The following is a 56,270-nucleotide window of genomic DNA, read 5'->3' as shown; positions in this document are numbered from 1 at the left end:
GCCGGGCCCATGCGCACGCAGATGGAACAGGCGCTGGCAAGTGCCGGGTTCGACGAGGATTCTCTCCGCGAAATCGCCACCAGCGGCAATCCGGGCGCTGAAGGCGTGGCCACGCGGGCAACCACAGGTGCTGTGATGTCGGCAGCGGCGCAGAACAGCCACGCAGAGGCGGAACAGTCTCTCGAACGGGTGGAACGTCTGGTCGAGATGATCCCGGACATGGAGGATCTCAAAGCCTCGATGGATCACAACACCCGCGTCACGGCGGAACTCGCCATCGCTATGACCCGGATGTGGGAGCTGGAAGCGATTCAAACCCTAGGCGCAGGCAATGCAGGCGTGGTTGACGCCGCCACCGTTGCCGAAGAACGCCGCTACATGGACTTCACCTTGCCGGACCTTGAGCCATGAGTAGGGCAGGGGTGATGACTGCGCGCGAACTCGTGGAAGAGGAACTTGTCTACGGTGCCCTGCGCCGGGAACAGCTTTGGCGGATGATCGGCCTTTCTGGAGCAGGCTTTGGTGTATTCGGCTGTTTGACAGCTGCGGCTGTCGCGCTGATGGTCGAGACGCCGCCTCCCGTGGTTGTCCCCTACGATCCCGCGACCGGGATGGCGCTCCCCAATGCCACGGTTGAAACCGTGTCGCTCGCCGAACGCCCTGCCGTGATCGAAGCGCAAATCTACCGCTACATTCTCGACCGCGAAACCTACAACCAGCTCGACAACGATCTTCGTGTCCGCCGTGTCCTGGCGCAGTCTTCCGGGTCGGCCGAGGCCAGCATGCGCGAGATGTGGACATCGGGTCAGGAGAACTATCCGCCGACGCGATACGGGGCTGCGGCCGAGATGGCCGTTGAGATCGCATCGATCACCCTTATTGGCGATAACCGCGCCCAGGTCCGGCTCAGAAAGCGCCTGACAAGCCCGCAGGGGGTACAGGATGGATCGTTCACTGCCACGTTGATGTTCGAATTCCGGCCCGAGCGGACCCGCGCGATCGACGATGTCTGGCAAAACCCTTTCGGTTTCACCGTCACCCAATATGCCATCCGATCGGACCGTTCCGAATGACTAGCACTCCAATCTTTACCTTGTTGGCCGCCAGTTTTCTCACGTTCGCGGGATCGACTGCCTTGGCCGAGACCACGCCCCGCCCAGGTTCTCATGACAACCGCGTGCGCGTAGCGACCTGGACTGAAGGCCAGGTTTACCGTGTCGTCACGACTCTGACCCGCGTCACCACGGTCGAATTCGGTGAGGGTGAAACCATCCGCTCGATCATCGCCGGCGATACGGTCGGGTTTCAATTCGACGGTGTCCCGGGTGGCCGTGCCTTCGCCATTAAGCCGACAGCATCTGGCGTCGCCACCAACATCACCGTCTACACCAACCGCCGCTCCTACTACTTCCATGTCGTCGAAGCCCGGGAGACGCCGCATTATGTCGTGCAGTTCCGCTATCCTGAAAACCGCGTGCAACCCACCAGGGCGGTTGCGGCCGATGCGCCGAATGCGAACTATGCGGTCAGCGCCCGAGAAGAGTTCACGCCGACGGCCATCTGGGATGATGGTACCTTCACGTATTTCCGGTTCGCACGGAATGCGCCGGTGCCCGCCATCTTCCGTTATTCGAACGGCAGGGAACGCGCGGTGAACAGCCAAGCCTTGAGTGACGGCGTCATCCGCGTGTCCGGCGTCAACCGACAATGGGTCCTTCGACTTGGCGAAGAGGTGGTTTGCGTCCAGGACGCAGGACAGGCCACATCATGACCGAAGGTACGGAAGACCTCGCCGCGCGCCTCGCGGCTCTCGAAGGCTCGACAGGCAAAGCGAAGGCAAGCAAGCGGCCTGCGCCGCTTGCCGCGATCCTTGGGGTCGTCGGCATCGCGGCAGCAGGCGGTCTGGCATGGGCTGCCCTGCAGCCGTCGGCAGAAGCGCCAATGGCGACCGCCGCGCCGGAAGAGTTCCAGAGCAGCGGCCCCGGATTCGGAGATCTGGCGCTGATTTCTGCCCCGGAGCCCAGCCAAGCCCCGCCTGCGGACACAGGTCCGAGCGAGTCGGAACTCGCGCTGATGGAAAGTCTTGCGACATTGAGAGCGGAACTCGAGGAACTGCGCGCAAGACCGGCCGAGGCCGCGGATAGCGGGGCGGAGCAGGCTATTGCCGACCTGACGGCGCAAATTGCCACCTTACAGGAAGCATCCGCCGAGGCGCAGCGTGCCCTCGAGCGGCAACTGACCGAGCGGGATCGCGAATTGAATCAGCTCCGCATGGACTTGGAGCTTGCACGGCTTGTACCACCAGAGCCGAGCTCATTGGGACCAAGTGAAGAAGAATTGCGGCTGGCCGAACTCGAAAGGCGGCGCGCAGCCGAAGCTGAGGCCCGCGCAGAGCGCATCGCGTCTCCTATGATCGCGTTCTCCGGGATGGGCGCGGGTGCGGATAGGGAGAATACGCTGGAAGCCGCGCGTCTGAATGCAGATGAAGCCTTTGTTCGTTCGGGCGCGCAACCAGCACAGGTGACACGTGCCGAAGTGATCGCGAACCCATCGAACACGGTTGTTCAAGGCACCATGATTCAGGCTGTGACAGAGACGGCCCTCGACAGCACACTGCCCGGCGCGATCCGCGCCATCGTCTCGGAAGACGTCCATTCTTTCGATGGAACGCGTATCCTGATCCCGCGCGGCGCGCGGCTGATCGGGCGCTACCGCTCCGATGTCGCACTTGCCCAATCGCGCGTCATGGTGGCATGGGATCGGATCATCTTGCCCGATAATCAGACCGTGCAGATCAGCGCCTTCGGTGGAGACGAACTCGGCCGTACTGGCACCACCGGGTTTGTCGACACCCGTTTCGCGCAACGCTTCGGCTCCGCCGCGCTGATCTCCTTGATCGGCGCCTTGCCTGCGGCTGCAGCGGGTCAAATCGACAGCGAGGCGGCGGCCGATGTTGCGAGTGATGTCGGCAGCGACCTGCGCGATAGCACGCAAAGCGTGATGCAGGACTATCTGGCGATCCGGCCAGTGATACATGTCGATCAGGGTACACGGATCACGGTCATGGTTGATCGTGACCTCGAGATTTTCTGACATGGCTGCAAGTTATCTGGAAGCGTCGCTCGACCGTTTCGGCCCCGAGGTCCTGCGCGACGACACGATCGAGATCTGCATCAATCCCGACGGACAAGTCTGGGGCGAATTCCAGGGCGACCACTTCATGCGAGGTCTCGGCAGCCCGCTGAGCCCAACCGAGATCAAGGACCTCGGCAACCAGATTGCCTCCGCCGCCTCGACCACACTCAGCACCAAGAAGCCTATCGTCTCGGTCTCGATCCTATATCGAGATCGCCCGATCCGCGCGCAGGTGATCCAGCCGCCGGCAGTCGAGGGCGGGTTTTCGATATCACTGCGGTTTTTCTCCTCCCTGCCGCTAGAGGCGATCCGGCTCGGATTTCTCTATGGCAAGGAGCGCAGCCTCGAAGGCTTGCGCCGCGAACGTAACGCCGCACTGCGCGATGTGGTGACATCCGGCGACATCGGCGCCGCGCTGCGGTTTTGCGTCGAGAACAAGCTCAACATGATCGTCTCGGGTGGCACGTCGACCGGCAAGACGGTTGCGGCGCGCAAGATCCTTTCGCTGATTCCGCCCGAAGAGCGGATCATCACCATCGAGGAGGCGGCCGAGCTGCGCCCCGAGCAGCCCAATGCCGTGACGTTGATCGCGGACCGGGACACGGATGCCCGCAGTGCCGATGTGCTCTTGGCCTCAACGCTTCGCATGCGACCCGACCGGATTGTCCTAGGCGAAGTCCGCGGTCGCGAGGCGATGACGTTTCTCGAGGCAATCAACACCGGCCACGGTGGATCGCTGACTACGCTGCATGCCGAGACCCCACAACTTGCTGTTCGCCGCCTCGCCATCGCCGCCCTGAAAACCGATGTGCCGATGACCTATGCCGACATGATCGATTACATTGAGGGCTCGATCGACGTGATCATTCAGGCAGGCCGCCATGAAGGCGCGCGCGGGATCACCGAGTTCTTCCTCCCGGGTCAAACCACAGATTTGAACCTCGACACGGTCGACGGCAGAGGCAACAAGAGCCCCTCCGTTGCCGCTGAGTAAAAAAGGAACCCCCCAGATGCGAAAACCAATTCTCGCACTCATGCTTGCCGCCTTGGCGGGCCCCCTTGTGGCGCAGACTTCGCCTCCGATCTCAAACGATCTCACGGTCGATATGTCGCCTCAAAAGTACCGGATTTGCAACGATCGTCCGGCGCGCCCGACCTGGATGGACGAAATCAATCCGCGGGAAGCCTACAAGGCAGCAGCTTTGATGGAATTGTACGAAATTCGGGCCTGGGAGGAGATCGCTGAATCTGGCGACTGCGGCTGTGAAACCCGCTTTCCCGCTTGGGGTAGCTCCGATGGCGAGTATCATGAAAGGTATGCAGGCCTTAGCCAAGCCGAGCATTCAGCGTTTCGCCGCGACTGGATTGAAGTAAGGAAGCAACTCGAGCCGAGCGTGCGTACAATCTGCGAAGCTCAAGGCAACTGGTAATGGGCGTCGTCAGCTGGATGGTCGGAACGGCAGACGCGTTCCTTGTCGATGCGGCTGAGTCCCAGTTCGGGGCCGTGGCAAGCAATACCGGCACGATCGTCCTGCTGATGGTCAAGCTTTCGCTAATCGGCGTCTGCATCAACATGGCATTCCAGTTCCGCAGCATGGATGGGGCCAGCTTCTTCTGGTACCTGATCAAGCTGATGCTGATAGGGCTCTTCGCCTTCAACTGGGCAAACTTCAATGCAGTAGCGAACGCCGTCATTGGAGGCTTGGACTACGTCGCTGGCGCGCTGGTGTCTTCGGTTGGCGGCGGAGGAGCCGGAGCCACACACTTTGCCGGCGAATTCGACATCCTGATCGAAAAATTCAGCCAGTACCTGAATGCCATCGGCAGCAATTTGAACTGGATGACGGGCGCGATCCTAGGCGGCATCGGGCTTATTCTTTTGAGCCTCCTTGGCTTCATGACCGGCATCGTCCTCATATTCGCCAAGATGATGCTGACCCTCATGCTCGGCCTTGCTCCGATCATGATCGCTCTGTCGCTCTTCGACGCGACCAAGGATTTCTTCCATAGGTGGGTCTCGACGACGGTCAGCTATGCCTTCTACCCCATCGTCATCGCAGCAATGTTTTCGACCGTCGTCGGCATGGCGAATTCGCTTCTCGCGCAGCTCGGTGATCCAAACTCGGCAACCAACATCGGATCGCTCGTGCCGTTCTTCGTCATGGTGTTCCTAGCCAAGGGCTTCGTCGCTGCAACGCCCCTGATTGTGCGGGGGATCTCTGGGAACCTGATGGTAGCCGCAGCGCCCGCTGTGGTCGCTGGATCGACCGGGATCATGCGGGGGATCTTCAATACCGACGGCGTGAAGGGCCGGGCGCGGATCGGTGCGCTCACGACAAGCGAAGTAATCGGACGAGGCGCGGTGCAGACGCCTGCCGCTGTGCGGAGCGCCGCGGCAACGACAAGCGCGCAGGTGGTCAGAATGGCGGAACGAGCAAAACGTTTGCGAGAGTAGAAAGGAGAAAGCAGCCTTTCGCCGCACTGTGCATGAACTCACACAATGCGGGACTTTTCGGGCTTTCGCTGCGCCGTTCACGAAGGTCCGTTGCCCCCTCTTCTTCAGGGTGGACTAAGCATCGAGTAACGCATCGATCACCGCGCATTCTGGGGCAGCATCGCCGGTGCATCGCGCAACAGTGTCCGACAGGACGCGCTCGATGCGCTGCAGATCGGCAATCTTGGCCTGAACGTCAGTCAGATGATCTTCGGCGATGATCTGCACCTCGGCGCATGTCCGGGATCGGTCATCGACCAGCCCAAGCAGCCCGCGAACCTCTTCGAGAGAAAAGCCTAGATCGCGGGACCGCATGACGAATTTCAGCCGCTTGACGTGGGCATCGTCGTAGCTTCGGTAGCCCTTCGTACTGCGCGGCGGGTCCGGCATGATCCCGATTTTCTCGTAATAGCGAATGGTTTCCAGGTTGCAGCCCGTTGCGCGGGCCAAATCGCCCCGCCGAATTGATCTCACGCTTGTGTTACTCATTGTGCCGAAAAATCCCTTGAGCCTGTATCAACTACAGACCCTAGAACGGTGGAAACATCTGTTCAAGGAAGATTCGATGGAACAACATTTGGCGGAACTTCCGCAATCTCAGTCGCAGAAAATTGGCGACGAAACCACCAAGGGATGGGGCGTGACCGGCCTCGGCGTCCTCGGTGCGCTGGCGATGACTTCTTGCTGCATCCTTCCATTGGTGCTGGTCAGCTTTGGCGTGACAGGCGTGTTCATCGCGCAGCTCGGGGCGCTCTATGCCTACAAATGGTACACCTTCGCGCTGAGCGCCGCGTTTTTGGGATACGGCTTCTACAAGGCTTACAAGCCTGTAGATGCCGAGGCCTGTGCCGATGGCACCTGCGCCCGCCCCATCGACCGCCGCATCATGCGCGCAACCCTCTGGGCCGCTTCCGCGATTGTCGCTGTCGCCATGATCTTTCCCTACATCACCCCCTTCATCCTGAAATTCTGAACGAGGACCATGACCATGAAGCATCTCCTGTTATCCGCCCTGGCCATCGTCGCACTCTCGACCCCGGCCCTCGCTGAAGAGCGCCAGGTCGAGATCGCCGTCAGCGAACTGACATGCCCGTCCTGTTCGTTCATTGTTGCCAGCTCGATGCGCGGTGTTCCGTCGGTCGAGATCGCCGCATTCGAGGACGGCCCCGAATACGGGCAGGGTGTTTACAGCGTGACCTACGATGACGCCGAAACTTCCATCGAAAGCATCATCGGCGCGGTGACGGCCAATGGCTATCCGGCGCAGGTGCTGCCCGACACAGCCTCCTGAGCCGCCTGCAATGCGTGACAATCTCCTGCAATGCGTGACAATCTGATGGGTGGCCTGCTGGCCTTCGGAATAGCAGCTCCGGTCGTGGTCGTCTGCTGCGGCGGCGGAACTGCCGTGCTTGCAGCGTTGTTCGGCGGCGTTGGGGCTTGGCTCTCTGGAATGAGTGGCATTGCCGTGCTGGTTTTGGCGGGTCTGACCTACCTGATCGTCCGCGCACTGCGTCGTTCGCAAATGAAACGCGCCTCCGGCCCCGACCCATCACAGAGAAAGACGGCTCCTTGACTGACACACCTGAAAATTCCGACCGTCTGCTGAAATGGGGGCTTGGCGGTGCGCTCTTCGCCGCGCTCTGCTGCTTTACACCGCTTCTGGTCGTCATCGTCGCTGGCGTCGGATTGTCGGCCCTCACGGGCTGGCTCGATTACGCCCTGTTCCCGCTGCTGTTTTTCAGCCTCGCCGTGGTGGCACAGGCCCTTTGGCTGCGCGCTGGCAAACCGGGACCGGCCCCGAAACTTTGGGCCACCGGCCTCGCGGTGGCCCTGTCGATCCTGATCATTCTTCTCGAATTCAGGTTCGCAATACGGATCACAATCGGCGTTTTCGCCGCCACAGCACTCTACGCGGTTCTCCTGAACCGTGCGCAAAAGAAAGGATCGCTCTTATGATGATGGGATGTTGCACCGCCACCGGCATGGTCTTCGGCCTCCTCGGCATGTTGACACCGCTGATCGCCATCGGCGCGGTCATATATCTGCTCGCCGCCAGACCAAAAGACCCCGAACATGGCGAGGCGCGCTGAGATGAAAGACCTGAACAAAACCGACGATGAACAGGGCGGCTATGACCTGATCGTTCTTGGGGCCGGATCGGCGGGGTTCTCCGCCGCAATTACCGGCGCGGATGCCGGAAAGCGTGTCGCCCTCGTAGGACATGGCACCATCGGCGGAACTTGCGTCAACGTGGGATGCGTGCCCTCCAAGGCGATGATCCGTGCGGCAGAGGCCGTGCACTGTGCGGGGGCTGCCAAGCGGTTCCCCGGCCTGTCGGGACGGGCACAAGTGGATGATTGGCAGACGCTCGTTCAGTCCAAGGACGATCTGGTCACGACCCTGCGCCAGAAGAAATACGCGGACCTTCTGCCGGAATATGAGGATGTCGATTACATCGACGCCGGTCCCGCGCGGCTGATCGAAGGTGGCGTGACAGTCGGTGAGCGAACCCTGAAAGCACCGAGGACCATCATCGCCACGGGCGGGCGTCCCGTTCTGCCGACCATCGACGGCATCGAGGAAATCGGCGCGCTCAACAGCACCAGTCTTCTGGAACTCGAAGTACTGCCGAAAAGCCTGATCTTCATCGGCGCGGGCTACATCGGCGCGGAGCTGGCCCAGATGATGAGCCGCATGGGCGTGAAGGTCACGCTTGTCGCCCGTTCGCATCTGTTGCCCGGCGCGGAACCAGAGGTCTCGGAGGCATTGGCGGCGGCGTTCGAGGCCGAAGGCATCACTCTTCTGACCGGGTTAAGCTACGACACTGTGCGCCGCGACGACGCGGGCGTGACACTGCGCGTGATCCAGAACGGAAAGCCTGTCGAAGTGACGGCGGATCACCTCGTTTCGACCGCTGGCAGGCGGGCCAATACCAAAGATATGGGCCTGGACGCAATCGGCGTGGAAACCGACGCGCGTGGGTCCATCGTCGTCGGCGAGGACATGCAGACATCGGTGCGCGGCATCTATGCCGCAGGCGATGTGACCGACCGCGACCAGTTCGTCTATATGGCGGCCTATGGTGCAAAGCTCGCGGCCAAAAATGCGGTTCTCGGCGAAGACCATCGCTACGACAACGCCGCGATGCCCTGGGTGGTGTTTTCCGACCCGCAGGTCGCGGGCGTCGGTCTCGGTGAAGCCCAGGCGCGGGACGCGGGCCTCGACGTCAAGACGTCCATCGTACCGCTCGATCAGGTGCCGCGCGCACTGGCCGCACGCGACACGCGCGGATTGATCAAGCTGGTGGCGGACAGAAAGTCCGACCGGCTGCTTGGCGGCCAGATCATCGCGCCCGAGGGGTCCGATACGATCCAGACCCTCGTTATGGCGCTGAAGTTTGGCATGACCACAAAGGCGCTCGGGGAGACGATCTTCCCCTATCTGACGACCGTGGAAGGGCTGAAGCTGGCGGCGCAAACCTTCGATATGGACGTGGCAAAGTTGAGCTGCTGCGCCGGATGAAGATCAGGACAAGGACCGGAGAATGAATGAAGACTACGACCTGATCGTCATCGGGGCGGGCATGGCGGGCGTGGCCGCGGCCAACAAATGTGGCGCGGCAGGATGGCGTGTCGCCATTGTCGATGCGCTGCCCTACGGCGGCACCTGCGCATTGCGCGGCTGCGATCCAAAGAAAATCCTGCGGCGCGGTGCGGAAATCATGGACGCGGCACGGCTCATGCAGGGCAAGGGGATCGATCCCGGTGATCTGTCGATCAACTGGGCCGATCTGATGGCACACAAGCGTGGCTTCACCGATCCCGTGCCGGACAAGATGGAAAAGGGCCTGTCGGGCAACGGCGTCGAAACCCTGCATGGAGCCGCGCGGTTCACGGGAAGCAACACGCTGGAGGTCGATGGAACGGCATATCAGTCGGAACGGTTCCTCGTGGCCGCCGGTGCCATGCCCAGGCCGCTGAGCTTCACAGGGGCCGATCTCGTGATCGACAGCACGGATTTCCTCAACCTGGAGGCCCTTCCCAATCGGGTTCTTTTTATCGGTGGCGGCTTCGTGTCCTTCGAGTTTGCGCATATCGCCGCACGGGCCGGAGCCAACCCGATCATCGTGGATCGTGGCGCCCGGCCCTTACGCGGCTTCGATCCCGATCTGGTCGAAATGCTGATCGACCGCAGCGGCGGTATCGGCGTGGACCTGATGCGCGAAACCGAAATCGTGTCGGTCTCGGAAGCCAGTAGAGCATTCACTGTCGAGGTGAAGTCGGGCGATGAAACCCGAACAATCGAAACCGATCTGGTCGTGCATGGCGCGGGCCGTGTGGCAGCCCTGGCCGATCTGAATCTTGAGGCGGCTGGTGTTGATTACAGCGACAAGGGCATCGTTGTAGCCCCGCATCTGCAAAGCACGACGAACAGCGCGGTCTTTGCCGCCGGAGATTGCGCCGACACCGATGGCATGCCGCTGACGCCAGTCGCAGTGATCGAAGGGAAGGTCGCGGCCTCCAACATGCTCAAAGACACTCAGACCGCACCGGATTATGCCGGTATTCCTACAGCCGTCTTCACAGTCCCGGAAGTGGCGCGTGTCGGTATGTTGGAAAGTGAGGCAAGGGACGCCGGGTATGATGTCGATGTTCGGTTCACCGACACTGGCGATTGGTATTCGAACTACCGGATCGGCGAGACCTCTGCTGCCGCGAAGGTCCTCGTGGACAAGTCGAACGGCAAGATCCTCGGCGCGCACCTGTTCGGCCCGGAATACGGCGAACTGATCAATTTCTTCGGGCTGGCAATCAAGCTGGGCCTGGCGGCCAAGCAACTTAAGTCGATGACGGCGGCCTATCCAAGTGTTGGATCGGATTTGGGCTCGCTTCTCTGAATTTGAAAGATTTTTCGCAATAGACCCGATCCTCCTCGGAACGTATGTCTGGCCCGATGAAGACGGTTCTTATCTACTTCGCCGCTGCGCTGGCCGAAATTGCCGGATGCTTTGCTTTCTGGGCCTGGTTTCGGCTGGACAAGAGCGTGTTTTGGTTGGCACCGGGCATGCTGTCCCTTGCCGCTTTCGCCTGGCTACTGGCGCTCAGCCCCGCCGATCAGGCGGGCCGCGCCTATGCAGTCTACGGTGGCGTTTACATCGTATCGTCCCTGCTGTGGCTATGGGGCGTAGAAGGGCATCGCCCGGATCAATGGGATGTAGTTGGAGCGGTCATTTGCCTTGTCGGTGCGGGTATTATTCTCTGGGCACCGCGCAGTATTTGAGAGGCAGCCGCAGACGGGGTGAAGCGCTGAATCGTTCGATTAGATCGCCTTTTGGTTCACGCGTTCCGACAACTCGGCGCTGCTTTCCCTCCGCATCGCGGCTGCGATCAAGCAGGTTTTCTACCGCCCTCGAAAGCAGCGATACATCCTTTACGCAGCATCGGTCAAAGTGGGCTCTTCAGTTACATTCGCCGCGAGGAGAATGAACGTCAACTCCTGCGAAACTCATCCGTGCTCCGCGATGATAGCTCTCGTTGTCTGAACTGCCGAAGCAAGCGTTGTCCGGTCTGTGTTCGTGATACCTAGGCCCTCAACATCAAGCGACAGTTGACCTTGGCCACCTCCGCTTGCAGCAGCACGAGCCGCGCGGCCGCGGGCCTTCGCTGCGCTGACAGGGTCAGTTTTCGATGCGTTAGGCACATTGTGGCCGACTTCCCGCGGTCCCGCAGCCGCCCGCACTTCCTGCAGTTCTTGCTTCAACCTCTCCACCGTTTCCCGGGTCTCAGACATCTGCCGATCCCGCCGCAGGCCGTCCTCGTCCGGATATGGGAAGCTTCCCGATTGACAGGCGTGCAGAACCTTCAACGCCGGGTCCTCGAAATACTTCACCCTTCTCGCGCGGATAGGCATCTGCGCGTCGATCACAAGGATGACCTCATCGAGATCCATGCGTCGGGCCTCATCCTCTGTCAGGAGCGGGGTATCCTCGGTTCGCTCTGAGACGCTGCGCCCTTCGAACGGATTGCGGCCAACAGCGCGGGAGCGGGTCACCACACGCTTGGTGGTCTTGCCGACGGCCTGGCTCAACTCCTCGATCGTCTTCTGCTCTGACGGGGTGAGGTAGAGCTTCACACCCGCGCCGCCTTGAAGCGACCTGCGGGTATTCTCGCCATAGATTTCGTCCAGCGCAGGGATGGTCTGGGTGACGATGGCGAGGTTGCCGCCGAAGGAGCGCAGAGTTTTGATGCTCTCAGCGACGATCGGCATTTTGCCGAGCCGGTCGAACTCGTCGAGCATGATCATCACCGGCCAGGGCTCGTCATCGCCGGGTTCCCGCGCCTGCAGCGAGGCAATCAGGTCCGAGAAGAAGAGGCGGATCAGCGGGGCAAGCGGGCGGATCATCTCGGATTCGACCACAAGATAGATCGCATGTGGGCGGCGACGGATATCCCGGAAGGAGAAGTCAGAGGTCGCGGTGGCCGCGTCGATCGCGCGGTTGTCCCAGGTGTCGAGGCCCGAGGTCATCAGGAGGGAGAGGTAGGAAGTGAGGGTGTCGTTGTTGGTCGATGCCATACGCTCGAAGATCAGTTTGGCCGACTTGTTCTTCACCTCCTGCGAACGCTTCAGGTATTCCTTCTGCTTGTCGCCCCCCGAGGCTGTGATGCGGTAAATCTCGCCGATGGTCGGAACGCCGCGCTCGAAGGCCAGAAGACCGGCCGCTACGAAGAGGTCGATACCCCCGGCTAAAAGCCCGCTCAGCTTTTCATTGTCGGTCTGCAGAAAGAGCTTCGCGGTGAGTTTCAGCTCCATCTGCTGCCGGTCGGGGTTGGTCATGGCAGCAATGCGCGCCAGCGGATTATAGCGATGTGTCGGTCGGTCCCAGTCGGTCGGCGCGAAGCGGAAAACCTTGTCCCCCATGCTGGCGCGGAAGCGCGAGGTCTCGCGGAAGTTCTCGCCTTTCACGTCGAGCACCACGGCGGAGCCCTTGTAGGTCAGCAGGTTCGGGATCACGAACCCCACGCCCTTGCCCCGGCCTGTAGGCGCCACGATCAGCGCGTGGGGGAAGGTTTTTGAGACTAGGAACGGGCGCTTGGATTTCGGGGAGCCGAGCTTGCCCAGAAGGAAGCCGCCGCCGGGCTTGGCAAAGAAACCGTTCCTCTTCATCTCGCTGCGAGTCTGCCAATGCGTCGTCCCGAAGCGGGTCAATGCATCCCCCAGAAGCGTGACGCTCAGCATCAACGATGTGAGGGCGAAGCCGCCCAGGATGAGGTTCACCCAGAGGAAGTCTTTCGGTGCAGACTGAGACAGACCCCGATATTCGCGGGCAAGCAGGGTGACGTCGAAACGCGAGGGAGAAAGCCCATAGCGGAACATGACAAAGCCGGTCGCCACGACATAGCCCATGGCGAGACCGACCAGCACGAGGCTCAAAACTCCTAGGGCAATCTTGCCTTTATCCATGGGTGATCCCCTTCTCGCCATCTGCCGAAGCGTGGCGTGCGCGCTGCGCCTCTATCTGTTCTTCCGCCAATGCATCGAGAACGCGCTCCATCGCCGGGCCGTGCGCAGTGACCTCGCTGCTCTGGAGATAGGTTCTAGCGAGTTCCAGCTGGCGGAGCGGATCCTCAGTGAACTTATCGAGGACTTCTGCGTTTCCGACCCGCAGCGCGTCGATTGCGTCGGGGCTTAGCCGTTCGTTGACCTGCCGGACGATGTCATGTCGCTCTGCCTCGGAGAGCGGGCCCTCGACGTCGGCGTTTCGCACAAAGGCCATGACGGTTGGCGCTGTCTCTTCCAGATACCGGCGCTCGGCGTAGTCTTGTCGCGCCTGGTCCTCGATCTCGAAACTGCGCTCGCTGATATAGGCCCGCGACGCGCCGAGCGAACGAAGGTGATTGATTTCGTCCTGGACCGCCTGCCCGAATTCATCATCCGGCATCTCCGTGCGATAGCGGGCGAGGGTGCGGACTTCTTCGGTGATCGGACCGAGATGATCCGAGGGATCCCGCAAGGCGAGGTCCATGTCGCCAGCATGCAGCGTGCGGTCCTGCTCAGATACCGCATATTGCTGCGGCATTCGACTGTCAGTCGCCTGGTCCCAAGCCATCGAGGCCAGTTCAGCATGCTGCGGCGATTTCTGCGCGTAGGCGTCGAACGCGGCGCGGGCCTCTTCAACCTCCACGGCACCTGCCCGCCGGACGGACGGGTCGTCGGAGAACGGATGATCGAAATCCGTCCGATGGAACTGCGCCACCAGCGCCCTGAACGCCTGCCGTTCCGATGGGGCAAAGATGTCGGACCCATCTTGCGCGAGATCACTCCCAGGTGTCGTCAACCGCTCACCAAGCGCTGCCTCAGCGTCATCCGCCTCGTCGACCTCGGTTGGCGCGCGCAGGACGCGTACATCGGTCAAAACATCGCCCAACCGAACATGCAAGGCTTCCAGCCGGTTGAGCGCTTCTTCCCGGTCCGCAGATTTCTCCAGATCGAGGTCGCTTGCTTTGGCAATCCCCTGCAGATCCTGTGCCAGCCACTGGCGCTCCAATGCGGCATTGCCTGCCCCCTCCCGCAGGCGCGCGGCCACAGCCTCGGCATCGATGCCCGTGCCTTGCAACGCCTCGGCCAGCTTTGGCGCCACCTCTCCATCGTCAAGACGCGCGAGGTGTTCTTCACTTAAGTTCGGCCTTGCATAGATGCCGTCCCGGGATGGGGCATCGACCAGGGCGGCGGAGCGATCCCCGAGCGGGTTCAAATGCGCGACCGAGGCCAGAACGTCGGTCAGCTTGCGCTCGATCACCGGCCTCTCGGCCGCCGGCGCCCTGTCGATCGCCGCCTCGATCTGGCGAATGTTCTGAGAAAACTCGGTGATCAGCGTGTCGAACGCTGCTTCGTCTTGGGACATGTAGATGGCTCCGTCAGATTGAATCTGACCGCCACTGGCAAGGATGGTGCTGGCCCTCTCGAGCGCCTCGGACACGTCTTCGAAATTCGAACGGGACGCATCCGCCGCGAGCCCGCGATAGATCAAAGCGTTGTGCCGGACGGTTTCCAGAGCGGCCGCCAGGTCAGCACCGGTTCTCTGGCGCTCGACTGGGGGACGGCCTTCGTCACGAGCCTTGTAGATTTCATCGATCTCGGCGCGGTAGGTCGTGACGCCGCGATCCAGACGACGCGTCGCCTCAAGGCGGATCCCATGAACCCGGGCCGCCTCGACCATCGCCTCGCGAAAGGCGTCGTAGTTGAAGTGATGATCCTTCCCGAGAAAGAACATTTCGCCATCCTTGCTGCGGCGGTTCAGAACGATATGCGCATGTGGATGCGCGCGATCTTGGTGTATTGCAGCAATATAGTCGAATTGCGACCCCTCACCTTGAAAGAACTTCTCGCAGACCGCCTGGGTGATATCGCGCACCTCTTCACCCCTGGTCCCAACCGGGAATGCCATCAGCAGATGCGACGTATGGCCAAGCTTGGGGCTGTAGCGCTCGTTCCACTGGTTCTCGAACCGCCGCGCCACGCGGTTGATCTCGGCTTCCGAGAGCTGCTTCTTCCCGTCATGGGTGCCGCGGCTGTCGAGGATATGGGTCGACTTCGTCGTGAGATATGTGAGCTGCGCCCGTAACTGCACCCCGGTGTGGCAGCCCCCTTTCGAGATAGCCTTGAAGATCGCTGGCGAATAGCCGCGCGCGGCCCGAACCATCTGCGCGCCCTTGGAAAGCCCCTGCCAGGATCCCGAAACTCGGCTCCAGCCGCGGTCAAATAGCGCCGGGTCGATGCCACGGACCCGGTCACTCCGCGCCATTCTCATTCCTCTCGGCGAGGCCCGCCAGGGCAGAGCTGATCTCAAGGTCCAGCACGCTGCGCCGCGCACGCGACATCTCCTGGACCTGGTCGGCCAGATCGAAGACCAGACCCGCAAGGGCGCGGACGTCACGGTGACTTGAGGCCGGGTAGGACAGTCTCTCGCCCCGCACCTTGGCCTCGTTCAGACGTCGCGCGATCTGGTTCACGTTGTTGCCGACCCGGTTGAGCGCGGCGCCGAGGTTGCGCAACTCGTCACACATCTCGTCGTCGGGCAGGAAAACACCTTCGGCCGCCAGCATCAGGCGGCGCATGGCATCCGAGCGGTGCGCAATCCCGCGCCGCGACAGCGCCGCGTCGAACCGGCGCAGGTCGTCGTCCGAGACCCGGATCCCCACAACCCGCGATCGGCTGCCGTTCGCTGTCTGACGCTCATCCCAGTGGTTCACCACGTTGTAGATCGTCTTCAGGCTGACATCGTAGCGGGCTGCCAACGACACCGCGGAGACGCCGTTCCGGCGCTCTTGGGAGATGGTCGATCGTTCGATCACTGACAGTCTGCGGCGGCGGGGCATTTTGAAGTTAACGTTCCTATTTCTTGCCAACTTCGTACAAGCCCGCCGACTCCCAACGCAAGTGGAGTCGACCATAAGGGCTTGTACTCAATGTAGAAAATCGCCCTGCAGGGGCGATTTTCCGTCCTTTGTCAAATGGATCGCGCGTCGCGCTCATTGCACCACGCGATGCGGTCTCCGCATCGCGCATCGCGTCTTTCGCGCCCCGTCTCTTGCACCCCGCAAGACGGGTTTTGCTGCGTGCTAACCGGCTCGCGTCACCCGCAGAACGACATACGCGAGACTGCCTCCCGTCGTCTGGAGCGCGCTAACCGTCACCTGCATTCTGTCCGAAGCGCATCGCCAAGCGTATCCCGACACTTGGAGGGTGTGTGATGCCCCGCGGCGAATGCTGATGGCGCCACGGCAGACGTCGCACGGTCATCGCACAACGCCGCCCGCTGCATGCCAAACGCGGGTCGCATCCCGACTTCTGCTTGACCCCTCCGCCTCATGCGTTTAGCGACATTTGGGTATTATCGTTGCGATTCACTATTTTTGCGGAGGATCAGAATGCCGAACGAAAATCTTGTGGTGATCGCAGCGATGGCCCGGAAAGGGGGCAGTGGAAAAACGACGCTTTCGCGCGCCTTGATCAGCGCCGCGATCGCCGCCGGACGCAGAGTGATGTTGATCGACACGGACAGCACGAGAGTACTCGGTGCCTGGCATGCTCGGGCGGAAACCGGTGGGCTGAGTTCGCCGCTTCTCTGCTCGGTCACCGTCGAAAGCGTGGCGGGTGTCGAGGATCAGATCAATCAGGTCTACATGGCAGGCACGGCAGACTTCATCTTCATCGATACCGCAGGGGTCGGTGCCGAATGGTCAGACGGCATTGCGGTGCTTGCGGACCACATCGTGACGCCCGTCATGCTGTCGACGTCTGATTTCGATGTCGGAGCGCAGACTTCTGATTGGTTTGAGAAACTGAAATCCCGTGTTGACGACCCCTCCAGCCTTCCGCGCCACCACGTCGTCCTCAACATGGTCGACCCGAAAACGACCCGTGCTGACGCCGCCCTGATTGAAGAAGCGCTCACCCGTTTTCCGGTGATTGAGACCGTCATGATGCGACGAAACACTTACAAGGAGATGGATCAGAAGGGGCTTCTCCACGCCTTGGCGCTGGAAAAGCAATCCGATCCGAACCCCCTTATGCGTCCACATGTACGTCATGTCGTCGAGGCGCTTGAGGAGGCGACGGACATTCTCAACAACATTCTTGCTGCGTGAGGACAGTCGATTGCGCAAGAAGATCCCGACCATCACTAGGCCCGACCCAGCCTACGCCGCCACCCTGCAACAGGGTGACCGCGAGGTTCCCGAGAAGGAGGAAGAGGTACAGGTCACAGCAACAAAGACAGGCACCCCAGTCGCTGACGTTGGCGCTGATCGGCACGAGTCAGAGCGTGCGCCGAAAAGTGCCGTGGCGCCGCACCAAGTCACCGCGGAAAGCTCTGACCCGCATACCAGCCTGAGAGCTCCCGTTTCGGCACGAGCTTTGAGCCCGACCCGGAAGATCGACATCAGGGTCAACGCACTCGAACGACAGGAAGCAGCGCTGGAAACTTGTGGTGTTGAGCCGGCACATGTGGTGCGTGCCGCCCTGCGCCGTGCAGTCAAAGGCTGGCAACTGTCGCCGGTCTTCGCGCCAATTGCTGAGGAGCGGCGCACTCGAAACACGCAGTGGCAGGCCCGGACATCACTGGCAGTCGATGCGGCCAGCCTGGGTATGCTCCTTCGGGACCACGACCCCCTCGACGTCTTGAGTAAATGGGCTCTGATCCGCGGCCAAGTGGAACCACGCATATGGGGCGAGATCGACAAAATCTTGGAAGAAATTGCCGTTCGCGCTGCATCGCCGCATGAGCAGCACACACCGTAAGAGATCTATCTGAAAAGATAACTTGCATTTCGCCGGTGGATTTTCGCCCACCGGCGGAAGCTCGCCTTGCAGTTGCGGAAAGCGTGGCGCTAATGAGCGTCATAGGGAATTTCAGACCTCAGCGGTGACGAGTTACGAGGTCCATTTAGGAGGAACGCATTATGAACACGAAGCCCCGCCTGACCGGCGAACCCATTATGCGCATCCTCTGCAAGACATCTGAAAATCTGGTTGGCTACCTTTACCAATGGAATAATGGTGACGTGCAGCCTGCCTGGTTCGACGGCGCCATGGCGGACGTTCGCTATGAACCATTCATTCAAGCGCCGGAACAAAACCCTGTCGATCCGAAGACCCTCAGACCGCGTCAGCAAGATCTGACGCACCTTGAAAAGGCCTAGCTCAAGGCCTCGCGTCGGTTTGTGAGCCATCCCATCCCGCAGGTCCTTTGAGCGATAGAGTTGACTTCTATGCCTCAAAAGTGATCTAGCCATGAGTTATAGAAAGGATGTCTATAACTCATGGCTTGGAACTGGACGCTGCCCGATTGGCCGGATTTCCGGTATGACGCCTCCGCTCTGGAGCCGTTCGAGCAGACGTTTCTGCTGTCGTCCGGGGAAATCCTCGGCGCGGTCCATCATGTCAGCCAGCCGGAGCGCGAGCAACTCCGCATCGAACTTCTCAGCGAGGAAGCGATGCAAACGAGCGCCATCGAGGGCGAAATCCTCGACCGGCTCAGTGTCCAGTCTTCGCTGCGCCGCCATCTGGGCCTCGATCCGGACAGCACCCCTGCCAAACCGCGCGAACAGGGCGTCGCGGAAATGATGGTCGACGTCTATTCCAGCTTTGCGGACAAGCTGAGCCACGAGACGCTGTACCGCTGGCATCGGATGCTCCTGTCCCATGACCGCCGGTTGGAAACCATCGGGGCCTACCGACACCACGCCGAGGCGATGCAAATCGTTTCCGGCCGCCTTGACCGGCCCACGATCCATTTCGAAGCGCCGCCCTCGGAGCGGGTCATGCCTGAGATGGAGCGATACGCGGATTGGTTCAACAAGACCGGGCCCGGGGGAGCAGAGCCGCTTCCAGCGCTGACGCGCGCAGGGCTAAGCCACCTCTATTTCGAGAGTATCCACCCATTCGAAGACGGCAACGGCCGCTTGGGTCGCGCCCTCGCGGAAAAGTCGCTGGCGCAGAACATTGGCCAGCCGACCCTCATCTCGCTCGCCTTCACCATCGAGAAGGAGCGCAAGGGATACTACGATCAGCTTGAGCAGCATCAAAAAACGCTCGAGGCGACCGATTGGCTCGTCTGGTTCGCGGAAACTGTCTTGAAGGCCCAACAGGTCACACTCGACCGCGTCGGTTTCTTCATCAGCAAGGCACACTTCTACGATCGTCACAGAGACCGCTTGAACGAACGTCAGGCCAAGGCCATCGCTCGAATGTTTCGGGAAGGTCCTGGCGGATTCAAAGGCGGCCTCAGCGCCGAGAACTACCTCAAGATCACCGGAACCTCACGCGCAACCGCGACCCGCGATCTGCAGGATCTGGTCGAGAAAGGTGCGCTCAGCCGAACTGGTGAGCGACGCCATACGAGGTACTGGTTGAAGCTTGGGTAAAAAAGCTGAAACACCAAGTCAGAAAAGGCTTCCCTGTTCCGCGAATTCACTGACCGGATCCTCGTCAAATACAATTCCGGAAATTGCCCCCAGATCCCGGACTACTTGAACAAGATGATGAGCCGTGTTTAGTTCCCTCCAGCCAGTCGCATCGCCGCAGGTTTCGGTCAGCCCCTTCGCGTTTCGCCAGATACGGTCGTCCGCAGGGGAAAAGCCCCTGCCGCTGTACTCCTTGCTCTCGATGATCTGCTTGCAGACGTCGCGCATAGTCAGCGTGAAAGCTCCCGAGTCGCTGCCCCTGACCACCAAGGTGTGGGTCTTGCCCGTGTAGCGCAGGTGCGGCCTCGGCCTTCCGCCTCCCTTGCCCTTCGGGAACACCATCCGCCCGCAATCCGCGCCGAAGTCACCGTATGCAAGTCGATCGGGTTGGACGCCGGTCTCTTTCAGGGCCGCCTGGAAGGTGGTCCACTCCGCCCTTGCGATCAACGTGCACTCGTTAGCTCCGACCGGCAGCTTGTCGGGGTACGCCGAAGCTTGGTAGACAATCTTGCTCCACCGCGCCGCGGCGTCCAGTTGGTCGAAGATTTCGCCGATGGCAGGCGCGAAGTCGGCGCCCAGGGGGGCGCCAGTGAAGTCCACGAAGAGGACACACTGTTCAGGCCGGACTCCCGCCTTCTCCACCGCCTCGACCAAAGCGGCGGGATCAACTTCCTCGAAGTCCATGTAGATGCCCGCCCTGACGTCCCCGTCCCGAACGAGCGCCTGACGGGCCGGGTTGGCCAGATCGCCGATCGTCAGCACCGGAAGCAGGCGCGAATTCACGGCCGTGGCGATGCGGAAGAGAGTCGCCACCCCCTCGTCGCCGAGGGCGGCCGCTGCCAGTTGCGGGTCAAGAAACGCACGCCGGTGGGGCCAGCTCTTTCCAAGGCGCTCGCCCATCATGTAGGCAATCTCGTCCAGCGTGGGTACGCGCCCCTTTTCGGGATCGGACTCGGTGGGAGGCGGCACCACGAAGCGCGGGCAGACGTGCCCCTGATAACGGGGGGCCAGCCAGCCGCAGGCCGCGAACTCGCCGGGCTTAGCCCTGAGTGCCGGGTAGTATGGGAGCATCACTCTTTCCTTTCTGGGCTTCGCCCACAAACAGTTTTCTCACGGTGTTCCTCCCGATCTTGTTTGCGAACAGGGACCACTCTCCCCGTTCTTTGCGTATCCGCCCGAACACAATTGCCGGATGGATACCCAATTCGTTGGCGAAGCGCTCGATGACCGAAGCTGACTTCGCTATGCGGGCGGTAGAGCGCCGCCAGCGTTCTTCTGGGATGAGCAGGTTGGAAGCGAAGCGGTTTGCCTCTTCCTCCTGTTCATCGACCGATGTCTCTTGGTCTGTCTGATCGTAGAAGCCTACGGCTAGCCCGGTGGAGAAGTGAAGCGTGACGTGGGCAAGCTCATGCATCAGTGTGAACCAGAAGTTGTCCACGGTGTCGGTCCTTAGGGTCATTCCTATGACCGGTCTACCATCCACGATGAAGGCAGCGCCGTCGATCTTCAGGCCAGGCACCTGAGGCTCCACGATCAAAACGATTCCGCGAGCTGCAAGCACTTCCACTGCCCGGAGCGGCCCGTGGGGGTCGTTGCTCAGGCGGACCAGTTCGGGCATCCACTTGAGTTCAAGCGGCTCGTGAACATCCTCGACGCCTGCGAAAGCATCGCGCGCCCTGGCTGTTACCCTAGCGCGCCAAGCATGGAGCATAACGTCGTCGGTGTGATCCACAACGTTGAGGCCAGTTCGAAGAAGCCCAGGGCTTCCAAAGTCGATCCGGTTCTCTGCGATGTAGCGGCGCAGCTCAGCCTCGGTGAAGTCCTCGGCGAACCAGCCGTTCTCGCGCCCATGCTTGAGGATTTTCTTGATTTCGGATTTCGAGACCCCATCAATCACTTTGTCCAGCCCCCGGAAGGCTGGTTGGTCGGGCATGTCCGCCGTCAGGCGAACGCCGAGCAGCGCTGCGACACGGTTATAATTCTTGAGACTGATTTGGGCGTATCGCTCCGCTTCCCAACGCTGGACCTGCTGCTCCTTCACTCCGAGACGCCACGCTAGGTCTTTCTGCGAGTAACCGTTGGCTATCCTCGCGACGATCAGCATCAGGCCCGGTTCGTGATTGACTAGGTTCTTTAGTGCAGTCGGCTTCTGAGTTTCCTTGGCCTCTTCGTACGCTTCTACCGCGTGGGTCAGGCGCTCGCGCTCGGCCTTCATCATGCGCGAGACCTGCGAAACCACCTCGGGAGGCAGACCGGCAACAACCGGTTCCATCGCGTGCTCCGAGTTCAGTGCCTCAGTCAGACGAGAAATACGGGCGCGTGTGTCCCGCGCTTCCTTCTCGTTCAGGGTGATTCCGTTCATGGTCATGCCTCAATATACCCAACTTATCTGTTGTGGCCAAGTACCCAACAGATAAGTTGGGTGCAAGAGCGCTTCTGCCTCTAACACCCCATCAACCGATAGATTTCGCAATCGCCCTTTGGTGATGACCTCCGTGCATCCACCCCGCCTAGATGCGGAAGCTCCCGATCGGTACGTAATCTAGCCACATTTTATTTCTTCATTACGATTTCTTGAGAGGGTACGTCGTACTCGAACAAATGAAGGCGCCCCTCTTCAATCAGTTTCGCCGCACGGCCGACATGTTCCGGCAAAACGTAAAACCATTCCTTTGGAAAGACCTTCTTCCCGAAGCGGTCCGTCACAAAGAGCTCTGCCGGCCTGGCCGTCGCGAAAAAGCGGTGGAGAAGGTTCTCAACTTTGCGGCGGGACAGGTTTTGAAGCTCGTAGGTCGCGACGATGTCCACTGGTGCTAGCAAAAACGTTGGATCGTTACGAGCATCTGCAACCCGGCGCGCAACATCCTGACTGGTGACACCGATCTTGTGCAGGATCATTCGCTGAGTTCTGATCGACGGATCATCCGAGCGCGACCGAGCGACGTAAATTGTCCCAGACAATTCTAGTTGATCAGATTCCCAGTCCGGATCGAGGGGACCAAGCCCGACCTTCTGAACCATTCTGGCCGTCTTATCGTCGTTGAGCGACTTGCGGAACGAAGACATGAGAGGATCACTCTCCATGCCGTTGGAAAAGATGACCCGAAGTCTGTGGTCACGAGAACCCCCTCGCGCGGACATTTCGGATTTCTCAGCAATCATCGCGAGAAGGCCGTTGCGGATGAAGAAGTCGCCTTCTATGGGCTCAATCACGGACCATTTCTTTACAGGCAGTGCTTGGCGGTCGCCCGCTTCCAAAGCCTGCTGCACCGCTTCAAAACGCTCTGCGAACTGGTCGAAATCGCGACAGGGAACAAATTCAGCCCGATGATCGGGCAAGTGTCGCTCTGCGGCAGGCGTCGTATGTTTCAAATCGATCAGAGACGCATCGACGGAAAGCTCTTCATCGTCGAAAATTTCATCTAGGCTGTCAGGCACGTCAGAAACTAGCGGCTCATCTCGCCATGATTTCAATGCCTGCGCTGTCTCGTCGTCCAAGAGCCCAAACCGGTCCTCCAGCCGCATCTGGTCTGTCGGCGCAGACTTGATCGATGCCCAGATCGAACCGATCCGCATCTCGTCGTGGTCCACCGCATCAGGATCGGGAACGCGCCCGTGTTTCTCAAAGAATGCTGAGACTTCTCTCAACGCGCCAGCCCCTTGGTCGGAAGCTACAGCGGCGCGGCTGCCGCGCAGCCTAACGTCCAACAGTCCGAATTCATCGTCTTCCGCAAATATGTCATCCAAGCTCGGCCGCGTCATTGCATCGCGCCCTCGCGCAGCCGCTTCGCCTTCTCAGCTTTCAGCCAGGCCAGTGCCTCTGCCATCCGCTTCTCCAAGGGATCGGCAGAATGAACGTTCGGCTCACGTCCCTCACTGGCCCGGAACGCCTTGATCCTCGGCCAAAGTGTTCGAGCCTCGTCGCCGGTCATATTGACCCGCAATGCAACCATCGCCGATTGGACATGTGCCAAGAGCTCCGAGTTCAAAGACTTCGATGCGACCTCGAACCGTTCACGAAACGTGTTCACGCTATCGATGAGCTCAACATCGATGTCGCGGACGTTGATGAATTTCTTGACCATCTGCAGCAGCGTATTGGGGGCGCTGTCTCCGGCTTCATCCCCATCGTCGTCAGAAGCGTCCGCCTTGCCGGGGCTGCCGGTCAAAGGTGACTGCCCTTCAGCGAAGCCACGCTCAGCTTCTCGCCGCGCCAAAGTTAGCACGTTCATATGCGCCGCAAGGTGTTGCCGAACAGACTCGGCCTCTTCTGAATCCAGAGTTTCGTATCTGCGCTCGATGATGTCCGTCAGAACCATTTGCGTGGCAACCTCAGGCGCCGTGTCGGGAGAAAGGACCCGTCTATCCATTTCCTGGTAGGCGGTAGCCATCAAGTCGTGCATGTCCTTCTCGCAGATTTCCCGAGCTCGATCAGTGGGTGGCTCAATCAGTCCCTTGATACCGATTGTAACGTTGCCTTCGGCGTCAGTCCCGACCGGGGCACGCACGTCGCCATCCTCGCGCCGATAGAATTTGAAGTTGGGTGCCAACACCTGCTCCATAAGCAGAGAACCAGAAATGGCCTTCAGCATGTCGTTGACCGCGTCCGTCACAACGCCGGTTTCCACACCCGGCTCGGCAACCAGGTTGGTGAAGAGCGCACGCGGCTTACCCGGCGCATCGCGAGTGGCTCTCCCGATAATCTGCACGATTTCTGTAAGCGATGACCTGTAGCCGATCGTCAGGGCATGTTCACACCAGACCCAGTCGAACCCTTCTTTCGCCATACCAAGCGCAATTATGATGTCGACCTTCTCGCGGTCCGCCGTATCGTCTCGACGACCATCAGCGCCTTTGATCTCTCGCGAAAGCGCAGATTTAACGATGTCCCGGCCTGGTCCGTCATCAACCAGATCGGCGATTTTCAGAATCTGCCCTTCTGGCCTGCGGACCAGATCAAATCCGGTCTCAGGATCGCGACCTTCATGGACACCCAAGAGGTCGAGAATCTTTCCGACTTCGTTGTATTTGTCGTCGAATGCCTCGGACGACCCCCGATGAGGAATGTGGATGATCGTCTTTTGGTCAGGGTTCAGCACCCCTGGCAATCCGTTGATGTAATTACCCTTGTAGAATTCGTAGTTGATCCCGAGTGCCTTGAGAAATTCGTAGCCTTCCAGCTGCTCGTAGTAGCTATAGGTGATCTTGGTGAACCGATCCTCATCCTCTGGCCGCAACACTGGATCCGCATCCCCACGGAAATAGCTGCCGGTCATTGCCATCACATGGCATTCCGCTCGGGAAATCAGACTGCGCAGGATCACGCCCAGCCGGTTGTTGTCGGAGGCAGAGACATGGTGGAATTCGTCAATGGCGATGAAGCAATTGTCAAAAGCCTCGATGCCCGCAGTTCTTGCTACCTCATCGAAACCGAAGCGGAATGTGGCATGGGTGCAGACCAGCACCTTGGCATCGCTTTCCAGAAACACCTGAAACGCCTTGACCTTTTGCTTGTCTGCGTCCTCGCCCGTCAAACAGAGGTTCCAGCGATCATCGACCTCCCAGTCCGCCTCAAACCCGTAGCGGGTCAGATCCGTCGAGCGGAATGACCCGCCAATCGATGTCTCGGGCACGCAAACGATCGTCTTTTCCAGCCCCTGATGAAGCATCTTGTCGAGAGCGACGAACATGAGCGCGCGGCTTTTGCCAGCTGCGGGCGGCGCTTTGAGCAAAAGGAACTGCGCCGCTCGGGCGGCATAGGCACGGGCCTGCATCGGGCGTTGGCCCAACTTGTTGGTTGTCGAGTTGGAGCGCCCATACGTCACGTTCACCATTTCAACCATGTCATTCTCCCTTCGGGCGCGCGTTGATAATCTGGTTCACACGGCATCGGGTTGCTACCCATGCCTCCAAGTCCGGAGAGGACCACGCGATCAGCTTTAACGCGTCTTGGTACTTCGATGATGGGCCTTTGTCGAAGATCGCATTGTGGTGCGCGATGCGGTTACGCCAACGGCGAACGCTTTCGATCAAGTCGTGCAAGTCTTCCAGCTTGGCATCCCATGGAGCGTGCTTGAACACCCGCTGAAACCCTTTCGGGAACAGATAACGCTGGAATCGCTTGGTCGTCAGATGCTCCCAAAACCCGAAAGACAAAGCCGAAACCATGTGGTGGGCGTCCATAACGTCACCTTGTTGATCGGTCTCATCAGCGATAGCGTTGTCGAGGTCCTTCCTGCGAACAGGGTCCAGGATTTTCAGGAAGGTTGCGTTTTCAAACCATCGCGGGTCGCGGTACGTCAGGGCGTTGTGGATGCTGTTCCGGCAGGTCACTTCTGCCATATGCAAAGCAAAGTGGAAGGCCTCGGACAGGTCGCAGTTCCAGAGGTAGATGTCCTCGCGCGCCACCCCGGCATCACCCGCCGCAGGGGCGTATCGCTGCAGTCTTCGGTCGCTCAGGCAGTCGGTTAACAGCTTCTGAACCCTAAGATCGGTCAGAGTTTGAACTTGATCCGTGGCCACATCAGCGCTATCTATTGCTTTGTGAGACGCGGTGAGGTTGCCTTTAGGTGCTTCGGCAGGCTTCTGGCCCCTCCCGTGGACAAGATCATGAGGCGGGCCTTCGGGCGCCGCCTCGCTTGTTTTTTGGGGCGCGTTCTGATCGGTCATTTCGCGCCCGCCTTCTGACCACGATCTTTCAGTATCGCCTTCTCGAACCACGCGGGGACACTGGTAACGTCAGCCTTAGAGATGTTCTCGGGCACGTCCTTCCAGAAAGACACGATGGCATCAGCGAACGCCTGCAATTGTACATCGCTGACCTTGAGGTGTGTATGATCACGCCACTCAATACCCAAGTCGTTGTAGAATTTAACGCCATTTTCGTCCGTAAAAGGATCGACCACGTACTCGGGAAACTCCCTCTTCAAATTTTCAAATGCCGTGCCCTCTCCATGCTTGTAGACATTCACTACAAGTCGGCACGCATCCAGCAGCTTGAAATACCCAGTACTGCGGATCTTCCACCCGAAGCCTTCGAGCAGGTCAGCGAGGTCTGAAAAGTTCGCCTTCCAGATCTTTTCGGCGGCCAGATCCCCCCGGTGCCAATGTCCAATCTCACGCACCAGCCAATCGCGAAGCTGCTTGTCCCATTCATGGAACATGCCCGCGACCACACTCAGCTGGGTCTGATCACGCATTTCCGAGAGCAGGCGGTAGAACTCGATGCCCGCCTCTCCTGCCGCCTCATAGAAGCTCCCCGGATCGTCTCGGTCGGGATCGAAACGGTGGCTGTTGTTCTCGAGCCAGTCTTCCGAGGCCTTGTCCGCCTCAGCTTCTATGTTCTCAAACTGCGTGAGAAGCCGCTTGCGTGCCTGTTCGACAAAGAACAAGTGTCCGTCGATCAGCGACTGGCGAAACGGTCCCCACATCTGGAACAATACATAGGTCCCCGTCATGCGCGCGCGCCCTTCTTGTCTTGCGACTTCACCTTGGCGGCATAGAGCTTGAAGAGCTTTTCCAGCCGCTCGGTGTCGTTGCGGAAGGGGCGGCCGATATACATCGTCTCCAAGAGATCGTCGTTTTCGCGATGCACGGCGCGCAGGTCGTCGGGCATTTTGTCGGGGTCGTAGAGCTCGGCGATGGTCTTGGGGAAATGCGAGTAGCGGCACTTGAGGATGCGCCGCGCCGAGGCGGATAGCTCTGCCAGTTGATCCTCGCTGAACTTCGGCACGGGGAAGGTGTTCCAACCGAGGGTGTTAGAATAGCGGAAATCAGACTTCAGCTTGCCGCAGACTGTAGCGATCCAGACCAGATGCAGGCGAGAAGCGATCAGGGCGATGCACCATTCAGGGGCGTCGTAGAGCACTTGGTTAAGATTTGAAGCAATAACATCAGCCCCAACCCGTTCAACGGGCAGATAGGGGCGTCGTTCCGATGTGACGCTGGGGACGAGGATGGAATGGGATTTAGCTTCAAATACTTGTTTGAAGCGATAGGATAATGGGAGCAACTTTTCGCGCACATACGCGTCCGTGCTTCCAGCTCTAAATTCGGCAACTCTTTCGATACGCGATGCTATGGCCGGAATAGACTTAGCCTCGTCGAGTGTCTGTGGCGTAATCCAGAGGCAATAGCGGCGATACCCGTTGACGACCTCCTTGGACCCCATGAAGGGTCTGAAGAAATCTCTTGTGCGCGGCTCTTGTTCTAGCAGGGCGTCTTTCTCTTCAGCTGTGAAAAGAAGATATCCCCCTTCGACAGGCTTGTTGCCGTACTCCATGGAAGGCAGACCAAACAAACCGTTACGCGTGCCTTCAACAGCCACAGTTGGCGCATTCACTAGGTAGCCGTTTATGTTGTCTGCCGAACTTTCCAAATTGTCAGCGAATAAGCGTTTTGGCTCTTTAGACTGGTTCCGAATTCCAATGATTGAGCAAATCACTGCTGCATTCGCAGATGCATTGTTGCGCCACTTGAAGTCCTTGTGGGCAAAACCGATTTCCAAATTACTGCCCAGAACATGGGGCCATAGCGCAGCCACGGAATATCCTTGGCAGATCGAATTCGTCGACACCAAGGCGGCCCGCGCGGAATAACCGCGAATGTAGCGGGATGCCTTGAAGAACCATGCAGCGACGAAGTCGAACGCTGCGAAGCTCTTGATATGTTCAGCGAATACGAAAGCGAGATCTGCCTTCTGTTCCTTGCTCTGGTATGTGGATCCTAGGAATGGCGGGTTACCAGCAATAAACACTTCCTCGCCCTCGGCGGGCGGAGGACAGACCTCATCCCAATTCTCACGCAGCGAGTTCCCCGTGCGGATATGCGCCGCGTCTTTCAGCGGGAGCGCGGCAGGACGGCGGCCAAAGACTTCGGCAAAGCTGGCATTGGCCTGATATTCGGCAATGAACAGCGCGAGCTTTGCGGTCTCTGCCGCAAAGTCAGCAATCTCGATCCCATAGAAATTGCTGATCGGGATGGCCGAAAACATCTGCATCGAGCCGGGGCCGTTGAGTTCCTCCAGCCGCTGCAGGATTCGCGTCTCTCGCGCTCTGAGTTCGCGGTAGGACACGACCAGAAAGTTGCCCGAGCCACAGGCGGGGTCAAAGACGCGAATGCGCGACATGCGGTCCAGCACTTGCTGCAACGCTTTTGCGCGGTCCCAGGCCTTGTGGATCTCGGCATCCAGATCATCAAGGAACAGCGGCCCGATCACCTTCATGATGTTCGGCACCGAGGTGTAGTGCATCCCCAGTTCCGAGCGCTGCTTGGGATCAGCCACCGACTGGATCATCGACCCGAAGATGTCAGGGTTGATTTCGCGCCAATCAAGATCGCAAGCATCGCGCAGGTAGCGGAAGGAGATCGTGTCAAACCGCGGTGCGTCGATGGTGCCCGCGAACAGCCCGCCGTTGACGTATTCCAGCTCTGCCGTCCATGCTGGCAGGGAGCCGCGCTTGTCCTTGGGCAGGTTCATGGCGTTGAAGGCGGCGATGATGGTTTCACGCGCCTCCTCGCCCTTGTCGCCCGCATGAGTGAACAAAAGGCGCGAGAACTGGTTGTCCGGGAAGATGCCGACGTCTTCGGCAAACATGCAGAAGATGAGCCGCATCATCAGCTGGTTCATCTCGTGCCGCCGCTCGTCGCTACCCCAGTCCGGGTTGGCCTTGGTCAGCGCATCATACAGACGTGCGAGCTTGCCGGTCGCTTTCACGTCGACAGGGTTCTCTTCGACCGCGCGATAGCGTTCCTTGCCCGCGGCGGGCAGGAAAAAGCCGAAATGATCACCTAACTCGCTGAAGGTGCAATGCAGTGTATCGCCTGAAGCTGGATGTTCAGCCGCAATGGTTTCGCCATCGGACGCGATCAGGATCGCGGGCTTGGACGCCTTGGTCTTCTTTGAAGCGCGCAGCTGATCGAGCGTGACATCGGTCAGACCCTTTAGCGCAGGCGCGTAGTGGAACTTCTTGTTGAACAGAACGCCGCCAGGAAGATCCGACTTGTTGGTCGAGCCGTTTCGCAGTTTCGAAATCGCAGCCTTGGCCGCGTCCGTCGCCTCAGCAAAAGCAAAAGGGAATTCATTCGGATCAAATGGCTTTGCCGCAATCTCGGCAAGGGCATCGTAAATTTCAGTCGGGTTCATCAACAGGCCTCGGAATTCGTTACACTATTCGTAGTCAAAGAAGCGGCCGGAAACTACCGAAAATAAACGCGAAATACACGCTTGGCGAAATCTCATTTGCCGCTTTTCAATCCATTTTCTGCTCTGCGACAGCTCGATACCCTCGCCGCGTCTTGCTCGCTGCGAGCTTCAACAAGGCGGTCACAGCATGCCCCTCGTCCGGGTGCCGTTCGATTAGCATCTGCCCTCGAAACCCGATACGGCCCCATTCCCGCACAAGGCATGCGCCGCCAAACAGGTCTGGCTGAACGCTCATTCGATAGAAGCGCCGCATGTTGAGAGACGGGTCGATCCGCTTGAGATCGACCGTCGTCGGGAACACTTCCATTTGCTGCGATGTGTCGAACATGTTGTTGATGCCTCTCTCCAAACCACAATATCAAGCGCTCTTCGACGTTTCCACAATGTTCTGTCCCGGATTGAAGTCGGGGGCTCACGCCCCCTTCTCGAACTTCATGACCGGGATGCCAAGCTTCTTGGCCTTGTCGGCGAGGTTTTCCTGGATACCGGTTCCAGGGAAGACAAGGACCCCGACCGGGAGCACATCCAGCATCGCGTCGTTGCGCTTGAAGGGCGCGGCCTTGGCGTGCTTGGTCCAGTCGGGCTTGAAGGCCACCTGCGTCACGCCCCGGGCTTCGGCCCATTTGGCGGCGATGAGCTCTGCGCCCTTCGGGCTGCCACCGTGCAGGAGGACCATGTCGGGATACTTGGTCCGGACCTGGTCGAGCTTGCCCCAGATCAGGCGGTGATCGTTGAAATCGGTCCCGCCGGTGAGGGCGACCTTGGGGCCTGCGGGAAGCATTACCTCGGTCTCGGCGCGGCGCTTGGCGGCCAGGAAGTCGCGGCTGTCGATCAGGGCGGCGGTCATGTGCTGGCGGTTCACCATCGAGCCGGTGCGGGGGCGCCAGGTCGATCCCGTGTGATGGACGAACTCGGTGGCGGCGTGATCGCGCATCATGTCCATGCAGTTGCGCCGTTCAACGAGAGTCAGGCCTTCGGCCGTCAGGCGCTCGAGTTCGACGGACTTCACTTCGGAGCCGTCCTGCTCGCGCTGGAGGCGGCGCTGCGCCTGCTCGTTCTCATCGAGCGTCCGCTCGATCCGGGCCGTGGCGCGGTGGAAGAGGTTGACCTGGCCCCAGAGCACCTCTTCGAGGTCGGGTTCCATACGGGTGTCTTCCAGGGTCGCGACGAGGGCGTCGAAGATGTCGGCGACGGCGACGGCGAGGCGCTGCCCATCGGGCATCGGGCGCGGATCGGGCTCGTCGAAGGGGCGATAGCCGTAGAGCTGGAGCTCGTCGAGCGCATGGGCGGTCTGGGATGCGCTATGGGCGGGTTCATACGCGTCGTCGTGGGTATGGATTGTCATCGGTTTCTTGCCTCCGGGCCTGTCTCGTCCGCGCGTCATCCCGCGCGGCCTTCATGGGCAGACCCGAGCCGTCGGGGCGGTTGCCCCTTCACCCCGGCTTCACCGGGGCCGGAACAGCGTGGAGGAGGTCGGCAGGGAAGCTATTTGTCTCGCGATGCAAAGGCGGCTCTGCCGCCGGCGGAAATAGGTTCCCTGCCGACCTTGCAGGGGCAACCGCTTTGACGGCCTGCCCATCTCTTGAAGGCCGCGCAGGGCTGACGGGTGGATGCGCAAGGCCCGGGATGGGGTGAGGAAGACGATCCAGAGCCACGACTGGGATGCTGCCCGCTGCCCCGCACTCCCAGACCCCCTGCGCGATGCAGCTCAGCTGGGCAGGCGATGCCGATCCTCTGGCCCGATCTGACCTGCCAGATGCTGGCGCAGTGCGTCCTTGCCGTTCGCCCGAAGATCATCGTTGAAATCCCCGAGCCGCGGTTCCAGCACCCGCACACGCACCCCGACCTCGGAGGCTCTGGCGCTCAATCTCTCTGCCGCGCGTTGGCCAGCGGGATCGCGGTCGATGGCGATGTAGAGGCGCTGCACCCCCTCCGGCAACAGGACCGCCCCGAGGTGACCCGAAGAGAGTGCCGCCCAGACGGGCAGACCTGGGATTGCCTCGGACAGGGACAGCATGGTCTCGATGCCTTCTCCGACGACGAGGATGTCATCCTGCGAGGTCAGCTTGACTGCATTGCCGAGGAGGTGACCCATAGCCCGACGCTGTGGATTCACTGCCGCCTTCCCCTGTCCGTCAGGCGCCAGCCAGGTGCGATGCGCTCCCTGCACGGCCCCTGCCCCATCGGTGACCGCCGCGATTATCGCAGGTCTGGGGATGCCCCGGGTCTGCCCCTCTTCCCGATGCCAGCACTTCGGGTGGAAGCGTAAGGCGCCGTTCGCCCCGAATTGGGTGATGCCCCGGGAACGGAGGTAAGTCTCAGCAAGCGTGCCTGTGATCGGGTTCGAGGCAGCAAACAAGCGTGCCGCCGCCGCAGGAGTGCCACCGGGCGCCTTGGCCTTCCTCGGCTCTTGCCTATCCGGGACGACCGGCTGCGGACGGCCAAGATGCGCTCGGGCCTCGGCGAGAAGGTCGGGGAAGCGCGTGATCCCCGTCCGGGCGCGGATGATGTCCAGGAGATCGCCATGCTCGCCTGTGGCCCCATCCGTAAACTTGCCCGCTGCCCCTGGTCCCGACGCAGGGCCCGTCAACCGCACGAAGAGCGACCGGCCGGGGTTGTTCTGCAGATCGCCGACGATCCAGTAGGATCCTTCCCGCCGTCCGGCGGGAAGGTAGGCACGACAGACGCCTTCGGCATTTTCTGCCAGATCGCGCACGAGGTCTTCGGTCTCGGAATACATGGGTCAACAACCTCCGCGATCATGTAGCCTTGCGACAGGACAACGTGCAAGCAGACGATCCAGTATCGCGACGCCATCGGCGTCGGTCGGGCAAAACAGCCGAAGCTTCCAACTGATGATCTCCGAGAAGAAGCCATCGGCCTTGAGCCGATCCTTGGCTGCCTCCGAGAAGCCCGACAGTTCGATCCGGTTCGCGCCCATGACGCGCGAGCGGTGCAATTCCATCCCTTCGGACAGGCACACCACGGTCTTGCCCTCCAGAACGAGGGCATGGACCTGCGCGGCCGAGAGCTTGGGCGCATCGGCGGCCAGCGTGGTCGCGACCCAGGCGGGCGAGACGCGGCGGCCGATGATGCGCTGCCCGTCATCGGTCTGCAGGCGGTAGACGCGGGTTTCATCCTGGGGAAGCTGCTTCCAGATCGGCAGCAGCAGACCTGCCACGATGTGCAGCGTGGAGTCCGAAAACTCCGGCACCTCGGCCAGTTCCGCAGTCCACGCCGCAGTGAAGGCCGCGCGGTCGGCCTCGAGCCAGTGGGTGTCCTCCATGACCTTGGCCGGGACCGTGCTGGCATCAAGCGGGCGGATCAGGCGCAGGCGCGGCTCGATGGTCCCATCGTCCAGCATGTGACTGGTGGCGGGAACCTGCACGGCAGCCCGGCCCGAGCGGCTGTTGACCAGAAGCCGCGCTTGCGGGTCATCCAGCCATTCGAGCGCATCGGCCAGCGAGGTCGGCGTGTTGCGGCGCTTTTCCGCGATGGTCAGCAGCTGGGTTTCCGCGCCGGAGCCCGGATGGGTGTAGATGACCTGTGCGTCGGTCACCCGGAAGCTCTCGGCACGGAGTGTCTCGAGCCCGAGATCATAGACCCCGGCGGCGATGGCGCCCTCAATTCGCTGATCGAGCAGCTCCTCGAAACCCGCGAAGAGCACGGCCTGCATGTCGATCGTCAGCGCCAGCAGGCGATTGAGGAAGGTCGTGATCGGCGGCAGGTCATCCTTCAGCCCGTTGTCATCGGTCAGGCTGAGGCCAGTGGCATCCTCGAAGGCCCCGAGCGAGCAGCCCGCCAGATCGCCGCGATAGATGCGGCGGTAAAGCTGGCGCAGGGCGTCGCGGGCGTAGGGCGACTCGAGGTTATCCTCGGGGCGGAACAGCCCTTGCCCGCCGGTCTGCCGCTGACCGCGCGTGATAGCACCAAGCGTGTCGAGACGGCGCGCAATGGTCGACAGAAACCGCTTCTCCGCCTTCACATCGGTGGCGACAGGCCGGAACAGCGGCGGCTGCGCCTGGTTGGTCCGGTTGGTGCGTCCGAGGCCCTGAATCGCCGCGTCTGCCTTCCAGCCGGGTTCCAAGAGGTAGTGGACCCGCAGGCGCTGGTTCTTCGCCCCGAGATCGGCGTGATAGCTGCGCCCGGTGCCGCCGGCATCCGAGAAGATCAGGATACGCTTTTCGTCATCCATGAAGGCTTGGGTTTCCGCGAGGTTCGCGGCTCCAGCCCGGTTCTCCACCACGAGCCGTGCCGAATGCCCTTCGCCCTTGCGCACGATGCGCCGCGAGCGCCCTGTGACTTCGGCCACGAGATCGGTGCCGAAGCGCTGGACGAGCTGGTCGAGCGCACCCGGCACCGGCGGCAGCGAAGCCAGCTTTTCGATCAGCGCGTCACGACGGCGAACCGCCTCGCGGCACTCCACCGGTTGGCCGTCGCGCGTGACCGGACGCGACGAGAGATTACCCTCGCTGTCGGTGAAGGGCTCGTAGAGCTGCACCGGGAAAGAATGGGCGAGGTAGTCCAGGACGTATTCGCGAGGGGTGATGTCACAGCGGATATCGTTCCATTCGTCGGTTGGGATTTCCGACAGGCGGCGTTCCATCAGTGCCTCGCCGGTCGAGACGATCTGGATGACCGCCGCGTGACCCGCAGCCAGATTGGCATCGATGGATGCGATCAGCGTGGGGGTCTTCATCGAGGTGAGCAAATGGCCGAAGAAGCGCTGTTTCGCGCTCTCGAAGGCTGACCGCGCAGCGGATTTCGCCTGCCGGTTCAGCGTGCCGCTTTCGCCAGAAATGTTCGCCGCTTCCAACGCCGCGGTCAGGTTGTTGTGGATGATCGCGAAGGCCCCGGCATAGGCATCATAAATTCCGCGCTGCTCGGGGCTGAGCGCGTGTTCCAGCATCTCGTATTCGACACCGTCATAGGACAGCGAGCGCGCCGTGTAGAGGCCGAGCGCCCGGAGGTCACGGGCCAGAACTTCCATCGCCGCGACACCGCCCGCCTCGATGGCCTCGACAAACTCCCCTCGCGTTGCGAACGGAAAGTCTTCGCCACCCCAAAGGCCGAGCCTTTGCGCATAGGCAAGGTTGTGGACCGTCGTCGCGCCCGTGGCCGAGACATAGACCACGCGGGCATTCGGAAGTTTGTGCTGCAGGCGCAGACCCGCCCTGCCCTGCTGCGAGGCTTGTGTTTCGCCCCGCTCGCCTTTGCCCCCGGCAGCATTCGCCATGGCATGGCTTTCGTCGAAGAGGATCACCCCGTCAAAATCCGCCCCGAGCCAGTCGACGATCTGGTCGACGCGGGATTTCTTCGCGCCGCGTTCCTCGGAGCGCAGCGTGGCATAGGTGGTGAAGAGAATGCCCTCGGTCAGCGGGATGTCGCGCCCTTGTGCGAAACGCGACAGCGGCGTCACCAGCAGGCGCTCCTGGCCAAGCGCCGACCAGTCGCGCTGCGCATCCTCGAGGAGCTTGTCGCTTTTCGATATCCAGAGCGCCTTGCGGCGGCCTTGGCACCAGTTGTCGAGCAGGATCCCAGCCGACTGGCGGCCCTTGCCCGCGCCGGTGCCATCACCGAGGAAGAAGCCGCGGCGGAAGCGGAGAGCGTCAACGGCATCGACCGGCGCGGCGGTTACGATGTCGCCAGTCTCATCGACGGTCCACGATCCGGCGAGATGCGCGCCATGCGCCTCGCCCGCATAGATGACGGTCTCGAGCTGCGCGTCCGACAGAAGCCCGTCCCGCAGGACCGCGACCGGCAGCTTGGGGCGGCAGCTGGGTTTCGGCGGTGCGACCGAGGCCATGGCCGCCGATTGCACAAGCTTGGTCGGGTGTTGGGCCGCGCCGGGGATGTCGATTGCCTGCAGACGGAAGGTCTCGTAGATCGCATCGGACAGCCGTGCGGCATCTTCGTCCCCGGCGGCGTTGCGGAGAGCGTAGTCCAGCTCCTCGGCCTCGATCGGCGTTTCAGGTGTCGCCGGGTTGGCTGCAGAGGTCGCGTGCGATCGGCTGGCGGGTTTGCGGGTGGTGAGGTGAGAATTTCCCGGAAAGGGGGAAGAATGGCCCTGCCCCGCAGCAGGAGCTGGATCCAGTTCGAGGCGCGGCGGAACCTCGGCAGTGACCCGGGACATCAGATGTGCCACGTCCGGGGATGTGGGTTGGCGCAGGTCTGCGGTGATGCCGCCCGGCTCGCCGCCGCGGCATTTATCGAAGACAGAAATCCGCGTCTCGAAGCTGGTGCCGTGCTTGGCGAAAGCTACGCCCGACACCGCGCCGGTGAAGACGAGATGGGCCGTCTCGGTCAGACGGCCGAAGGTCTCGGCCCAGGCAGGCGCATCCGGCGCAAATGCGGCCCCTGTGATGGCAACGAGCCGCCCGCCGGGGACCAAGCGCGCGAGGGCCGAGCGCAGATGCCGGGCCGTCGCCTCGGTCGACCGACCATCGACATTGGCTTGGGCCGAGAAGGGCGGGTTCATCAGGACGACGCTCGGGCTCGAGGAGGCGTCGAGATGATCATCGATCTGCGCGGCATCGAACCGGGTGGCCGGGCGGCCCGGGAACAGCAGGCCAAGAAGATCGGCGCGGGTGTCGGCCAACTCGTTCAGAGCCAGAGTGCCGCCGGCGATCTCGGCGAGGATCGCCAGAAGCCCGGTCCCGGCAGACGGCTCTAGGACAAGATCACGGGGCGTGATCTGTGCTGCCGCCACAGCCGCGAGCCCCATGGGCAGCGGCGTCGAGAATTGCTGAAAGCGCTCCATCTCTTCCGACCGCCGGGTGTGCGTGGGCAAGAGGCCTGCCATCTTGGCGAGGATCGGCAAGAGCGCCGCAGGCGAGCCGGCACGCGCAAGCAGCGCCCGACCGAACTTTCGCAGAAAGAGGATCAGCGCCACCTCGCCCGCCTCATAGGCGAGCTTCCAGTCCCAAGCACCGGTCGCATCGGAACCGCCAAAGGCATGTTCCATCTCGCGGCGCAGGCGCAGCGCGTCGATCTGAAGCCCTTGCGCCAGATCGGGCTGCAGCGCTTCGGCAACAGCAACGATCGCAGGGGCAGGATTTGCTGCCAACGGGACAATGGGCGCAGGCAAGGACGCCTGCGCAACAGGGGCAAGATGGGTCATCGGGAAACTCCGGAATGAAGGACAGGATCAGGCCCGTACACCCTCTCTCGGGCAGCCTCGGACCTGATCTTTCCCGGCCCCTCTCTCCCTCTCGCACCAAGTTGTTCCCGACGCTTGGCTTGATTATGTTCTTGTTATGTTCTATTTTCAGAACCAGCCAGAAAGGGAGTTTCCCAATGGAAAGCACCACGCACGCCCTGCCCGCGACGCCCAAGCAGATCGCCTATGCGCGGTCGCTCGCCCTGCGTAACCGGACGCTCCTGCCCTGGGACGTTCAGCAAGACCGGCGATCTTTGAGCACGTGGATCGAGGCTCAGGCCCGGCTGAAGCCGGTATCGGACATGGACCGGCTGCCCACCTCCAAGCAGGTGGCCTTCGCTGAGAAACTCGCCCGGATCAAAAGGCGCGCCGTTCCGGACGAATGCTTCCGCGACAGGGGGCTGATGTCGAAGTGGATCGACGGGAACAGGTGACGGGTGTCAGCTGGTGGATGGCTTGTCGGCGCAAGAATCCACCAGAGTTTCCCTCCGCCTACGAAATGCTGCCCGTAGCGCTTCTGTCGGTAAAGGTGGAGAATCGAACGCCTCAAAGAACGGCTGATGGTCACATGGCTTCAAGTTCGTGACGTCCGCGCTGTTGTCGTTTGCCTGTTTCATTTCTTCGGACCCCCAAAGGCGCATGCGCTGTAACTTGTCAGCCGACGGCCGCAATCGAGTAGTGCGGTGTCCCATCCCACACAAGATCCCAAGACGCGCCCGGACGAACGTTCTGAATTGCGTGGGGCTCGAAACAGACCAAGCAATTCCCGCCCGGTGCAGGAGCCCGGACCGAAGGGTAAATCAGGCCCTTGGATCCGCCCCGACGCAGATGCTGTGCCAGGCTTTGGCCCTCGGGATACCCGACAGCCGGATCCGGATGCAGCGCCGGATGACCTGCCTCATCGGTCATGTCGTCGAAGACGCCGATGAAGTCGGCCAGCAATTCCACATAGCGGGCGCTATCGTGGAAGCTGCCGGTAAAGCCGAGTTCGCGTGTGCGGTGCCAAGCCACTTCGCTGACAGAAACCATCACATCCCATGCGCAGTACCACGCGCCGCGCTCCTCGGCGTTGAAGCGGTTTCCGCCGGCGCGGGTGTAAGTGAAGGCTGCGTTGACGTGACTGTCCCCATAGATGCGCAGATCGCGGCTGCGGCGTTGCCAAGCGAGTTCGCGCGGGTCCAGATGCGGGTTGCGCCCGCGTTCGGCCTGTAGACGTCCACTGGTCAGGCCCTCGATCTCTGCCAAGATCTCCATCTCGTCATCGGTATCGACGAGACCGCGCAGCGATGGTGGCTTGTGGTAGGTGGCGGGCAGGAGACGAACGAGACCGCGATCGGAAATCTCGGTCTGCTTCATGCTCCACCACGCAACGCATCAAGATAGGTCCGAACCGCGAGGATCTGCGGTAACCCCCCGTCGATGGCGGTGTCCACTGGTCGGCTTCCACCAAAGAGCGGCCCCTTGTTCGGTCGGGTGAACCAGCTTTTTGCCAGAGGCTCCGAGAAGTAGAGTTCGAGCGACTTGAAGATGCCAATTACAGCGCTGAGCCGCAGCAGTTGGTCCTTGGTGAGCTCTCCGGCGAAATCCGGCTTCTTGGCGCGCTTCCACGTGCTCTCTGACATGTCGGCAAGGCCAGCCGCTTCCTTGAGACTGAGACCCCAAGCATCGGCCACGCGTGCATAAGCTTTCAACGCGACGGCGTTGATCTGTGCGGGTTCCCGGATTTTCTCTGCAACGTACATGGCGTCCTCCATTAGCTTTAATATAGTCCATATGGACTTACTGTAAAGATCAAATGAACCTTGCGCGTTGATCACTGTTACCCGAACCGCCGCCCTCCTTCCGTGAACGTATACTCGTTGACGATGATCCCCTCCTCGATGGCCTCGTCCGAGGTGAGGTGGTCGTATTCGGCTTCAAGCTGGCGGTAGAGCCAGCGGGCCAGATCGCGCAGCGCCTCGGTCACGAGCTCCTCGGCGTCCTCGGTCGGCGGCTGCCACCTCGGGCTGTCCCGCGTGACGTCGATCGACATGGTGTATTCGTGATAGTAGCGGCCACGATGGCTGACCTCGGCGGCGAGCTGGTAGAAGTTCCGGCGCTGGATGGCCTGCAGACGGTCGGCGATGCCATGCAGCGTCGCGTCGGTCGGGGCGTAGTTCCGGGTGCGCGCGGCCGCACCCTTGGCGTGGGACCAGTAGCCCTCGAAGCAGGCCCCGTCGCCCTGGCTCCAGAAGCCGGAAAACCAGATGCAGGGCTTGGCCCGCGTCCCGCCGCCCATCAGACGGACGGGAATCGTCTTCAGGCGGATGCCGAGGAGCGCACATACCCGCTCGAAATCCTCATAGACCGCGTCCCACCACTCGTCGTGGGGTCCAAGGTCGCGATACCAGTTGCGGGCCTTCTCCTTGGCGGCATCCGAGAGCTCGGGGAACTGGTAGACGGTAGTGCAGATGATCTCAGGCATCGACGTCCTCCCCGTTCAGGGCGGCGGCCAGCCACTCTTGCGTGCTGATCCAGCCGATGGATTTGCGGGCACCGAGATCGATGACATGCGCGCCGCCGCCGAAGGCATCGAGGCGGGGCCGGGAGCAGGTCAGGGCGTATTGGAAGCCCCAGAGGCCGATGAGGTCGAGCTCGTCCGCCAGGCGCAGCACGAAGCGGATGACGGCTTCGACATCGCCGTGGTCGTCGTCATGGATCCAGAGGGCGCTGCCCTCGGGCGCGTCCTGGCGCACGAGGTCGAAGCCCGCGACCTCCGGGTCGTCGGCGTCCTGATCCGCAGCGCGGAGTTCCTGAAACAGGGCGAGTGCGCGGGCGGCGTTGTCGGGGGTGCCGACGTCGAGCAGGCATGAGAAATGGGTGAAGTAATCCGCCATGGGAACCTCCTGAATGGGGAAGACCCGGCAGAGCGGCCGGGCGTTGTGTCGGGATGAAGGGGTGGTTGGGGCGATCAGCCGGTTGGTGTGTCGCCCGCCGCCTGTCGCGCGGTATGCTCGCAGAGCATCTGCCGGTAGAAGCGCTTGCGCGCGGCCCGGAAGCCGCGAACCGCGCGCGTGTCGGGATGCAGCGCCCGGACCGCTGCCCGCAGGACCGTATAGGGCGACGCCGTCGCCGGCAGGCCGAGGCGCTGATAGGCCGGATCGGTCATCTCAGCTGACCTCGACCACGGGCGAGGCGAGATGCGGATCGACCAGGGCCTCGATCCGCGCGGTCCGGCCCATCCACGGCTCTGGCCGGATGGCCTTCACCCAGTCGGCAAAACTCGGGATGAAGCCGAGGTCCTCCTTCACATGCTGCTCGCCGACCCAGCGGGTCGGGATGATGCGTCCGGTCGAGAGCGTGAGGGTCGGGCCGAAAATCGTCTCAGCCATGAAGATGCCCTCCGCATGGTGACGCAGCGCCCGGTGCCGGAAGTCGGCGGTGATCTCCTTGCTCTGGTCGAACTAGGCATGCACCGCCATGAAATCGTCGACCGTGCCGCCCCATTTCTTCACCGAGGAGAGGGCGTGGTGATAGGGATGTGCCATCGCCGCCCCTCAGAAATCATGGGTGTAGAGTTCGGACGAGGTGAAGCGCTCGTTGAACTCGAGATGGATGCAGCGAGCCGCGGCGTCGAAGCAGAACTCGCCGTAAGCGCCGTCGTTGTTCTCCCAGCCGCCATGGGTGTCGGAAAGGAAGTCGTAGGCCAGTTGCTCGACGACATCTTCGAGCGAGAGCTGCCGCATCTCGACTTCGGGGTGGTCCCAGGTAAGCGCCGCATAGGCGATCTCGGTCGCGGGGAAGTCGACGGCGGTTTCACCGGACCACGCGCCGATGCTTTCGATCTGGCCGCTGTCACCGGCACCGTCGAAGGTGACGGTGACATGCGTGATGCCGGCGGCCGTAAGACCATCGAAGAGGCGGTCCTTGTTGCCAGGGCGCAGTGCGTCGATGCGGGCGGTGCGTTCGGCATGCGCCGCGAAGATCTTCGCCATGTCGGCGGTCGGGGGTGCCATCGGCGGTGCAAGGGTGGGTTCAGTCAGGTTCATCGGGTGTCTCCGGTAAGGGGGAAGGATCGGAGCCGCGCCGGGCGATCTCTCTCCCCCGGACAAGCTCCAAATCCCCCCTGCCCTTCTCTGTCTCTCGGGCGTCACGCCGCGACCTGCAGCGCCCTGGCGACAAAAGCGCGCCAAAGCGGGTCGACGAGCCGGGCATCCAGAAGATCGGCGCGGTGGCGCAACTGAGCCGCCAGATCGGGCTCGCCCCAGGCGGACGCGCGGCCGGCCTGCGCGCGCAGCTGGCTTGCCTCGGTCACGACGCCCCGCGCTTCGGCCGCGCTCATCACCGGGTGACACCACGCGACGGCATGGTCGCCGGCAGCCCCGGCCAGCACGAGGCGCTCGTCGCGGTCGAGGATCGCCAGAAGCTGGGGCGCGGCATCGGGGGCGATGCTCTCGGCATGGTCAATCGCGCCCTGCATGGCCTCGGCCAGAGTCGCAAAGCGGGAAAGGATCAGCGGCGCGGCCCGGCCCGACATGAGATCGGCCGGCGCGCGGCGCGACAGGGTCAGGGCAAAGGGGCTGTTGGGGTCTGTCTCGCCTGAAGGAAAATGCGGCGGAACGCCCCGTGCTTGGGCGGTCGGCTGGATTGGCAAGGGCAGGTCAAACATGGGAAGATCTCCGACGGCGCGGGAAGCCGCTCTCCCCGCTTCATCCGTCAAAGACCAAACCGCCGCCCTCTTCCTCGAAGGGGCGACGGTGATATATCTGGCCGCAGCGTCAGAGCTTGCCGAGGGCCCGCAAGCTCAGCTCGGTCCCGGCGCCGACGATGATGTGGTCGTGCAGCGTCAGGCCGAGATACTTGCACCCCTTCTGGATCTCCCCGGTCATGCTGAGATCGGCCTCCGACGGTGACGGATCGCCCGAGGGGTGGTTGTGGATCAGGATCAGGGCGCTTGCGTTCAGCATCAGCGCCCGCTTGATCACCTCGCGCGGATAGACCGGGACATGGTCGACCGTGCCGGTCGAGAGAAGCTCATCGGAGATGATGCGGTTCTTGCGGTCGAGGTAGAGCACGTGGAAGCGCTCGACCGGTCCGCGGACGGTGAGCGCGCAATAGTCCAGCAGCGCCTGCCAGCTGCCGATGACCGGGTTCTGGCTTAGGTATCGGCCGAGGATGTCACGGGCCTCGAGGATGACAGTTTCTTCCTGGGGGGTCATGGGGGTTCTCGCTGATTGCGCAGGCCGAAGCCCCTTGCCCTCTCGGGGCGGGGCCAGTGGCGTGCCTGTGGAAGGGGAAAGTGCGACCGCCGCCGCGCGCGAGGCGGTCGCGTTGTCGGGCCCGGCGTCAGCCGACCCGGTCGAGGAGCTTCTTGGCGCGCCCTTCCATGTCGAGGCGCGCATCCTGCTGGGTCTTGTCGCGCGCAAGCCGCGTGATGCCCTGCACAAAATCGAAGATGCTCTCGGGCGGGCGGCCTTCCTCCATCAGAACCTTCTCGATGATCTTGCCGGATTCGGCTTTCGAGAAACCGCGCTTCCGCAGGAAATCGGCACGGTCCTCGTCGCTGCGCGCCACGACCTGCTGTCGAGCTGCCCGGATCCCGTTCACGAACCCCTGCGGCGAGGAATTGGCAAACCGCGTCAGCGCCGGCGCCGCCTCATGTGCGAAGCGCGACGCGGCGTATTTCGAGTGGCGGATCTTGATCTCCTGGAAATCCTCGACGCCCCACAGGTTCCGGTTCTGGCACACCGCCCGCAAGTAGAAGCTCGCCATGCCGAGGGTCTTTGCCCCCACCTCGGAGTTCCAGCAGTAGAAGCCCCGGAAATAGAGATCGGGGGAGCCGTCGGGCAACTTGCCTGCTTCGATCGGATTGCGGTCGTCGACCAGGAACAGGAAGACGTCGCGGTCCGAGGCGTAGAGCGTGGTCGTGTCGCGGCTGATTTCGACATCGGGGTTGTAGACCCCGGTCGACCAATCCAGCACACCCGGCACCTTCCAACGCGTATCGCCCGTACCATTGCCCGCGATGCGCTGAACTGCCTCGACAAGCTCGAAGTCATGGATGCGGCCGTAGTCGGGACCGGTCACGGCGCGCAGTTCCGTGCGGCCATCCTCGGTCTCGAAGGTCTTCACCTGCTCGGCGCGGTGGTTGGTCAAACCGTATTGCAGGTTGATCCCCGCCAGAGGAGCAGGCAGCTGCCGCAGGTAGGAGGCCGGAGCGCCGACAATGCTGGCGAGCTGGCCGAAGGCCCAGTGTGTGGGCGCTACGGGTTCCTGCGCTTTCGGCAAGACCAGGTGCAATCGCTCAGCGCTGTCGCGCGTTGCCTCGACACGGATGTCGGCTGTCTGAACCACCCTGCTGCGGCTGCGCTCGGAGCGACCTTTCACATTGGCCCAGAGATCGTCGAGCGACAGATACCGCTCGTCATCCGGCCGATTGAACCATTCGGACGACACCCGCCCGTTCCGGTCACCCCGGCTCACATCCACTTTCCAGCCACCTGCCCGCGTCGGTGCGACCGGTTCCAGAACTTCCACAACGCCCATCGGCTATCTCCCGCGACGGGCGCCGGAAGCCACTCTCCCAGCCCTCAACCCGTCACCGGGAAACCGGCACTCCTTTCACTCTCAAAAGGTCACCGCCGCGAAGCAAATAGTAGTGTTCGCTCCGCGAAATCAGTCAATTCGGCATCATTGATCGCGGCCGTTTGCCAGGCGGGGTTCGTATCGTGGTGGAAAAGGTTCGCATACCCGAGCAACGCTCTTAGTTCCACAATGTCGCCAGCCGACAATATCTCGTTGTTCCCGCCTACGCGCTGTTCGCACAATCCGAGGAAGGGACCAAGAAGCGTTCCCGGCGGAAAATACTCGGGATACGCAACACGCATAAAGGCTTCCAGAATTGGTCGAAGCGCCGCAGCAATCTGACGTTCTTTGTCGGGATCAGCTGCCTGTAAATAACCTCTGACGAGTTCATGGCGCTTGTCATGTTCCGAGATACTATCGTTACGAACATCCCAAACAGTAATCTCCGAACCGACAGCAGCCCGGTTGATGCGCAGTGCCGTCGAAACGTTCCGGTCAGACTGTTCCCACAGGTTGCACAAAAAAGACTTCGAATGGGACAGCATGATCACTTGCTGCACTCTTGCAGTCAGCGCCATGATTTCTTCGCGTGTCCGCAGGGTGCGGTGTTCGTCTAGACTGGTCATTGGATCATCGATGACTACGATCTTGTTCGCGAGGTCGGGGTCCTGATCCAGCGATGCAAAGAAGAAAGCCAGAGCAAGCGTGTTCCTGTCTCCCGCGCTCAACGTATTTCGGAAAGACGGCCCCTGGTCTGCCGTAACGTTGACGTTTTGCTGGTTGATGACGACGCAGTAAGACGCGGATGAGCCGGAGCGATTGTTGACGGACTGGACGTCCCCCAAACGAAAGGATGCCGCAAAGCGCCGCAGGTATTCGTTGATCGCGGTCTCGTAGGCAGGAAAAATCTGTTCCCGATACTGGTCGAGCGCCGCGCGAGCTTGGGTGCGGAGAGTTTCCGTTGCCGCCTTGGCGGTCTTTTCTGCCGTGTAGGCATCGCAGTGCGGCATGACGGCGGGATCGAAGCGGGCCTGCTGCGCCTTCAACTTCGCCAGGTCATTGGTCAGAGCCGCGAGATCATCGGCTTGCGCCTGTTCCTTCACAATATCAAGCCGCGCGTTGACGGCACCGAGACGCTGGGACAGAGCAGCTACTTCTGCAATGCGCGCGCGAAAGTCCATTACGGCCTGACGAACCTCGGGCGAAAGTGCCATGCGATCCAGAGGCGCAGCGGCCTTAGCGCGAAGCTGCTCCAGCACCCCCTCGCGGGCAGCGTTCCACTGACGGGCGATTGCGGCGGTATCGACATCGATTTCCGGTAGGTCAGCGAAGTCCTTCCAGAATTCGTGAGCCTGAGCAGCGGTGCGAATGTCACGCTCGAAGGCAGACGGAATGTCTCCGGCATGCGTATCGCGTATCGAAACGCCTGTCTGCCTGATGGCAGACTTCAGGTCTTCGTAGGCTTGACTAAAATAGGCTCGGTAGTGAGCAATCACATCGGAGCGGCCGAGGTCCTGAGCACAGAAGGGGCAAATCTCCTCGTCAAGACCCTCGGACACCGGTTCGATACGTGCCATGCCGTCTGAGACCCAGCCCTCGCCGCCGCGTCCGAGCTTTACGATGTGCGCGCGAACTCGATCGGCGGCAGCAGCATCAAGGTCGGGCAAGCTGCGATCCAGCACGGCGTCAATTGCATCGAAATCGAAATCCGGCAGACCGATTTCCTGAAATCCTGGTCGCTGACGTATCGCATCAGCGGAGCGTGCAGCAGCCAGACGGCGCTCTGCGTCCTGAATCTTCGCGTCGATGGCCGGGTCTTGCTCCAGACTACAATAGGTATCGACCTTGTACGGGCCCCGCGCGTTCGCAGGTATCGCGTCAGACAACTCGCGAAGTCTGGTATTGTGTTCTTCGATGCGTGTGACATGGCCATGAAGTGTGCTGTTCAGCGCAACGCCCTGGGCCCCCAAAATAAGCTCATGCAGGTTCTGGCGATGTGCCGTCTGTAGCTCGATGCCGGAACAGACGTTCGCAGAGACAAAGGCGTCATCGAATATGGCAACCTGCGGCAGCGGCTGTGTCCAGGCACCGTTGAGAAAGACGCTTTGCCCACCTGCATGACCGATAACAACGTGGGGCGGGTGCTGCGCTCCAAGCCTGTGCCGGTCCGTGACCAAGCTGGGATTGTTCGTTGCAAGAGAGCGCAGAACAGCGGCGATCGTCGTCTTCCCGCGACCGTTTTCACCATAAATTAGGGAGAACGGGGTCAGGGATGTCTGCGGCGGCGGGCTGACACTATCGAACTGACCAATATTTCTAAGGAGTTGAATACGTTCAATCATTTTCCACTTTCACAAATGAACCTCACCGGGCTTCCAAATATGTGCGCTAAATTGCGAAGATGACGGGCATCGGTCATGCGCCGGGCATCCAAGCGAAACTTGCACAATCGCACTCTAATTCGGGTGGTCGGCTTGTAGAAGATGTGCTGTGACGATAGCTGGCAATACGACTGCCCGATCAAGTTTTTTTCGAACCCGGCGGGTTTTCCCACCGGGCCCGAGGGGGAGACCCCGTTCCTCAGAACGGGATCTCGTCGTCGCGGTCGACCAGCTCGGGGTTTTCGTTCTCGGCCGACTTCGGGCGGCTCAGGAAGTCGACCTTCTCAGCGATGATCTCGCAGCCGTAGCGGTCGTTCCCCATGCTGTCGATCCACTTGGTGTAGTGAATGCGGCCGTGGACGAGGACCTTCATCCCCTTTTCGCAATGCTCCGCGACCGTCTTGCCGAGACCGTTGAAGCAGGTGATGCGGTGCCATTCGGTGTCCATGACACGGTAGCCGTTCTCGTCGCGCATCACACGACCTTCCGAGAGGCGGGGGCGCGAGGTGGCGAGGCTGAAGTTGGTGATCTTGGTGCCGCTCTGGGTGGTGCGGACTTCGGGGGTCTGACCGATGTTGCCGGCGAGGATGACGATGTTCTGCATGATAAGCTCCTGTTTTTCCTGTCTTCGGGACCGTCCCTTCGACAAGACCCTGAAAAAGCCCGTCGGGTGACGCGTGCACGGTGGACAGCATGGACACCGGACACCCCCAGAGGACCGGGGTGGAGCGGGCAGGACGCCAAAGGCGGCCAACACGGCCCGGACTGACGCGGGGTTGCGCGCAGGAGACCGAACGGGATTAGGGGATTGTCAGTCGAAGGGATGGCCCAGGAGACGGAGAGATGCGGGGAGCCCATGCCAGACCATGTCCCCTTGCCAATCGGACTGTTTGACCCAAAGCCCTGCACCCCACCAGCGGCGCAACTTTCGATCACCGGCTCTCGCCCCCCTGCCCTTACCTGTTGGGAAATGCAGGGCCTTGCTGCGACGGGCTATCGATACCGGAATATTCCGGACGCGGACCGCAACCAAAAGCTGATTGCGATCTCGGGGCGCTGTCGCTCCACGCGTACAGAAAATGCAAAAGGAAGTCGCCGGGGCATTCTCCACGGTCTTGGATTGGTGCATGGTGAAAGGTTGCACCAAGGCGGAAGCCATCGCCACGGTATGGGCCACTTCCTGGCCGAACTGATCGGGGAGAGCGGATACCGCTTCGCGCCAGCATTGTTGGATTTCCGGCTCCCTGAGCTCTTGGCGCCGACCTGGTCAGGTCACGGCCGAAAACTACGGCTGTTCGTCAATGTGGCGACGATAGATTGACGGCAGACGACATGGCTGCATGGAAAACTCCGGGTTCAGTCTGGGTTGGACGGATCAACTGCGTCCAACTCGAAAATCGTTGCCTCGGGTTTTGGTCCCATCACACGCGTTGGCAGATTAGGCGCAGGCAATTGCCCTCTGTGGTGCCCCTTCACCAACACAACTTTACCGCTGCGATAGCGCCGCTCATGTTCGCTCACCCAATGGCGAACAGGGCCGCTTCGCCCGTCTTGGACCTGACGCTCAAACTCAAGGCGAGCCTGCCGCTCCTGCATGTGAGCCGCGGCCTGCGGACCAATGCGGATTGTAAGATGGGATTTCTGCGCGCCTAGAATCCAGGACTTCCCGAACTTTCGAGCGGTCTTTGCATCCTTGGCTGTGAACGTCTCGTTTTCCGTGGGAATGATGCCACCCAAGTCCGGGGAAACCAGCATTGCAAAGAGCGCGTAGGGGATGAAAAGATCGTAGCCTGTTTCAACTTGGTGCACCGTGCGCCGACCGTTGATCATTTCCATCGTATCACCGCTCCGCACACGGAATTCGACCATGGAACGGCTCAACTCGACTTCGACGTTGTCGTAGTTCAACTCGCCTGTCGGAGTTCGCTTCACGAGCAAAGCGCAGATTGGATCGACGACCCGCGAATTGTCGCGGCGATGGAACATCGTGATGCGCAAGTGGCCATTGTTTCGATCATCGATGAGATAGCCGCGTAGACCAGTGCCTATGGGTTTGTCGTCATGTCTCGTTACTGGTGAAGCCCGTTCAAAGCGCGCGACACCCAGCTCTCGATCGTCAAATTCGACCCAAACAACGTCGGCGGGGAGCTTTACCTCACCCAGAATGGCCATTGCGGGAAGACCGGTTTCCGAAGCCTGTTTGGCGACTGCGTCATGAAGCGTATCGGCATAGGCTGCAGCCATAGGGTCGAGCAGGTACACTTTCGCCTGCTGCAGGGCATCGAGCGCATACTCGCGAAAAAGCCTCAGATCCTCGGACGGCGTAAAGTGCCAAACTAGGTCGTCAGCAGGAGCCGATCTACCCGCAAGCGATGAACCGTATAAGGAAATCAATGATTTGTAGAGCATGCGACGTAACCTGAACCAAATACAACGCAGTTTCCGACGAACCCTGACGATGTTCAAGCTGCATTCATTGCGCTGCAATTGACCGCTGATGTCTGGGCAAAGCCAGATTGGCTGACGCTCGAGCTTGTTTTCTTAATGCAAAGGCATGCCGACCATCGTCGGCTCGTTTTGCCGGTCGGCCGGAACGGTGGACAGACGAAAGGCCCGGATCGGAGCCTTGCTCCGAACCCGAGCCGTCTTCGCCCCCATGGGCTTCACGCCCACGGGTCGATTTCACCCACCACCTGAACTTCGTCTCCGTCGATTTCATCGGCGGGGACGGCGCCATAGGTTCCATCACCGGCCTGGAAGACGACGATCGAGACCATGAGCGTGGCGGCGAGGGAGGCGGCGAAGGCGTGTGCATCTTTGCGGGACATCTGTTTGGTTCCTGTCTTGGAGGCGGAGGACCATCCCCCGCGCGACAGGACCCCGCAGGCCCGAAGACTGGCTGACATCACCGGGTGCGTTCGGCTCGTCCGAATCCACCCGGCGGCACGGGTTCGCCCGTAGTCCGACCCCTCGCGGGTTGATCTCGAAGACGGGATTCGGGGCAAGGAAGGGAATGGCGAGCGGGGGATGGTGCGACCGCTGACTGGAGCCTAGTGTCCCGCTGATGCTATCGATGCCAGCCTCCCGGGCAGGCTCTTGGTAGAAGACCTCGTTCCGTGTCGGAATTGATCCTATGGTGCCCCGCGATCTCGCGGGACAGGGTCGTGATGGGTGAGAGGCCCGCGCTTTGGCGGGCCCCTTGGGTTCTACATGGGCTCAGGCGGCAAGCTCCGCATCCCCTGCCCTATCGCCGTCCTCGCTGCCGACGATCTCCAGCCGCGCGTTGCGATAGCCTTCTTTGGCGATCCAGAGTTCGGCAGCCGTGACAGACTCGGCCAAGTGGAGCAGCTCCGTGCAACCGCCAAAATCCAGCAGGACACGGACCTGCCCAGGCTGTGGTTCCTCAGCGACCTCGAAGGTCAAGGCACTGTCAGCCGAATGGGTCCGCATGATCGTCACGAGTATGACCCCGTCCGAGGAGAAGTTCCCCTCGTGCAGCGTGAACGACGCCGGCGCCGTCCAGGTCGGATAGGGTCGTGGCGGCTCCTTCTTGACGAGACGGCCAACGCCGTTCGAGCGCTCCCAGGCCGCGAGTTTCTTCGTGAACCGCGCAGGCGGTTTCGGACTGTTGTCGGTGTAGCGAATGAGCGCGCCCAGGGGCGCGGTATCGAGAATGGTGGTTGCAGACATGATTCCTCATCCTGAATGCGTCATTTTGCATTCATCATATTGATATTGTTGACTTTTATATGACTGAGGGCGGGGAAACCCGCCCTCGGATGGCGCGGATCACTCCGCAGCCATCATCGATGCATCGTCACCCGGCAGGTCAGCGGTGAGGAAGGCGGGAAGGTCGACATCCTCGGTCTGGCCGGCGTCGGAAACGGGCGCAGACGCCCCCCGCCCTTCCGCCTCGTCGAGTGCTGCCAGATCGTGACGGCGAAGAACCTCCGGCAACCAGCCGCTGCCTTTCAGCAGACGCTCGGCTTCGGTCGCCATCTCGCCCTTCTTCAGGTGATCGAGGAGTTGCGCCGTCCCCTCGCCCTTCGCCTCGCGCACGGCCTCGAGGATCCGTGCCTTGGGCACACGGTTCAGATAAGTATCGACCGTCGGCTCCCAGCCCGCCTCGACCATGTCAAGTTCGACCGCCTGTGCGACCAAGTCGGACTGGGTCATCCGCTTGGTCAAACCGTCGGCGGAGATACCGGCACCATAGGGGTTCACCTTCTCATGGAGCGCGTTGATCCCGAAGCTGAGGCAATGCGCGAGTAGCGACAGCCGGCTCCCTTGATCAAGGGAGGTCAGGTAGTCCCAGAGCGCGGCATCGTCGCCGAGCGGCAAGTCGGCCTCCCATTCCGCGTGGCGATCGTCCACCAGCTTGGCCACCACGCTGTCCTTCAGATCGCTCGCCTGCGCCGACATGTAGACGTGACGCACCGAAGCCTCGAGGCAGCTGCCGGCCGAACTGAACGTCCGGAAGGTGTCGCTGACGAGCTTCAGGAGCAGCAAGGTCAGGGCGACGTCAGGCGAACGCCCGACAGCTTCCCGCAATGCCAGGGTGCGGTGCGCCGTCAGTTCCATGACCAACCGCTCGGGCAAGGGCTTCAACGCACCATCGTCATCGTCGTCGGGCACGTTGGCACCAAGCGCCTGACCGGCAGAGGTGATCACCGTGCCGTGGCCGATACCATCCACATTGCTCCCCGCTGAAAGCTCAACGCCCTGCCCGTCTGCCGCCTGTTCACCGCTGTGGACGTCGGCATCTTCCCGAGGCTCATCCTCGGGCCGCACGAAGCCCCGATAAACGGCAAGCTCGCCATAGCGGTCAAGCGTCACGAAAGCCCCTGCCCGTGCGATCTCCTCATCGTCGAAGATCAGCGGCCGGGCCTCGAGCTTCTCCATCGCGACTTCCAACTCGCCAAGTCGCGCGTCGATCTCTTCGGGGAATTCATCCTGGCCCTCGTATTGCTCTTCGAGCGCCCGGTACTCGGCAAGCAGCTTGGCATGGGCCGCGCCTTCGTCATCCGTCATCGGCGCCGGGTCTCCGCTTAGCCGCCGCAAACCGTGGCTATAGCCATAGGGCAGGTCGAGCGAGACCTCGATCCATTTCCAACCTTCGGTCGCAATGGCTTCGGCTTCAGCCTGAAGCTTCTCGCTGACCATACGATCGAGCAGGGCAGGGTCTTCCAGCCAGCCGCCGTCATCGCCCTGGAAGAGGTCATGCAACATGGTGCCGCCCGCCGCCTCATAGGCATCGACGCCGACAAAGACGGCACGACGATCGGAGGCCCGCACCGAGGTTTCGGTCAGCATGCGTCTGATCTGATAAGGCTCCTTGTTCCAGGACGACTTGATCGCATCCCAGACCTGAACCTGGCGCTCATGATCCGGATTGACCGTGAAGGCCATCAGCTGCTCTAGCGTCATTTGATCCTCGGCATAGAGATCAAGGAGGGCAGGGGCCACGGCGGCGAGTTTCAGGCGCTGTTTGACCACCTGCGGCGTGACGAAGAAAGCGGCCGCGATCTCTTCATCGTCTTGACCCTTCTCCCGCAAAGCAACGAAGGCGCGGAACTGATCGAGCGGATGCAGGGCTGCGCGCTGCATGTTCTCAGCGAGCGAGTCGTCTTCGGCGAGGATCGCGGAAGTGGCATCCCGTACGATGCAGGGAATGGGCGTCGTCTTGGCCAGACGCTTCTGCTTCACGAGGATAGACAGGGCCTGGAAGCGCCGACCACCAGCGGGGATTTCGAACTTGCCGGTCTCGGATCCATCATCCGCCAGAACGGGCCGAACGCTCAGGCTCTGCAGCAACCCGCGGCGGGCGATGTCTTCGGCCAGTTCCTCAACCGAGATGCCAGCCTTGATGCGCCGGACGTTGGACTGGCTCAGCACGAGTTTGTCGAAGGGGATATCCCGGGACGGGGACAGGGTGACTTTCTGGGTAGATTTCGCCATCAGATATTCTCCACGACGGGCGCCGGAAGCCACTCTCCCGATCTCACTTCCCGTCAACCCTTTCACAGCCCATCTCTACCTCTCAACATGTCCACCGCGGTGGACATCACGCAGTAGCTGCCCCAGAACGAGAAAGCCTCTCCAACAACACTGATGGGTTGAAGTCAGTTTCTCTGCGACCGAGTGTGATGCTGTGGAAATACGCTCCGAAGTCTCGGATGCGGTTGCTCATCTGGAGAATTATGAAGATGGCGCACGATGCTTTTTGAGAGCCTATCTTTCTAGCAGCCTTTTCGAAGGTGCTTTCGTGGATTCCCATCATTGGAGCGAGCGTTCTGGCGTGGCTTTCGACATCGTGCCAGTTTCTAAGTGAGTTCGTCGCGAACGATGTAGCTTGATCACAAACGGTTGTGAGTGTTTGCAGGGGAAGTGTTTCGCTGTCGGTCCCGCTTTCTAAATCTTTTTGTTCTTTTTTAGACTTAGAATGGTGGCGGACAGTTTGCCCGTCATTGGCGGGCAGTTTCATTGTTTCTGGTGCGTCCACCGCGGTGGACATCTGTTTGCATTGAGCTTCCAGTTCGCCGAGCAAAGCACGATACTCCGCGATCGAGAGCTTCCTCCGAAGAACTCGGCGTACCTGATGAGTGAGTTCGTTCTCGGGGTCAGCTTCGTCGATCTGCGCAAGTTTGGTTAGGATTTGCTTTCGCAAAAACACGCGATCCCGACGAGCGTTTTCCATCGCTTGGGCTGTTGCAAGTAGTTCGCCGGCACGCGCGAGCAACGGAGCCAGCGACAAGCCATAGCTAATGGACTGACCTTCGGACGACTTCACTCGGTATCTTTTGCGATTTGGGCTGTCGTGGCGCTTCATAAAACCGAGTTCAACAAAGCGATCGATGTGCCTACGGAGGGTTCGTTCATCGATCCCGCCAACTCGACGGCAGATCTCGTCGTTGGAAGCGAAGACTGTGTCGCCATGCCCAGGCTTGAGAAAGCTCAGCATCGCTTGGAGCGTTTGAACATGTCCTGGACGGAGACCGAACAGGCTGCGACTATCTCTGAGCGCGCGGAAGACTGCCCAGATGTCGGTTTCAGGTGTGGTCGTGGGGGGGGTGCCCTTGCCGACGCCAAAGGTCTGAACGGAAAGCTTTGTGAATGCCATGTTTGTTGAACGACGACCGTTGCGGCCCACAACTTCCCCGGCTCTTCTCGCTGTTTTTGGCGAGAAAAGGCAACAAAAAGACGTCCACCGAATCGGTGACTCTTGACCGGCATGTCGGAGATTGCTACATCACAGGTGCAAATCAGATGATGAGGGCTCTCCGGGGGAAACCTTGGGGGGCTCTTTTCTTTTTGGTCTTCGCCTTTCTCCTCTGCTCGTGTTTTTGGTTATGACCGGGGATCAGCTCCCCGAGCCTCTCTCATTCTGCCATTGTTCAAAAAGCTGTCGCAGCGTGGATTCCGCGCGCTCTTCGAGCCATTGGCCGAATTCCGGGTTGTCCTTGCGGGTGATCTTGATAGCGATCGACTTGCCATCGACTGAAAGTGTGCCGACAGGGCTACCACTATTGTCCTTTACCACGGTCGTTTGGCCACGGGCGCTTTGGTTGGCTGCGCCACGCGCCTTGCTGGAGCAAGCAACATAGACGGCTTGAAACTTGTCCGTGCTTGGAGTGGTGTCAGGCAGAGAGGCAAGTGTCTCACGCGCAATTTCGACAAGCGGAACCTTCTCTGAAAGTGCAGCAAGATCACCCCATTGGCGTCGACCTACTCCATGAGCCGGGCCGATGAGCCGGACAAGTTCGTCAGGCAGCTGCTCGATGACTACACGATGGTTCGACACACCTTGCCGGGTGAGGCCTAGGGCGTCCTGAATGACGCCAGGTTTGTAACCGGCTTCCTGCATCTCTTTGATAAAAAGAGATTTTTCAATGAAGGACGGATCCAGCCGCAGGTTGTTTTCCTGACCTTGCGCGATCAGAGAAGCATCATCATCGAGCGTTCGAACGATCGCTTTGACGGTTCCACCAACTCTTCGAATGGCTGCAAGCCTGCGACGCCCGTAGATGATGCGGTATCGATCCGGTTGGTCAGAGGGGCGAACCATGATCGGCACTTGCTGACCATGCTTGCGAATGCTTTCGGCGAGATCTTCAATGCTACTATCTTCCAGGATCAGGCGATCTCGGAGACCATCCATATCGATCCGGTCGGGTTCGATATCTCGGATTGAGTTGGCAGTGATTTCCCGGAGAGAATCCCGCAATCCGCCAACCGAGCCAGGTAGCTTCGAGGATTTGACCGGGGCAGGGGAGGGTGCTGCCGACTCTTTTTCGTCTTTCGGTGGCTGGTTGAAGATATTTCGAGCCATCAGCGACGCCCCCATGCCATTTGGATTGTCTGCTCCAGCTCATCGGCAACGCTGTTCACGCTGGTCAAAGCCCGATCAATGGTCTTCCGAATGAGCTGGCTCGGGTCTACCTCATAGATGGTTTGCTGAGTCATGCCGGCGTCAGAAATGGCTGTCGACTTCAGCATCGGTTCAGTCATGACTTGGCCCGCAAGGATTGAACGCAGGTACCCGGCCATTTGCGTTTGTGGTCCGTCCGACGGCTCGTAGCGTGTGATCAGAAACTTTACGAAGTCCCAAGTGACATGTCGTCCAATCGCCTCTTCGACAGCTTTGACCGTTTCCGAAGCGAGTTTGAGGAACTGGCTCATCGAAGCGATGTCGAGCATGCCGGGGACGACCGTCACAAGTAAGCCCGTGGACGCTGCCAATGCTGTCAATGTCAGGAAGCCCAACTGCGGAGGGCAATCGATCAGCACGATGTCATAGTCTGAGTCGACTTCCTCAAGCGCCAGAGCAAGACGCTCTGCAAAAATCGGCTGAACCCTGCGCGCAAGGGCATTCGCTGTCTCGGTTTCGTACTCGGACAACATCAAGCCAGCCGGGACCATGTCGAGCTTGTGGAAGTATGTTTTCTGGATGACCTCCGAGAGCGGAACCTGATCATCGTATCTCAATGCGTCGTAGATTGTGCCGCCTTCGGCAAATTCGAGCTCAGGCCGGAAGCCGAAAAATGTCGTCAAACTGGCTTGCGGGTCGAGGTCCAGCACAAGCACGCGGTAGCCACGCAGGGCATACCTGTGTGCCAAATGGATCGTCGCTGTTGTCTTCGAGCTGCCGCCTTTGAAATTCACGACCGAAATGACCTGAAGACGGTCGCCGTCTCGGCGGCCAGGTCTGTACGCGTCAGCATTTTTGCCTGTCCGCGCCAAAATGTTGCGGAGGTCGTCAACTTCTTCGGCCGTGTAGAACCTATGACCGCGACCGTCTGTGTGAACTTCTGGGAAGCTGCCATCTTTGTGGCGGTTGCGCAGGTTCGACGTACTAACGCGCAGCAACTCGGCGACCTCGGTCGAGCTGAAGCGGCGCAAGGATTTGCGTTCTTCTGGCTCGAACGCAACTTTCATCTGCCGGTCAAGCGACTCAGCAAGACTGTCTGCGAATGCTCCGATGTCGGAAGAGCCTATGCCTTGCGCGTAGCCCGTATTTCGATCATCCATGTTCTGCCGCCTCTCATGGCCTTTGCTAAGGCTCTTTGTCGTTCTGACGGTCGAAGCCGCGTCTGACGCGTTTTGCCGTCAGAATGGAGATGCCACGAACATCTGAGTCCGGCAAGAAGAATCTAGATGTAGTGGAAAAGTTATCCACAGCACCAATTTGGTCGCGCGGGGCTTGCGCTAGATAACGCATTGATTACCAACGATAAAGACCGTGTCCAGCGAAGCCGATACCCTTTGAGGTATTTTCTGCTCGCGCGAACTAACCCCAAGGCTTTGTTGGATATTTACGTGGCTTTCGTCCAATTGAGGCGATGATTCTGGAAGATTTGGGCCGAGCGAACAGGGTGGTTTGCCGACCATTAGCGCCTACAAAAGGCCGAGGCGCTCTGCACGCTCCAGCAGCATTCTGACTGAGGAAGGCTGCCAGCTGGTGCGACCGCGAGGGGTGCGCTCACGCATGGATTCCAGTCGGTCGCAGATTGCCTGCAAGGTGATCTCGGGGTCAGCACCTTTGATTGCGGCGACAATCGCAGGCAAGCGATCGTCGGTTTCGCGACGTCCAGCGCGTCCAAGCACTTCAGCGGGCAGGAATCCGTCCGCCACGTATGCCTTCACCGCGCGGAGCAGGCGGCTTTGCGTCCAGCGGCGATCATGGGGCAGGGGGCCATTGATGATCCGCAGGACGTCTTCCCAAGCCATATCGGGGCGCAAACGGCGCACATGGGGCACCCAATCCTGCGCAGTTCCGTTCAAGCGCTCCATGTAGCCGTCCTGTCGCGCCAGCCGCACCTTGCGCAGCGCTTCAGGGTCCTTGGCGCGAAGACCTGGGTTTCCGCCGACG

At 60.9% G+C, this 56,270-nt stretch carries 54 protein-coding genes and 2 pseudogenes (1 of these 56 running past the window's edge); 21 read left to right on the top strand and 35 right to left on the bottom strand.

Annotated features, from left to right (window positions below; all coding sequences use genetic code 11):
* The 7 genes in view from CRO50_RS19060 to CRO50_RS19030 are tightly spaced (at most 16 nt apart) and all read left to right on the top strand, a layout consistent with a single transcriptional unit that may run on beyond the window.
* A protein-coding gene (locus tag CRO50_RS19060; protein WP_057796681.1) for a type IV secretion system protein crosses the window boundary here: on the top strand, positions 1-411 show its 3' portion. 387 nt of this gene lie to the left of the window's left edge; 411 of the gene's 798 nt are visible here — the last part of the coding sequence; the start codon falls outside the window, past its left edge; its stop codon occupies positions 409-411.
* Between the two features lie 14 nt (positions 412-425).
* Positions 426-1,073, top strand: a complete 648-nt coding sequence (locus CRO50_RS19055; RefSeq protein ID WP_090062939.1) for a VirB8 family type IV secretion system protein — start codon at positions 426-428, stop codon at positions 1,071-1,073.
* Positions 1,070-1,771 carry a TrbG/VirB9 family P-type conjugative transfer protein gene (locus CRO50_RS19050; RefSeq protein ID WP_149884459.1) on the top strand — a complete coding sequence of 234 codons (702 nt, stop codon included), beginning with the start codon at positions 1,070-1,072 and terminating at the stop codon, positions 1,769-1,771. The genes CRO50_RS19055 and CRO50_RS19050 overlap by 4 nt, the downstream gene beginning before the upstream one ends.
* A complete protein-coding gene (locus CRO50_RS19045) occupies positions 1,768-3,093 on the top strand; it encodes a TraB/TrbI/VirB10 family type IV secretion system protein (protein WP_090062942.1) in 1,326 nt (441 codons plus the stop codon). The genes CRO50_RS19050 and CRO50_RS19045 overlap by 4 nt, the downstream gene beginning before the upstream one ends.
* 1 nt (position 3,094) lies before the next feature.
* Positions 3,095-4,129, top strand: coding sequence for an ATPase, T2SS/T4P/T4SS family (locus tag CRO50_RS19040; protein ID WP_090062945.1), 1,035 nt, complete (start codon positions 3,095-3,097; stop codon positions 4,127-4,129).
* A gap of 16 nt (positions 4,130-4,145) precedes the next feature.
* The gene (locus tag CRO50_RS19035; RefSeq protein ID WP_078572064.1) at positions 4,146-4,565 is read left to right on the top strand and encodes a hypothetical protein; all 420 of its coding nucleotides are present in this window, start codon (positions 4,146-4,148) and stop codon (positions 4,563-4,565) included.
* On the top strand, positions 4,565-5,590 hold the full coding sequence (locus tag CRO50_RS19030) for a TrbL/VirB6 family protein (protein ID WP_097147516.1): 1,026 nt from the start codon (positions 4,565-4,567) through the stop codon (positions 5,588-5,590). Before CRO50_RS19035 ends, CRO50_RS19030 begins: the two co-directional genes overlap by 1 nt.
* A gap of 114 nt (positions 5,591-5,704) precedes the next feature.
* Here the strand turns inward: CRO50_RS19030 and CRO50_RS19025 are convergent, their stop codons facing one another.
* The gene (locus CRO50_RS19025) at positions 5,705-6,118 is read right to left on the bottom strand and encodes a MerR family transcriptional regulator (protein WP_153218054.1); all 414 of its coding nucleotides are present in this window, start codon (positions 6,116-6,118) and stop codon (positions 5,705-5,707) included.
* 76 nt (positions 6,119-6,194) lie between these two features.
* Between CRO50_RS19025 and CRO50_RS19020 the strand changes: the two genes are divergently transcribed.
* Genes CRO50_RS19020 through CRO50_RS18995 form a run of 8 tightly spaced genes read left to right on the top strand, consistent with a single transcriptional unit; the run spans position 6,195 to position 10,909 of the window.
* On the top strand, positions 6,195-6,602 hold the full coding sequence (locus CRO50_RS19020) for a mercuric transporter MerT family protein (RefSeq protein WP_007803565.1): 408 nt from the start codon (positions 6,195-6,197) through the stop codon (positions 6,600-6,602).
* Between the two features lie 15 nt (positions 6,603-6,617).
* Entirely contained in the window at positions 6,618-6,920 is a 303-nt protein-coding gene (locus CRO50_RS19015) for a heavy-metal-associated domain-containing protein (RefSeq protein WP_040545980.1), read from the top strand.
* Positions 6,921-6,950: 30 nt separating this feature from the next.
* Positions 6,951-7,202 (top strand): hypothetical protein, encoded by a 252-nt coding sequence (locus tag CRO50_RS20020; protein ID WP_072629817.1) that lies wholly within the window; start codon positions 6,951-6,953, stop codon positions 7,200-7,202.
* A complete protein-coding gene (gene merF, locus CRO50_RS19010; RefSeq protein WP_007803570.1) occupies positions 7,199-7,585 on the top strand; it encodes a mercury resistance system transport protein MerF in 387 nt (128 codons plus the stop codon). Before CRO50_RS20020 ends, merF begins: the two co-directional genes overlap by 4 nt.
* Positions 7,582-7,719 carry a hypothetical protein gene (locus tag CRO50_RS20270; protein WP_007803572.1) on the top strand — a complete coding sequence of 46 codons (138 nt, stop codon included), beginning with the start codon at positions 7,582-7,584 and terminating at the stop codon, positions 7,717-7,719. Before merF ends, CRO50_RS20270 begins: the two co-directional genes overlap by 4 nt.
* A gap of 1 nt (position 7,720) precedes the next feature.
* Entirely contained in the window at positions 7,721-9,151 is a 1,431-nt protein-coding gene (gene merA, locus CRO50_RS19005; RefSeq protein WP_040545982.1) for a mercury(II) reductase, read from the top strand.
* Positions 9,152-9,173: 22 nt separating this feature from the next.
* Positions 9,174-10,526, top strand: coding sequence for a dihydrolipoyl dehydrogenase family protein (locus CRO50_RS19000; RefSeq protein WP_007803574.1), 1,353 nt, complete (start codon positions 9,174-9,176; stop codon positions 10,524-10,526).
* Between the two features lie 56 nt (positions 10,527-10,582).
* Complete coding sequence (locus tag CRO50_RS18995; RefSeq protein WP_040546036.1) at positions 10,583-10,909, top strand: YnfA family protein; 327 nt, start codon at positions 10,583-10,585, stop codon at positions 10,907-10,909.
* A gap of 225 nt (positions 10,910-11,134) precedes the next feature.
* Here the strand turns inward: CRO50_RS18995 and CRO50_RS18990 are convergent, their stop codons facing one another.
* The 3 genes from CRO50_RS18990 to mobC are packed head-to-tail and all read right to left on the bottom strand — an operon-like array spanning position 11,135 to position 15,981.
* Positions 11,135-13,090 carry a type IV secretory system conjugative DNA transfer family protein gene (locus tag CRO50_RS18990; protein ID WP_097147515.1) on the bottom strand — a complete coding sequence of 652 codons (1,956 nt, stop codon included), beginning with the start codon at positions 13,088-13,090 and terminating at the stop codon, positions 11,135-11,137.
* On the bottom strand, positions 13,083-15,431 hold the full coding sequence (locus tag CRO50_RS18985; protein ID WP_097147514.1) for a relaxase/mobilization nuclease domain-containing protein: 2,349 nt from the start codon (positions 15,429-15,431) through the stop codon (positions 13,083-13,085). Before CRO50_RS18985 ends, CRO50_RS18990 begins: the two co-directional genes overlap by 8 nt.
* Positions 15,418-15,981 (bottom strand): plasmid mobilization relaxosome protein MobC, encoded by a 564-nt coding sequence (mobC, locus tag CRO50_RS18980; RefSeq protein ID WP_007803319.1) that lies wholly within the window; start codon positions 15,979-15,981, stop codon positions 15,418-15,420. Before mobC ends, CRO50_RS18985 begins: the two co-directional genes overlap by 14 nt.
* A gap of 576 nt (positions 15,982-16,557) precedes the next feature.
* Between mobC and CRO50_RS18975 the strand changes: the two genes are divergently transcribed.
* The 4 genes from CRO50_RS18975 (at position 16,558) to CRO50_RS18960 (ending at position 19,554) form a co-directional block, all read left to right on the top strand.
* Positions 16,558-17,277 (top strand): ParA family protein, encoded by a 720-nt coding sequence (locus tag CRO50_RS18975; RefSeq protein WP_007803318.1) that lies wholly within the window; start codon positions 16,558-16,560, stop codon positions 17,275-17,277.
* 10 nt (positions 17,278-17,287) lie between these two features.
* Entirely contained in the window at positions 17,288-17,929 is a 642-nt protein-coding gene (locus CRO50_RS18970; protein WP_040545943.1) for a hypothetical protein, read from the top strand.
* A gap of 161 nt (positions 17,930-18,090) precedes the next feature.
* The gene (locus CRO50_RS18965) at positions 18,091-18,330 is read left to right on the top strand and encodes a hypothetical protein (protein ID WP_097147513.1); all 240 of its coding nucleotides are present in this window, start codon (positions 18,091-18,093) and stop codon (positions 18,328-18,330) included.
* A gap of 120 nt (positions 18,331-18,450) precedes the next feature.
* The gene (locus CRO50_RS18960) at positions 18,451-19,554 is read left to right on the top strand and encodes a Fic family protein (protein ID WP_097147512.1); all 1,104 of its coding nucleotides are present in this window, start codon (positions 18,451-18,453) and stop codon (positions 19,552-19,554) included.
* A gap of 18 nt (positions 19,555-19,572) precedes the next feature.
* Here CRO50_RS18960 and CRO50_RS18955 read toward each other — a convergent pair whose 3' ends face one another.
* The 11 genes from CRO50_RS18955 to CRO50_RS18905 all read right to left on the bottom strand — a co-directional run bounded on the left by CRO50_RS18955 (position 19,573) and on the right by CRO50_RS18905 (position 36,917).
* Positions 19,573-20,664: a beta family protein gene (locus CRO50_RS18955; protein ID WP_097147511.1), complete on the bottom strand. Its 1,092-nt coding sequence runs from the start codon at positions 20,662-20,664 to the stop codon at positions 19,573-19,575.
* The gene (locus CRO50_RS18950) at positions 20,633-21,955 is read right to left on the bottom strand and encodes an ImmA/IrrE family metallo-endopeptidase (protein WP_198431756.1); all 1,323 of its coding nucleotides are present in this window, start codon (positions 21,953-21,955) and stop codon (positions 20,633-20,635) included. The genes CRO50_RS18955 and CRO50_RS18950 overlap by 32 nt, the downstream gene beginning before the upstream one ends.
* 191 nt (positions 21,956-22,146) lie before the next feature.
* Positions 22,147-23,355, bottom strand: coding sequence for a GIY-YIG nuclease family protein (locus CRO50_RS18945; protein ID WP_097147509.1), 1,209 nt, complete (start codon positions 23,353-23,355; stop codon positions 22,147-22,149).
* Complete coding sequence (locus CRO50_RS18940) at positions 23,352-25,436, bottom strand: DEAD/DEAH box helicase (RefSeq protein WP_097147508.1); 2,085 nt, start codon at positions 25,434-25,436, stop codon at positions 23,352-23,354. The genes CRO50_RS18945 and CRO50_RS18940 overlap by 4 nt, the downstream gene beginning before the upstream one ends.
* Position 25,437: 1 nt before the next feature.
* Complete coding sequence (locus tag CRO50_RS18935; protein ID WP_097147507.1) at positions 25,438-26,262, bottom strand: Abi family protein; 825 nt, start codon at positions 26,260-26,262, stop codon at positions 25,438-25,440.
* On the bottom strand, positions 26,259-27,050 hold the full coding sequence (locus CRO50_RS18930) for a hypothetical protein (RefSeq protein ID WP_097147506.1): 792 nt from the start codon (positions 27,048-27,050) through the stop codon (positions 26,259-26,261). The genes CRO50_RS18935 and CRO50_RS18930 overlap by 4 nt, the downstream gene beginning before the upstream one ends.
* Positions 27,047-29,737, bottom strand: coding sequence for a class I SAM-dependent DNA methyltransferase (locus CRO50_RS18925; protein WP_097147505.1), 2,691 nt, complete (start codon positions 29,735-29,737; stop codon positions 27,047-27,049). The genes CRO50_RS18930 and CRO50_RS18925 overlap by 4 nt, the downstream gene beginning before the upstream one ends.
* A 106-nt stretch (positions 29,738-29,843) precedes the next feature.
* A complete protein-coding gene (locus tag CRO50_RS18920) occupies positions 29,844-30,125 on the bottom strand; it encodes a WGR domain-containing protein (RefSeq protein ID WP_017468265.1) in 282 nt (93 codons plus the stop codon).
* A gap of 84 nt (positions 30,126-30,209) precedes the next feature.
* Positions 30,210-31,142: a DUF2493 domain-containing protein gene (locus CRO50_RS18915; RefSeq protein ID WP_088652820.1), complete on the bottom strand. Its 933-nt coding sequence runs from the start codon at positions 31,140-31,142 to the stop codon at positions 30,210-30,212.
* Positions 31,143-31,505: 363 nt separating this feature from the next.
* Positions 31,506-32,537: a DUF7146 domain-containing protein gene (locus CRO50_RS18910; protein ID WP_097147504.1), complete on the bottom strand. Its 1,032-nt coding sequence runs from the start codon at positions 32,535-32,537 to the stop codon at positions 31,506-31,508.
* A gap of 3 nt (positions 32,538-32,540) precedes the next feature.
* Positions 32,541-36,917, bottom strand: coding sequence for a strawberry notch family protein (locus CRO50_RS18905; protein WP_097147503.1), 4,377 nt, complete (start codon positions 36,915-36,917; stop codon positions 32,541-32,543).
* Between the two features lie 176 nt (positions 36,918-37,093).
* Here CRO50_RS18905 and CRO50_RS18900 point away from each other — a divergent pair, with 176 nt between their 5' ends.
* Positions 37,094-37,390, top strand: coding sequence for a hypothetical protein (locus CRO50_RS18900; protein WP_097147522.1), 297 nt, complete (start codon positions 37,094-37,096; stop codon positions 37,388-37,390).
* A 220-nt stretch (positions 37,391-37,610) separates the two neighbouring features.
* Here the strand turns inward: CRO50_RS18900 and CRO50_RS18895 are convergent, their stop codons facing one another.
* The 12 genes and pseudogenes from CRO50_RS18895 to CRO50_RS18840 form a co-directional block, all read right to left on the bottom strand.
* Positions 37,611-38,312, bottom strand: coding sequence for an RES family NAD+ phosphorylase (locus tag CRO50_RS18895; RefSeq protein WP_028095452.1), 702 nt, complete (start codon positions 38,310-38,312; stop codon positions 37,611-37,613).
* Positions 38,309-38,710: an MbcA/ParS/Xre antitoxin family protein gene (locus CRO50_RS18890; protein WP_028095451.1), complete on the bottom strand. Its 402-nt coding sequence runs from the start codon at positions 38,708-38,710 to the stop codon at positions 38,309-38,311. Before CRO50_RS18890 ends, CRO50_RS18895 begins: the two co-directional genes overlap by 4 nt.
* Before the next feature lie 65 nt (positions 38,711-38,775).
* On the bottom strand, positions 38,776-39,420 hold the full coding sequence (locus tag CRO50_RS18885; protein ID WP_097147502.1) for an antitoxin of toxin-antitoxin stability system: 645 nt from the start codon (positions 39,418-39,420) through the stop codon (positions 38,776-38,778).
* Positions 39,413-39,832 carry a hypothetical protein gene (locus CRO50_RS18880; protein WP_097147501.1) on the bottom strand — a complete coding sequence of 140 codons (420 nt, stop codon included), beginning with the start codon at positions 39,830-39,832 and terminating at the stop codon, positions 39,413-39,415. The genes CRO50_RS18885 and CRO50_RS18880 overlap by 8 nt, the downstream gene beginning before the upstream one ends.
* A gap of 74 nt (positions 39,833-39,906) precedes the next feature.
* Entirely contained in the window at positions 39,907-40,104 is a 198-nt protein-coding gene (locus CRO50_RS18875) for a hypothetical protein (RefSeq protein WP_097147500.1), read from the bottom strand.
* 1 nt (position 40,105) lies between these two features.
* Positions 40,106-40,483, bottom strand: a pseudogene (locus CRO50_RS20410) (DUF6915 family protein).
* A 9-nt stretch (positions 40,484-40,492) separates the two neighbouring features.
* Positions 40,493-40,984 (bottom strand): DUF6878 family protein, encoded by a 492-nt coding sequence (locus CRO50_RS18865; protein WP_097147498.1) that lies wholly within the window; start codon positions 40,982-40,984, stop codon positions 40,493-40,495.
* Between the two features lie 101 nt (positions 40,985-41,085).
* Positions 41,086-41,604: a DNA repair protein RadC gene (locus CRO50_RS18860; RefSeq protein WP_097147497.1), complete on the bottom strand. Its 519-nt coding sequence runs from the start codon at positions 41,602-41,604 to the stop codon at positions 41,086-41,088.
* 109 nt (positions 41,605-41,713) lie between these two features.
* The gene (locus CRO50_RS18855; RefSeq protein WP_097147496.1) at positions 41,714-42,154 is read right to left on the bottom strand and encodes a JAB domain-containing protein; all 441 of its coding nucleotides are present in this window, start codon (positions 42,152-42,154) and stop codon (positions 41,714-41,716) included.
* Between the two features lie 127 nt (positions 42,155-42,281).
* Positions 42,282-43,481, bottom strand: a complete 1,200-nt coding sequence (locus CRO50_RS18850) for a DUF932 domain-containing protein (protein ID WP_097147495.1) — start codon at positions 43,479-43,481, stop codon at positions 42,282-42,284.
* A gap of 89 nt (positions 43,482-43,570) precedes the next feature.
* The gene (locus CRO50_RS18845; protein ID WP_097147494.1) at positions 43,571-45,862 is read right to left on the bottom strand and encodes an AAA family ATPase; all 2,292 of its coding nucleotides are present in this window, start codon (positions 45,860-45,862) and stop codon (positions 43,571-43,573) included.
* Positions 45,863-46,100: 238 nt separating this feature from the next.
* Positions 46,101-46,505, bottom strand: coding sequence for a single-stranded DNA-binding protein (locus CRO50_RS18840; protein WP_008335991.1), 405 nt, complete (start codon positions 46,503-46,505; stop codon positions 46,101-46,103).
* 252 nt (positions 46,506-46,757) lie between these two features.
* Here CRO50_RS18840 and CRO50_RS20015 point away from each other — a divergent pair, with 252 nt between their 5' ends.
* Complete coding sequence (locus tag CRO50_RS20015) at positions 46,758-47,222, top strand: hypothetical protein (protein ID WP_143516974.1); 465 nt, start codon at positions 46,758-46,760, stop codon at positions 47,220-47,222.
* 35 nt (positions 47,223-47,257) lie between these two features.
* Here the strand turns inward: CRO50_RS20015 and CRO50_RS18835 are convergent, their stop codons facing one another.
* The 8 genes and pseudogenes from CRO50_RS18835 to CRO50_RS18805 form a co-directional block, all read right to left on the bottom strand.
* Positions 47,258-48,310 carry a hypothetical protein gene (locus CRO50_RS18835; RefSeq protein ID WP_097147493.1) on the bottom strand — a complete coding sequence of 351 codons (1,053 nt, stop codon included), beginning with the start codon at positions 48,308-48,310 and terminating at the stop codon, positions 47,258-47,260.
* A 254-nt stretch (positions 48,311-48,564) separates the two neighbouring features.
* Positions 48,565-48,729, bottom strand: coding sequence for a hypothetical protein (locus tag CRO50_RS20265; RefSeq protein ID WP_010138195.1), 165 nt, complete (start codon positions 48,727-48,729; stop codon positions 48,565-48,567).
* Between the two features lie 388 nt (positions 48,730-49,117).
* Positions 49,118-49,591, bottom strand: coding sequence for a hypothetical protein (locus CRO50_RS18830; RefSeq protein ID WP_097147492.1), 474 nt, complete (start codon positions 49,589-49,591; stop codon positions 49,118-49,120).
* A gap of 99 nt (positions 49,592-49,690) precedes the next feature.
* The gene (locus CRO50_RS18825; protein WP_097147491.1) at positions 49,691-51,859 is read right to left on the bottom strand and encodes a ParB/RepB/Spo0J family partition protein; all 2,169 of its coding nucleotides are present in this window, start codon (positions 51,857-51,859) and stop codon (positions 49,691-49,693) included.
* A gap of 106 nt (positions 51,860-51,965) precedes the next feature.
* Positions 51,966-53,051, bottom strand: coding sequence for a plasmid replication protein RepC (gene repC, locus CRO50_RS18820; RefSeq protein WP_232617644.1), 1,086 nt, complete (start codon positions 53,049-53,051; stop codon positions 51,966-51,968).
* A gap of 210 nt (positions 53,052-53,261) precedes the next feature.
* A complete protein-coding gene (gene repB / locus CRO50_RS18815; protein WP_232617645.1) occupies positions 53,262-54,230 on the bottom strand; it encodes a plasmid partitioning protein RepB in 969 nt (322 codons plus the stop codon).
* A complete protein-coding gene (gene repA, locus CRO50_RS18810) occupies positions 54,230-55,429 on the bottom strand; it encodes a plasmid partitioning protein RepA (RefSeq protein ID WP_028288490.1) in 1,200 nt (399 codons plus the stop codon). The genes repB and repA overlap by 1 nt, the downstream gene beginning before the upstream one ends.
* A 366-nt stretch (positions 55,430-55,795) precedes the next feature.
* Positions 55,796-56,270, bottom strand: a pseudogene (locus CRO50_RS18805) (recombinase family protein); the annotation flags it as partial.

Origin of the sequence: Pseudooceanicola antarcticus (genome assembly GCF_900215355.1) — a bacterium.
Lineage (GTDB): Bacteria > Pseudomonadota > Alphaproteobacteria > Rhodobacterales > Rhodobacteraceae > Pseudooceanicola > Pseudooceanicola antarcticus.
This window is presented reverse-complemented; position numbering and strand designations above follow the sequence as displayed.

Coding starts and splice junctions, on each gene's coding strand:
- CRO50_RS19045 (WP_090062942.1), top strand. CDS start 1,768: ATGACCGAAGGTACGGAAGACCTCGCCGCGCGCCTCGCGGCTCTCGAA.
- CRO50_RS18895 (WP_028095452.1), bottom strand. CDS start 38,312: ATGAAGCAGACCGAGATTTCCGATCGCGGTCTCGTTCGTCTCCTGCCC.
- CRO50_RS18855 (WP_097147496.1), bottom strand. CDS start 42,154: ATGACCCCCCAGGAAGAAACTGTCATCCTCGAGGCCCGTGACATCCTC.
- CRO50_RS19000 (WP_007803574.1), top strand. CDS start 9,174: ATGAATGAAGACTACGACCTGATCGTCATCGGGGCGGGCATGGCGGGC.
- CRO50_RS18850 (WP_097147495.1), bottom strand. CDS start 43,481: ATGGGCGTTGTGGAAGTTCTGGAACCGGTCGCACCGACGCGGGCAGGT.
- CRO50_RS18995 (WP_040546036.1), top strand. CDS start 10,583: ATGAAGACGGTTCTTATCTACTTCGCCGCTGCGCTGGCCGAAATTGCC.
- CRO50_RS20015 (WP_143516974.1), top strand. CDS start 46,758: ATGCCAGACCATGTCCCCTTGCCAATCGGACTGTTTGACCCAAAGCCC.
- CRO50_RS18920 (WP_017468265.1), bottom strand. CDS start 30,125: ATGTTCGACACATCGCAGCAAATGGAAGTGTTCCCGACGACGGTCGAT.
- CRO50_RS18880 (WP_097147501.1), bottom strand. CDS start 39,832: ATGGCGGATTACTTCACCCATTTCTCATGCCTGCTCGACGTCGGCACC.
- CRO50_RS20265 (WP_010138195.1), bottom strand. CDS start 48,729: ATGTCCCGCAAAGATGCACACGCCTTCGCCGCCTCCCTCGCCGCCACG.
- CRO50_RS18830 (WP_097147492.1), bottom strand. CDS start 49,591: ATGTCTGCAACCACCATTCTCGATACCGCGCCCCTGGGCGCGCTCATT.
- CRO50_RS19030 (WP_097147516.1), top strand. CDS start 4,565: ATGGGCGTCGTCAGCTGGATGGTCGGAACGGCAGACGCGTTCCTTGTC.
- CRO50_RS18975 (WP_007803318.1), top strand. CDS start 16,558: ATGCCGAACGAAAATCTTGTGGTGATCGCAGCGATGGCCCGGAAAGGG.
- CRO50_RS18835 (WP_097147493.1), bottom strand. CDS start 48,310: ATGCTCTACAAATCATTGATTTCCTTATACGGTTCATCGCTTGCGGGT.
- CRO50_RS19015 (WP_040545980.1), top strand. CDS start 6,618: ATGAAGCATCTCCTGTTATCCGCCCTGGCCATCGTCGCACTCTCGACC.
- CRO50_RS18945 (WP_097147509.1), bottom strand. CDS start 23,355: ATGACGCGGCCGAGCTTGGATGACATATTTGCGGAAGACGATGAATTC.
- CRO50_RS18840 (WP_008335991.1), bottom strand. CDS start 46,505: ATGCAGAACATCGTCATCCTCGCCGGCAACATCGGTCAGACCCCCGAA.
- merA (WP_040545982.1), top strand. CDS start 7,721: ATGAAAGACCTGAACAAAACCGACGATGAACAGGGCGGCTATGACCTG.
- CRO50_RS18890 (WP_028095451.1), bottom strand. CDS start 38,710: ATGGAGGACGCCATGTACGTTGCAGAGAAAATCCGGGAACCCGCACAG.
- CRO50_RS18930 (WP_097147506.1), bottom strand. CDS start 27,050: ATGACGGGGACCTATGTATTGTTCCAGATGTGGGGACCGTTTCGCCAG.
- CRO50_RS19050 (WP_149884459.1), top strand. CDS start 1,070: ATGACTAGCACTCCAATCTTTACCTTGTTGGCCGCCAGTTTTCTCACG.
- CRO50_RS18955 (WP_097147511.1), bottom strand. CDS start 20,664: ATGCTCCCATACTACCCGGCACTCAGGGCTAAGCCCGGCGAGTTCGCG.
- CRO50_RS18960 (WP_097147512.1), top strand. CDS start 18,451: ATGGCTTGGAACTGGACGCTGCCCGATTGGCCGGATTTCCGGTATGAC.
- repA (WP_028288490.1), bottom strand. CDS start 55,429: ATGGATGATCGAAATACGGGCTACGCGCAAGGCATAGGCTCTTCCGAC.
- CRO50_RS18865 (WP_097147498.1), bottom strand. CDS start 40,984: ATGAACCTGACTGAACCCACCCTTGCACCGCCGATGGCACCCCCGACC.
- CRO50_RS18915 (WP_088652820.1), bottom strand. CDS start 31,142: ATGACAATCCATACCCACGACGACGCGTATGAACCCGCCCATAGCGCA.
- repB (WP_232617645.1), bottom strand. CDS start 54,230: ATGGCTCGAAATATCTTCAACCAGCCACCGAAAGACGAAAAAGAGTCG.
- CRO50_RS18965 (WP_097147513.1), top strand. CDS start 18,091: ATGAACACGAAGCCCCGCCTGACCGGCGAACCCATTATGCGCATCCTC.
- CRO50_RS18875 (WP_097147500.1), bottom strand. CDS start 40,104: ATGACCGATCCGGCCTATCAGCGCCTCGGCCTGCCGGCGACGGCGTCG.
- CRO50_RS19055 (WP_090062939.1), top strand. CDS start 426: ATGACTGCGCGCGAACTCGTGGAAGAGGAACTTGTCTACGGTGCCCTG.
- CRO50_RS18860 (WP_097147497.1), bottom strand. CDS start 41,604: ATGTTTGACCTGCCCTTGCCAATCCAGCCGACCGCCCAAGCACGGGGC.
- CRO50_RS19040 (WP_090062945.1), top strand. CDS start 3,095: ATGGCTGCAAGTTATCTGGAAGCGTCGCTCGACCGTTTCGGCCCCGAG.
- CRO50_RS18985 (WP_097147514.1), bottom strand. CDS start 15,431: ATGGCGCGGAGTGACCGGGTCCGTGGCATCGACCCGGCGCTATTTGAC.
- CRO50_RS19035 (WP_078572064.1), top strand. CDS start 4,146: ATGCGAAAACCAATTCTCGCACTCATGCTTGCCGCCTTGGCGGGCCCC.
- CRO50_RS18925 (WP_097147505.1), bottom strand. CDS start 29,737: ATGAACCCGACTGAAATTTACGATGCCCTTGCCGAGATTGCGGCAAAG.
- CRO50_RS18825 (WP_097147491.1), bottom strand. CDS start 51,859: ATGGCGAAATCTACCCAGAAAGTCACCCTGTCCCCGTCCCGGGATATC.
- CRO50_RS18845 (WP_097147494.1), bottom strand. CDS start 45,862: ATGATTGAACGTATTCAACTCCTTAGAAATATTGGTCAGTTCGATAGT.
- CRO50_RS20270 (WP_007803572.1), top strand. CDS start 7,582: ATGATGATGGGATGTTGCACCGCCACCGGCATGGTCTTCGGCCTCCTC.
- CRO50_RS18935 (WP_097147507.1), bottom strand. CDS start 26,262: ATGACCGATCAGAACGCGCCCCAAAAAACAAGCGAGGCGGCGCCCGAA.
- CRO50_RS18990 (WP_097147515.1), bottom strand. CDS start 13,090: ATGGATAAAGGCAAGATTGCCCTAGGAGTTTTGAGCCTCGTGCTGGTC.
- CRO50_RS18900 (WP_097147522.1), top strand. CDS start 37,094: ATGGAAAGCACCACGCACGCCCTGCCCGCGACGCCCAAGCAGATCGCC.
- CRO50_RS18950 (WP_198431756.1), bottom strand. CDS start 21,955: ATGAACGGAATCACCCTGAACGAGAAGGAAGCGCGGGACACACGCGCC.
- CRO50_RS19025 (WP_153218054.1), bottom strand. CDS start 6,118: ATGAGTAACACAAGCGTGAGATCAATTCGGCGGGGCGATTTGGCCCGC.
- CRO50_RS18910 (WP_097147504.1), bottom strand. CDS start 32,537: ATGTATTCCGAGACCGAAGACCTCGTGCGCGATCTGGCAGAAAATGCC.
- CRO50_RS18940 (WP_097147508.1), bottom strand. CDS start 25,436: ATGGTTGAAATGGTGAACGTGACGTATGGGCGCTCCAACTCGACAACC.
- CRO50_RS19020 (WP_007803565.1), top strand. CDS start 6,195: ATGGAACAACATTTGGCGGAACTTCCGCAATCTCAGTCGCAGAAAATT.
- CRO50_RS20020 (WP_072629817.1), top strand. CDS start 6,951: ATGCGTGACAATCTGATGGGTGGCCTGCTGGCCTTCGGAATAGCAGCT.
- CRO50_RS18905 (WP_097147503.1), bottom strand. CDS start 36,917: ATGACCCATCTTGCCCCTGTTGCGCAGGCGTCCTTGCCTGCGCCCATT.
- CRO50_RS18885 (WP_097147502.1), bottom strand. CDS start 39,420: ATGCCTGAGATCATCTGCACTACCGTCTACCAGTTCCCCGAGCTCTCG.